The sequence below is a fragment of the Pseudomonas sp. CCNWLW23 genome (assembly GCF_037095675.1).
GTDB classification, from domain to species: domain Bacteria; phylum Pseudomonadota; class Gammaproteobacteria; order Pseudomonadales; family Pseudomonadaceae; genus Aquipseudomonas; species Aquipseudomonas atacamensis.
Genome location: NZ_JBAWKM010000018.1, coordinates 1 through 55,800 on the forward strand (window position 1 = coordinate 1; position 55,800 = coordinate 55,800).

The 55,800-nt window shown below is 60.5% G+C and carries 53 protein-coding genes, 2 tRNA genes and 2 pseudogenes (1 of these 57 only partly in view); 22 read left to right on the forward strand and 35 right to left on the reverse strand.

Annotated features, from left to right (window positions below):
• The first annotated feature begins 163 nt into the window (after positions 1–163).
• Genes V8J63_RS20665 through V8J63_RS20675 form a run of 3 tightly spaced genes read left to right on the forward strand, consistent with a single transcriptional unit; the run spans position 164 to position 3,729 of the window.
• Positions 164–823, forward strand: coding sequence for a paraquat-inducible protein A (locus V8J63_RS20665; RefSeq protein WP_056790348.1), 660 nt, complete (start codon positions 164–166; stop codon positions 821–823).
• Positions 810–1,433, forward strand: a complete 624-nt coding sequence (locus V8J63_RS20670; protein ID WP_071173597.1) for a paraquat-inducible protein A — start codon at positions 810–812, stop codon at positions 1,431–1,433. Before V8J63_RS20665 ends, V8J63_RS20670 begins: the two co-directional genes overlap by 14 nt.
• Entirely contained in the window at positions 1,426–3,729 is a 2,304-nt protein-coding gene (locus V8J63_RS20675) for a PqiB family protein (RefSeq protein ID WP_125927907.1), read from the forward strand. The genes V8J63_RS20670 and V8J63_RS20675 overlap by 8 nt, the downstream gene beginning before the upstream one ends.
• Positions 3,730–3,904: 175 nt before the next feature.
• Here the strand turns inward: V8J63_RS20675 and mksF are convergent, their stop codons facing one another.
• Genes mksF through mksB form a run of 3 tightly spaced genes read right to left on the reverse strand, consistent with a single transcriptional unit; the run spans position 3,905 to position 8,713 of the window.
• On the reverse strand, positions 3,905–6,745 hold the full coding sequence (gene mksF / locus V8J63_RS20680; RefSeq protein ID WP_041480021.1) for an Mks condensin complex protein MksF: 2,841 nt from the start codon (positions 6,743–6,745) through the stop codon (positions 3,905–3,907).
• Positions 6,742–7,443 (reverse strand): Mks condensin complex protein MksE, encoded by a 702-nt coding sequence (mksE, locus tag V8J63_RS20685; protein WP_016773189.1) that lies wholly within the window; start codon positions 7,441–7,443, stop codon positions 6,742–6,744. Before mksE ends, mksF begins: the two co-directional genes overlap by 4 nt.
• Entirely contained in the window at positions 7,433–8,713 is a 1,281-nt protein-coding gene (gene mksB, locus V8J63_RS20690) for an Mks condensin complex protein MksB (RefSeq protein WP_160768349.1), read from the reverse strand. Before mksB ends, mksE begins: the two co-directional genes overlap by 11 nt.
• 242 nt (positions 8,714–8,955) lie before the next feature.
• Here mksB and V8J63_RS20695 point away from each other — a divergent pair, with 242 nt between their 5' ends.
• The gene (locus V8J63_RS20695; protein ID WP_110602976.1) at positions 8,956–9,702 is read left to right on the forward strand and encodes an energy transducer TonB; all 747 of its coding nucleotides are present in this window, start codon (positions 8,956–8,958) and stop codon (positions 9,700–9,702) included.
• Positions 9,695–10,147 carry a ribosomal protein S18-alanine N-acetyltransferase gene (rimI, locus tag V8J63_RS20700; RefSeq protein ID WP_016773192.1) on the forward strand — a complete coding sequence of 151 codons (453 nt, stop codon included), beginning with the start codon at positions 9,695–9,697 and terminating at the stop codon, positions 10,145–10,147. The genes V8J63_RS20695 and rimI overlap by 8 nt, the downstream gene beginning before the upstream one ends.
• A 109-nt stretch (positions 10,148–10,256) precedes the next feature.
• Here the strand turns inward: rimI and V8J63_RS20705 are convergent, their stop codons facing one another.
• Positions 10,257–10,664 carry a serine kinase/phosphatase gene (locus tag V8J63_RS20705; RefSeq protein ID WP_336464567.1) on the reverse strand — a complete coding sequence of 136 codons (408 nt, stop codon included), beginning with the start codon at positions 10,662–10,664 and terminating at the stop codon, positions 10,257–10,259.
• Between the two features lie 140 nt (positions 10,665–10,804).
• Between V8J63_RS20705 and can the strand changes: the two genes are divergently transcribed.
• Entirely contained in the window at positions 10,805–11,449 is a 645-nt protein-coding gene (gene can / locus V8J63_RS20710; RefSeq protein ID WP_039761245.1) for a carbonate dehydratase, read from the forward strand.
• A 9-nt stretch (positions 11,450–11,458) separates the two neighbouring features.
• Here the strand turns inward: can and V8J63_RS20715 are convergent, their stop codons facing one another.
• The 3 genes from V8J63_RS20715 to V8J63_RS20725 all read right to left on the reverse strand — a co-directional run bounded on the left by V8J63_RS20715 (position 11,459) and on the right by V8J63_RS20725 (position 14,905).
• Positions 11,459–11,983: a lysine methyltransferase gene (locus tag V8J63_RS20715; RefSeq protein ID WP_336464568.1), complete on the reverse strand. Its 525-nt coding sequence runs from the start codon at positions 11,981–11,983 to the stop codon at positions 11,459–11,461.
• A gap of 173 nt (positions 11,984–12,156) precedes the next feature.
• Positions 12,157–13,329: a hypothetical protein gene (locus tag V8J63_RS20720; RefSeq protein WP_130888164.1), complete on the reverse strand. Its 1,173-nt coding sequence runs from the start codon at positions 13,327–13,329 to the stop codon at positions 12,157–12,159.
• Positions 13,330–13,486: 157 nt separating this feature from the next.
• Complete coding sequence (locus V8J63_RS20725) at positions 13,487–14,905, reverse strand: short-chain fatty acid transporter (protein WP_016773194.1); 1,419 nt, start codon at positions 14,903–14,905, stop codon at positions 13,487–13,489.
• 342 nt (positions 14,906–15,247) lie between these two features.
• On the opposite strand from V8J63_RS20725, the gene V8J63_RS20730 reads away from it, so the two are divergent.
• The 5 genes and pseudogenes from V8J63_RS20730 to V8J63_RS20745 all read left to right on the forward strand — a co-directional run bounded on the left by V8J63_RS20730 (position 15,248) and on the right by V8J63_RS20745 (position 19,514).
• On the forward strand, positions 15,248–16,561 hold the full coding sequence (locus V8J63_RS20730) for an MFS transporter (protein ID WP_336464569.1): 1,314 nt from the start codon (positions 15,248–15,250) through the stop codon (positions 16,559–16,561).
• A 204-nt stretch (positions 16,562–16,765) separates the two neighbouring features.
• Positions 16,766–17,452, forward strand: a pseudogene (locus tag V8J63_RS27865) (PAS domain-containing protein); the annotation flags it as partial.
• 102 nt (positions 17,453–17,554) lie between these two features.
• Positions 17,555–17,992: pseudogene (locus tag V8J63_RS27870) on the forward strand (methyl-accepting chemotaxis protein); the annotation flags it as partial.
• Positions 17,993–18,208: 216 nt separating this feature from the next.
• The gene (locus tag V8J63_RS20740) at positions 18,209–18,808 is read left to right on the forward strand and encodes a flavin reductase family protein (protein WP_130888167.1); all 600 of its coding nucleotides are present in this window, start codon (positions 18,209–18,211) and stop codon (positions 18,806–18,808) included.
• A gap of 73 nt (positions 18,809–18,881) precedes the next feature.
• Positions 18,882–19,514 carry a LysE family translocator gene (locus tag V8J63_RS20745; protein WP_130888168.1) on the forward strand — a complete coding sequence of 211 codons (633 nt, stop codon included), beginning with the start codon at positions 18,882–18,884 and terminating at the stop codon, positions 19,512–19,514.
• Between the two features lie 73 nt (positions 19,515–19,587).
• On the opposite strand, the gene ggt is transcribed toward V8J63_RS20745, so the two are convergent.
• The 4 genes from ggt to V8J63_RS20765 all read right to left on the reverse strand — a co-directional run bounded on the left by ggt (position 19,588) and on the right by V8J63_RS20765 (position 23,453).
• A complete protein-coding gene (ggt, locus tag V8J63_RS20750; RefSeq protein WP_130888169.1) occupies positions 19,588–21,420 on the reverse strand; it encodes a gamma-glutamyltransferase in 1,833 nt (610 codons plus the stop codon).
• Between the two features lie 204 nt (positions 21,421–21,624).
• Positions 21,625–21,873 (reverse strand): bacteriocin immunity protein, encoded by a 249-nt coding sequence (locus tag V8J63_RS20755; protein WP_336464570.1) that lies wholly within the window; start codon positions 21,871–21,873, stop codon positions 21,625–21,627.
• Between the two features lie 50 nt (positions 21,874–21,923).
• Positions 21,924–22,193 carry a bacteriocin immunity protein gene (locus V8J63_RS20760; protein ID WP_130888171.1) on the reverse strand — a complete coding sequence of 90 codons (270 nt, stop codon included), beginning with the start codon at positions 22,191–22,193 and terminating at the stop codon, positions 21,924–21,926.
• 9 nt (positions 22,194–22,202) lie between these two features.
• Positions 22,203–23,453 (reverse strand): S-type pyocin domain-containing protein, encoded by a 1,251-nt coding sequence (locus V8J63_RS20765; RefSeq protein ID WP_130888172.1) that lies wholly within the window; start codon positions 23,451–23,453, stop codon positions 22,203–22,205.
• Positions 23,454–23,817: 364 nt separating this feature from the next.
• Between V8J63_RS20765 and V8J63_RS20770 the strand changes: the two genes are divergently transcribed.
• Positions 23,818–24,210, forward strand: a complete 393-nt coding sequence (locus V8J63_RS20770; RefSeq protein WP_241664234.1) for a helix-turn-helix domain-containing protein — start codon at positions 23,818–23,820, stop codon at positions 24,208–24,210.
• Positions 24,211–24,291: 81 nt separating this feature from the next.
• Positions 24,292–24,516 (forward strand): SymE family type I addiction module toxin, encoded by a 225-nt coding sequence (locus V8J63_RS20775; protein WP_039761255.1) that lies wholly within the window; start codon positions 24,292–24,294, stop codon positions 24,514–24,516.
• A gap of 362 nt (positions 24,517–24,878) precedes the next feature.
• Here the strand turns inward: V8J63_RS20775 and V8J63_RS20780 are convergent.
• Both V8J63_RS20780 and V8J63_RS20785 read right to left on the reverse strand, forming a co-directional pair.
• Positions 24,879–24,955, reverse strand: a tRNA-Met gene (locus tag V8J63_RS20780).
• 115 nt (positions 24,956–25,070) lie between these two features.
• The gene (locus tag V8J63_RS20785; RefSeq protein WP_336464571.1) at positions 25,071–27,128 is read right to left on the reverse strand and encodes a methyl-accepting chemotaxis protein; all 2,058 of its coding nucleotides are present in this window, start codon (positions 27,126–27,128) and stop codon (positions 25,071–25,073) included.
• A gap of 436 nt (positions 27,129–27,564) precedes the next feature.
• On the opposite strand from V8J63_RS20785, the gene V8J63_RS20790 reads away from it, so the two are divergent.
• Positions 27,565–28,782, forward strand: a complete 1,218-nt coding sequence (locus V8J63_RS20790) for an MFS transporter (protein WP_073473520.1) — start codon at positions 27,565–27,567, stop codon at positions 28,780–28,782.
• A 182-nt stretch (positions 28,783–28,964) separates the two neighbouring features.
• Here the strand turns inward: V8J63_RS20790 and ychF are convergent, their stop codons facing one another.
• The 8 genes from ychF to V8J63_RS20830 all read right to left on the reverse strand — a co-directional run bounded on the left by ychF (position 28,965) and on the right by V8J63_RS20830 (position 35,887).
• Entirely contained in the window at positions 28,965–30,065 is a 1,101-nt protein-coding gene (gene ychF, locus V8J63_RS20795; protein WP_016773202.1) for a redox-regulated ATPase YchF, read from the reverse strand.
• A gap of 22 nt (positions 30,066–30,087) precedes the next feature.
• Positions 30,088–30,672 carry an aminoacyl-tRNA hydrolase gene (gene pth / locus V8J63_RS20800; protein ID WP_016773203.1) on the reverse strand — a complete coding sequence of 195 codons (585 nt, stop codon included), beginning with the start codon at positions 30,670–30,672 and terminating at the stop codon, positions 30,088–30,090.
• A 171-nt stretch (positions 30,673–30,843) separates the two neighbouring features.
• On the reverse strand, positions 30,844–31,446 hold the full coding sequence (locus V8J63_RS20805) for a 50S ribosomal protein L25/general stress protein Ctc (protein ID WP_024014298.1): 603 nt from the start codon (positions 31,444–31,446) through the stop codon (positions 30,844–30,846).
• Between the two features lie 141 nt (positions 31,447–31,587).
• Positions 31,588–32,529 carry a ribose-phosphate pyrophosphokinase gene (locus V8J63_RS20810; protein WP_003171603.1) on the reverse strand — a complete coding sequence of 314 codons (942 nt, stop codon included), beginning with the start codon at positions 32,527–32,529 and terminating at the stop codon, positions 31,588–31,590.
• Positions 32,530–32,574: 45 nt separating this feature from the next.
• Positions 32,575–32,649 (reverse strand) — tRNA-Gln (locus tag V8J63_RS20815).
• Between the two features lie 37 nt (positions 32,650–32,686).
• Positions 32,687–33,538 carry a 4-(cytidine 5'-diphospho)-2-C-methyl-D-erythritol kinase gene (gene ispE / locus V8J63_RS20820; protein WP_130902206.1) on the reverse strand — a complete coding sequence of 284 codons (852 nt, stop codon included), beginning with the start codon at positions 33,536–33,538 and terminating at the stop codon, positions 32,687–32,689.
• Positions 33,539–33,541: 3 nt separating this feature from the next.
• Positions 33,542–34,159, reverse strand: coding sequence for a lipoprotein insertase outer membrane protein LolB (lolB, locus tag V8J63_RS20825; protein ID WP_123444159.1), 618 nt, complete (start codon positions 34,157–34,159; stop codon positions 33,542–33,544).
• Between the two features lie 3 nt (positions 34,160–34,162).
• Positions 34,163–35,887, reverse strand: coding sequence for a tetratricopeptide repeat protein (locus tag V8J63_RS20830; RefSeq protein ID WP_041480005.1), 1,725 nt, complete (start codon positions 35,885–35,887; stop codon positions 34,163–34,165).
• 182 nt (positions 35,888–36,069) lie between these two features.
• Between V8J63_RS20830 and hemA the strand changes: the two genes are divergently transcribed.
• The 6 genes from hemA (at position 36,070) to V8J63_RS20860 (ending at position 41,429) form a co-directional block, all read left to right on the forward strand.
• Positions 36,070–37,356: a glutamyl-tRNA reductase gene (gene hemA / locus V8J63_RS20835; protein WP_336464572.1), complete on the forward strand. Its 1,287-nt coding sequence runs from the start codon at positions 36,070–36,072 to the stop codon at positions 37,354–37,356.
• The gene (prfA, locus tag V8J63_RS20840; RefSeq protein WP_129997684.1) at positions 37,353–38,435 is read left to right on the forward strand and encodes a peptide chain release factor 1; all 1,083 of its coding nucleotides are present in this window, start codon (positions 37,353–37,355) and stop codon (positions 38,433–38,435) included. Before hemA ends, prfA begins: the two co-directional genes overlap by 4 nt.
• Positions 38,436–39,266 (forward strand): peptide chain release factor N(5)-glutamine methyltransferase, encoded by an 831-nt coding sequence (gene prmC, locus V8J63_RS20845; protein ID WP_130888177.1) that lies wholly within the window; start codon positions 38,436–38,438, stop codon positions 39,264–39,266.
• Complete coding sequence (locus V8J63_RS20850; protein ID WP_130888178.1) at positions 39,260–40,015, forward strand: molybdopterin-synthase adenylyltransferase MoeB; 756 nt, start codon at positions 39,260–39,262, stop codon at positions 40,013–40,015. The genes prmC and V8J63_RS20850 overlap by 7 nt, the downstream gene beginning before the upstream one ends.
• Positions 40,008–40,799, forward strand: a complete 792-nt coding sequence (gene murI / locus V8J63_RS20855; RefSeq protein WP_336464573.1) for a glutamate racemase — start codon at positions 40,008–40,010, stop codon at positions 40,797–40,799. Before V8J63_RS20850 ends, murI begins: the two co-directional genes overlap by 8 nt.
• A 111-nt stretch (positions 40,800–40,910) precedes the next feature.
• A complete protein-coding gene (locus V8J63_RS20860; RefSeq protein ID WP_122507863.1) occupies positions 40,911–41,429 on the forward strand; it encodes an acyloxyacyl hydrolase in 519 nt (172 codons plus the stop codon).
• 135 nt (positions 41,430–41,564) lie between these two features.
• On the opposite strand, the gene V8J63_RS20865 is transcribed toward V8J63_RS20860, so the two are convergent.
• The 12 genes from V8J63_RS20865 to V8J63_RS20920 all read right to left on the reverse strand — a co-directional run bounded on the left by V8J63_RS20865 (position 41,565) and on the right by V8J63_RS20920 (position 51,686).
• Complete coding sequence (locus V8J63_RS20865; protein WP_024014290.1) at positions 41,565–41,870, reverse strand: YkgJ family cysteine cluster protein; 306 nt, start codon at positions 41,868–41,870, stop codon at positions 41,565–41,567.
• A gap of 52 nt (positions 41,871–41,922) precedes the next feature.
• Positions 41,923–42,414: a DUF2878 domain-containing protein gene (locus V8J63_RS20870; protein WP_336464574.1), complete on the reverse strand. Its 492-nt coding sequence runs from the start codon at positions 42,412–42,414 to the stop codon at positions 41,923–41,925.
• On the reverse strand, positions 42,407–43,672 hold the full coding sequence (locus tag V8J63_RS20875; protein ID WP_016773216.1) for an SAM-dependent methyltransferase: 1,266 nt from the start codon (positions 43,670–43,672) through the stop codon (positions 42,407–42,409). The genes V8J63_RS20870 and V8J63_RS20875 overlap by 8 nt, the downstream gene beginning before the upstream one ends.
• The gene (locus V8J63_RS20880) at positions 43,659–44,474 is read right to left on the reverse strand and encodes a DUF1365 domain-containing protein (RefSeq protein ID WP_016773217.1); all 816 of its coding nucleotides are present in this window, start codon (positions 44,472–44,474) and stop codon (positions 43,659–43,661) included. The genes V8J63_RS20875 and V8J63_RS20880 overlap by 14 nt, the downstream gene beginning before the upstream one ends.
• Positions 44,471–45,718 carry an NAD(P)/FAD-dependent oxidoreductase gene (locus V8J63_RS20885; protein ID WP_336464575.1) on the reverse strand — a complete coding sequence of 416 codons (1,248 nt, stop codon included), beginning with the start codon at positions 45,716–45,718 and terminating at the stop codon, positions 44,471–44,473. The genes V8J63_RS20880 and V8J63_RS20885 overlap by 4 nt, the downstream gene beginning before the upstream one ends.
• Positions 45,715–46,497: an SDR family NAD(P)-dependent oxidoreductase gene (locus tag V8J63_RS20890; protein ID WP_016773219.1), complete on the reverse strand. Its 783-nt coding sequence runs from the start codon at positions 46,495–46,497 to the stop codon at positions 45,715–45,717. The genes V8J63_RS20885 and V8J63_RS20890 overlap by 4 nt, the downstream gene beginning before the upstream one ends.
• On the reverse strand, positions 46,494–46,916 hold the full coding sequence (locus tag V8J63_RS20895; RefSeq protein WP_125925721.1) for a nuclear transport factor 2 family protein: 423 nt from the start codon (positions 46,914–46,916) through the stop codon (positions 46,494–46,496). Before V8J63_RS20895 ends, V8J63_RS20890 begins: the two co-directional genes overlap by 4 nt.
• Entirely contained in the window at positions 46,909–48,354 is a 1,446-nt protein-coding gene (gene phrB, locus V8J63_RS20900) for a deoxyribodipyrimidine photo-lyase (protein WP_122602302.1), read from the reverse strand. The genes V8J63_RS20895 and phrB overlap by 8 nt, the downstream gene beginning before the upstream one ends.
• 16 nt (positions 48,355–48,370) lie before the next feature.
• Positions 48,371–49,312 (reverse strand): MerR family transcriptional regulator, encoded by a 942-nt coding sequence (locus V8J63_RS20905; protein ID WP_016773222.1) that lies wholly within the window; start codon positions 49,310–49,312, stop codon positions 48,371–48,373.
• Entirely contained in the window at positions 49,312–50,274 is a 963-nt protein-coding gene (locus tag V8J63_RS20910; RefSeq protein WP_041479992.1) for a YbgA family protein, read from the reverse strand. Before V8J63_RS20910 ends, V8J63_RS20905 begins: the two co-directional genes overlap by 1 nt.
• Positions 50,275–50,487: 213 nt before the next feature.
• Positions 50,488–50,703 (reverse strand): TIGR02450 family Trp-rich protein, encoded by a 216-nt coding sequence (locus V8J63_RS20915; RefSeq protein ID WP_076564097.1) that lies wholly within the window; start codon positions 50,701–50,703, stop codon positions 50,488–50,490.
• Positions 50,700–51,686 carry an NAD(P)/FAD-dependent oxidoreductase gene (locus V8J63_RS20920; protein WP_024014282.1) on the reverse strand — a complete coding sequence of 329 codons (987 nt, stop codon included), beginning with the start codon at positions 51,684–51,686 and terminating at the stop codon, positions 50,700–50,702. The genes V8J63_RS20915 and V8J63_RS20920 overlap by 4 nt, the downstream gene beginning before the upstream one ends.
• A 197-nt stretch (positions 51,687–51,883) precedes the next feature.
• On the opposite strand from V8J63_RS20920, the gene V8J63_RS20925 reads away from it, so the two are divergent.
• The gene (locus V8J63_RS20925) at positions 51,884–52,786 is read left to right on the forward strand and encodes a TIGR01777 family oxidoreductase (RefSeq protein ID WP_336464576.1); all 903 of its coding nucleotides are present in this window, start codon (positions 51,884–51,886) and stop codon (positions 52,784–52,786) included.
• A 13-nt stretch (positions 52,787–52,799) separates the two neighbouring features.
• Positions 52,800–53,825 carry a ferrochelatase gene (gene hemH, locus V8J63_RS20930; protein ID WP_336464577.1) on the forward strand — a complete coding sequence of 342 codons (1,026 nt, stop codon included), beginning with the start codon at positions 52,800–52,802 and terminating at the stop codon, positions 53,823–53,825.
• 115 nt (positions 53,826–53,940) lie between these two features.
• Here hemH and V8J63_RS20935 read toward each other — a convergent pair whose 3' ends face one another.
• Both V8J63_RS20935 and upp read right to left on the reverse strand, forming a co-directional pair.
• The gene (locus V8J63_RS20935; protein WP_336464578.1) at positions 53,941–55,215 is read right to left on the reverse strand and encodes a uracil-xanthine permease family protein; all 1,275 of its coding nucleotides are present in this window, start codon (positions 55,213–55,215) and stop codon (positions 53,941–53,943) included.
• Between the two features lie 2 nt (positions 55,216–55,217).
• On the reverse strand, positions 55,218–55,800 hold the 3' portion of the coding sequence (gene upp / locus V8J63_RS20940) for a uracil phosphoribosyltransferase (RefSeq protein ID WP_336464580.1). The gene runs 56 nt beyond the window's last position; only the last 583 of its 639 coding nucleotides appear in the window; the start codon falls outside the window, past its right edge; it ends in the stop codon at positions 55,218–55,220.

Genomic DNA, 55,800 nt, shown 5'->3' on the forward strand with positions numbered 1-55,800 from the left:
TAGGTCATCGTCAAGATTAAATTCCGAAACCCCAATTGCGAAAGCAGTTGGGGTTTTGTTTTGCCTGCGAGAAAGTTTTCAGCGCTACGGCGAACAAAATTGCACAGTTATTTTCGAAACAGAACACTAGAATAGCCCCATCTTTATCGGAGCCAGAGCCTGTATGTCAGAATCGGTTGACGCCCCCGGGCTGTCAGATTTACCGCTGGAAGACTTGATAGCCTGCCACGAGTGCGACCTGCTAATGCGCAAGCCGACACTTGCCCATGGTGAGAAAGCGCTCTGCCCGCGTTGTGGTTATGAGTTGTACGCCCATCGCCATAACGTGGTGCAGCGCAGCCTCGCCCTGGTGATTGCCGCGTTATTACTTTACGTACCGGCAAACTTTTTACCCATCATGCAACTCAATATCCTCGGGCAATCTTCGCAGGATACGGTCTGGAGCGGCGTGGTCGGTCTATTCAGCACCGACATGCAAGGTGTGTCGATCGTCGTCTTCCTTTGCAGCATGGCCATACCGTTACTCAAGTTGCTGTGCCAGCTGTTTGTGTTACTGACGATTCGTTTCGATGTCGGCCGAAGCTACGGTTTGCTGCTCTATCGTATTTACCACCACCTCCGAGACTGGGGCATGCTCGAGGTCTACCTCATGGGCGTCCTCGTCGCGATCGTGAAGCTGGCGGATATGGCAGCAATTACCGTCGGCCTCGGGCTGGCATGTTTCATTGGCTTGTTGTTGGTACAAGTCTGGCTGGAGGTGGTGATGTCACCGCATCAGATCTGGCAGGCATTATCAGGAGAGGATGCCCATGCGGGCGATTGATGCGGGCATTCTGGTGTGCACCGAATGCCACGAATTGAACAAGCAGGAAGCTGACGTCGATGAGCAAAGCTGTACCCGCTGCGGCGCGCAGGTTCACGCTCGCCGCCCCAACAGCCTGACCCGCACCTGGGCGCTGTTGATCACGGCAGCCATTATCTATATTCCGGCCAACGTCTTGCCGATCATGACGGTCAGCTCCCTGGGCCAGGGTGAACCGAGCACCATCATGTCCGGCGTGATTGAACTGGTGCAGCACGGCATGATTCCAATCGCGAGCGTGGTGTTCATCGCCAGTATTCTGGTGCCCACGTTCAAACTGGTCGGCATCGCGTTGTTGCTGTTTTCAGTGCAGCGTCGGCAGCCATTGTCGGCCCGTCAGCGTATCTGGATGTACCGTTTCATCGAGTTCATTGGCCGCTGGTCGATGCTCGATATTTTCGTGATCGCCATTCTCGTGGCGGTCGTCAACTTCGGCCGGATAGCCAGTGTCGAAGCCAATCTGGGCGCCGTCGCCTTCGCCTCTGTGGTGATTCTGACGATGCTCGCAGCAGTAACTTTCGATCCCCGACTGATTTGGGATAACACGGAGTCGGACGACGACCATGACTGATTTGCCTGTAGCGAAAACCCGACCGGCTTCGAACTGGTCGGCCATTTGGGTGCTGCCTCTGATCGCTTTGATCATCGGCGGCTGGCTCGGCTGGCGTGCTTATTCCGAGACCGGTATCGAAATTCAGGTGCGCTTCGAAAGCGGCGAAGGCATCCAGGCCAACAAGACTGAAGTGGTCTACAAAGGCATGCCGGTCGGCAAGGTCAAGGCGCTCAAGCTCGACGATGAGGGCAACTCCAAAGGGGTGATCGCCACCATCGAAATGAATAAGGACGTGGAACAGTACCTGAAGACCAGCACGCGGTTCTGGCTGGTCAAACCGAGCGTGACCCTGGCCGGTATCACTGGTCTGGAAACGCTGGTCTCGGGTAACTACGTCGCCATCAGTCCCGGTGAAGGCGAGCCGGTGCGCAAGTTCAAGGCACTCGCCGAAGAACCGCCCCTGTCCGACGCCAAGCCCGGTCTGCACCTGACCATCAAGGCTGATCGCCTCGGTTCGTTGAATCGCGGCAGCCCGGTGTTCTACAAGCAAATCAAGGTCGGTCAGGTCAAAAGCTATGTGCTTTCCGAGGATCAAAGCACCGTTGAACTGAAGGTGTTCATTGAGCCGACCTACGCCAAACTGGTGCGCAAACATACTCGTTTCTGGAACGCCAGCGGCATCAGCATCGACGCTAACCTGTCCGGCGTGAAAGTGCGCAGCGAATCCCTGGCCAGCATCGTCGCCGGTGGTATCGCGTTCGCCACGCCGGAGAATCGCAAGGACAGCCCAGCGACCGATCCGAGCCTGCCATTCCGGCTATATGAAGACTTCGACGCCGCCGCTGCCGGAATTCGCGTGAAGGTCAAACTTAGTGATTTCGAGGGCCTGCAGGCGGGTCGCACACCGGTGATGTACAAAGGCATTCAGGTCGGCAACCTGAAAGCGCTAAAAGTCGATCCGGACCTGAACAGTGCAACCGCCGAGCTGACCCTTGATCCGTTGGCCGAAGACTATCTGGTTGAGGGCACGCAGTTTTGGGTGGTCAAGCCGTCGATTTCTCTGGCGGGTATTACCGGCCTGGAAGCGCTGGTGAAAGGTAACTACATCGCCGTGCGTCCGGGCGACAAAGGCGCTGCGCCGAAACGCGAGTTCGAAGCGCGACCGAAAGCTCCGCCGCTGGATCTGCGTTCGCCGGGCCTGCATCTGGTGTTGTTTACCGATTCGCTGGGTTCGATCGATGTCGGCAGTCCGATTCTGTACAAGCAGGTCAAGGTCGGTTCGGTGCAGAGCTACCAGTTCTCCCGAACCAAGAAGCAGCTGGTTATCGGCGTGCACATCGAGAAGGAATACGAAAACCTGGTCAACGCCTCGACGCGCTTCTGGAACGTCAGCGGCATCACCCTCACCGGTGGCTTGACCGGCGGCATTCAGGTCAAGAGTGAATCTTTGCAAACCCTGATGGCCGGCGGTATCGCCTTTGAAACGCCGCAAGCCAATGCGCCATTGAAGAAACGCATCCCGCGCTTCCGTCTGTTTGCCGACCACGATGAGGCAAACAAGAAAGGCGCGGTAGTGACGATCAAGGTTGATCGCGCTGACGGCTTGAGCAGCGGTACGCCGGTGCGTTTCAAGGGGCTGGATGTCGGCAAGATTGAAAGCGTCGATCTGACCGATGACATGCAGTCGGTAATCCTCACCGCACGCATCACCGAAGTACCGGAAAAGATCGCCCGGGTCGGCAGTCAGTTCTGGGTGGTCAAGCCGGAACTGGGCCTGATCAAGACGCAGAATCTGGAAACGCTGGTCACCGGTAAATACATCGAAGTCCAGCCGGCGGCAAAGAATCTCGGCCCGCAGAAGAACTTCGTTGCCTTGGCCGAGGCGCCGGAAGTCACCAAGCAAGAAGCGGGTCTGAGTCTGGTGTTGAGCGCCGCACGTCGTGGTTCGCTTAAGCCTGGCGTACCAGTGACCTACCGTGAAATCACCGTCGGAAAGGTGACCGGTTATGAATTGGGCCAGACCGCTGACCGTGTGTTGGTGCACATCCTGATCGAGCCGAAGTATGCGCCGCTGGTGCGCAGCGGCAGCCGCTTCTGGAACACCAGCGGCGTGGGCTTCGATTATGGGTTGTTCAAGGGCGTGACGGTGCGCACCGAGTCGCTGGAGACACTGATTCAGGGCGGGATTGCCTTCGCCACCCCGGATGGCGAGCGCATGGGCAATCCGGCGCGGGCCGAGCAGACGTTCCCGTTGTTCGACAAGTTCGAGGATGAATGGCTGACCTGGGCGCCGAAGATTCAGCTTGGTAAATAGTGGCGTCTGTTGAGACGTCTTCGCGAGCAGGCTCGCTCCCACAGGGGAACGCATTCCACTTGTGGGAGCGAGCCTGCTCGCGAAGGGGCCAGCCAAATCAACACAAAATCCAGACCATAAAAAAGGGCCGCGATCCCATCAGATCGCGGCCCTTTTTGCCTTCAGCTAAAGCCGATCAAACCGCATCCAGCTCCGGCTCATCCGCCTGCACATTCAGCGTGGCCTTGACCACATCATGGCGGCGAATGTACTTCCAGTCCGCTTCATCGATGTAGATGCCTGCCGGGCCGCTGCCGCCTTCCAGGTCGATTGCGACACTGGCGCAGACTTGCGGCTTCACACTCGCCAGAATCGGCACGAAGCCCAGTTGCAGACTGGTTTCCAGCAGCGCCGCCTGGTTCTTCTCGTCGATGTCCGCCGCCTCGTCGAGGTAGTACGGCAGACGCACGCGGCCGGCCAGGTCGCGATCCATCAAGTGCAGCAACAAGTACATGTTGGTCAGCGCCTTGATGGTCATGGTCGTGCCGTTGGACGCCGCGCCGTCGATGTCGGTGTGGATCACCGGTTGGCCGTTGACCTTGGTGATCTCGAAAGCCAGTTCGAACAAGTCCTTGAGGCCGAGCTGGTTGTGGTTCGCCGCCACCAGCCGCGCCAGATATTCCTTGGCCTCTTCGTTCTTGTTGTCCTGCTCGGCGCTCTGGCTGAGGTCGAACACCGACAGGGTTTCGCCTTCTTCGTACTGCCCGGCGCTGTGGATGATCTGGTCGATGTGCTTGAGGGCTTCCTTGTTCGGCGCGAGGACGATGCGGAAGCTCTGCAGGTTGGAGACCTGACGCTTGTTGATCTCGCGGTTGAACAACGCCAGTTGATGCTCGAGGCTGTCGTAGTCGCTGCGGATGTTGCGCAGGGTGCGGGCGATGTCGGTGACCGCCGCGCGCCGCGCCTTGCCCAAGGTCAGCGCTTCATCGGTGCGGTGTGCGTAAGCGTTGATCAGCAGCGACAGACGCCGCTCCATGTCGTCTTCGCTGTCGAACTTGGCCACGCCTTTCAGACGCACCTGCGCATACAGCGCCTCGATCTGCCCATCGGCACGCAGCAGACCCTGCCAGCTGTCCTGATAGTCGTTGAGCAGCGGCAGCAGGTTGTCCATCGAATCATCGACCGGATCCATGAACGGCGTTCCGAACGGCAGGTCCGCTGGCAGCAACTGACGACGGCGCAGCGCGTCGTCGAGGGTGCGCTGCTTGGCTTCCATGTCGGCGATCTGCCGGCCGACCAGTTGCAGCTTGGCCGACAGTTGCTGGACGCGCTCGGTGAAGGCATCGCTGGAGCGCTTGAGTTCGTCCTGCGCAGCTTCCATCTGCGCCAGTTGTTCGAGTTTGTCGCTTTCCTCGGCGCTCAGTGTCTGGGTGCGACGGAAATCTTCCAGCGCCTTCTGCGCGTCCAGCACCTGCTGATACAGCGCCTCGGTCTGGGTCTTGCTTGCGGCGCGGTCGGCGGCCACGGCTTGCTGGGTTTTCAGTTGCTTGAGCTCTTTTTCCAGACGCTCCTTCTGATCGCGCAACGCGGCGCGGTCGGCCAGCGCTTGCAGGGCCGGCGGCTCAATGTGCGAGATGTCGATGGACAGGCCCGGCACTTCGAAGCGCTCGCCTTTGAAGCCGTCAAGAATCAGCTCGACCGATTTGACCCACTCACCGTTCTCGTCGAGGGTGATGCCGTGCTCGCCCAGCGGCAGGCTGAACAGCGCGCTATTGAACAGACGCATCAGGCGTTCGACGTCCTGTTGCGAGAACTCTTCGCGCAGACGGGCGTAGCTGTTGTTATCAGCGTGATCGAGTTGTTGCTTCACCGACTTCAGGCGTTTTTCCAGATCGCGCAGACGCTCTTCGAGATCTTCGGCGCTGAACTGACGCGACTGCGCCAAGGCACCGGCCAGTTCGTCGTGTGCATCCTTGGCCGCGAGCAATTGTTGCTCGAGCACTTTGACGTCATCGACCAGGGCGAAGCGGTTCTTCAGCACCGACAGCTCACCGAGCCAGCGCTGAATGCCGGAAATTTCCCGCTCCAGACGCATCAGTTCCTGAGTACCACCGCGTTGATCGTTTTGCAGATCGTCCTGCTCGCGACGGTAGTGCTCAGCCTGGATGGTCAGCTCTTCCTTGCGCGCCGTGGCGTAATCCGACCAGGTGCCGAGCAAGGAATCGAGCAGCGGCGACAGGCGATGCAATTTGCCGCGCAGCACGTCGCGCTGTTTCACGCCGTTGGCCAGCGCTTCAACCAATGGACCGGCGGCGACCAGCGAGTTGTAGTCCTGCTCCATGCGCCGCACATCGCGGAAAGCTTCTTCGCACGCGGCGATGTAATCGACGCTGCCCGAACGCAAGCTGTGTTCGAAGGCATCGAGGAACAGTTGCTTGAGCTTGGCCGCGGTGATTTCGCGCATGTGCAGCAGGTTGATGAACAGCGCGCGGAAGGTCTTCAGGCTCTGCTCGCTGGTGGAGCGCAGCGGGATCAGGGTCAGGTCGAGCGGGATTGACGTATGGCCACCAACCAGCAAGCGGCGCAGTTCATCCGGCTTGAGTTCGTAGGCTTTCAGGCCTTCTTTTTCGAGATTGCTGAACAGTTCTTTCTGGCGCAGGCAAGTGTCGTTTTTCTGGTAATGGGCCAGATCGAGCTTGCCGGCGTAGGCGAAGAACTGGTGCCCGAAACCGCCGCCCGGGCCGCGACCGACCACGCCGATTACGTGGGGGCCATGGGGCAGGTTGACTTCGACGAGGATGTAACTGGTGTCGGAGGCGAAGTAGAAGCGCCGCGATTGCTCGAGGCTGTACTTGCCGAAACTCATGTCCGACATGCGCGCCAGAATCGGGAACTGCAAGGCGTTGATCGACGCCGATTTACCGAGGTTGTTCGCGCCGTAAACCGACAACGGTTCTTCCAGCGGGAACAGACCGAGGCTGTAACCGGCGGTGTTCAAAAGGGCAAAGCGGCGGATGCCGTAGCGTTCCTGGCTCATGCATCGGACTCCTGTTCTTCGGCAATGGCGCGGGCCAGTGCGTCTTCTTCGCTTTCTTCTTCAAATTCGGAAAGATCGAGCGGATCGTCGGTTTCGAGGAATTTCGCTTCGGCTTCTTCGTCGATCAACACCGGAGCGGGCAGCGGCAGAACGCTGTGTACGCTGGCTGCGAGGTCGCGGTCCTGTTGTACCGACAGGCACACGTCGAGGAAGCGATGCATCGGCGGCAGGAAGCGGTAGACACCGTTTTCTTCGCCGGCAAAACCAAGCTGGGTCATGCGGCGCATGATTTTTTCTTCGAGTTCTTCGACGGTCTGCACTTCGGCCTGGATGAACAGGTCGCGGTACTTGTCCAGCAGCGACGGCAATTCTTCGCGGCCGAGGCTGCCGCCGTCGAGCACGGCGATCGGGTCGCGGCCCTGATCGGCCAGGTGCTCGACGAGGATGAAGGTGAACAGCGCCAGACGCTGGGCGGTTTTGTTCACCGCTGCGGCGGCCATGTCTGGCACGAAATAGTAGAAACCACGGGTGTCGCAGACCAGTTCAAAGCCCAGCGCCTTGAACAGCGTGCGGTACTGGTCCTGGAAATTCGACAGTTGTGCGTACAGCTCGGGATCACGACGGCTGACGTGGTAACCCTTGAACAACTCGCGGAAGATCGGCGCCAGTTGCGACAGTTCGGAAAGATCAAGATGCATTTGGGATGCTCGCAGAATCCTCGGCGGCGGTGTCGCTGGCCGAGAGCAGGGCGAAGGAGCGCAGGCTGACCTGATGCTCGTGAGTGTGGTATTCGCGGCGTTCCAGACGCTCGCGCTTGAAGCGTTTTTCCCGCGACAGGCGCGAGAACCAGTAAAGCAATTCGTCGGTGGCGCCATCCGGTTCCTGCTCCAGCAGCCAGGTCATCAGGTCCGGCATCGGCAGGGACTCTTCGCACCGATCGACCATCTCGCGCACGGTGCGCGGTGCACGTGGCGCGTCGCCAGCCTTTTGTGTTTTGTGCGCCTTGGGGAAGCGCGCCGGTTTCGGCTCGAAACGAGCCAGCGCATAAACGTAGGCTTCGACCTGACTGGCGCTGCCCAGGAAAGTGCTCTGTGGGCGGGTGAACAGCGGCATCGCCGCTTGCGGCACGGCGTCGATGCCTTTACGCCGGATCGCCGCCAGCGCCAGTGCGGCGCCACGGGTCACGGCGTTATGCCGACGCGCTTCTTCACGCAATGGCAGCAGCAGTTCGCGGGCATGGCGCAGGGTCAGTTGCGCACTGGTCTGCATTTCGAGGATGCGCGCGTGGGTGCGCAGGAGCATGTCGTCATCGACCAGATGGCCGAGGCGCTGCTGTTCGCTGAGCATCTTCAGCAGCACGGTTTCGACCTTGCGCACGCCTTGCTCGAAGGCACCGTCGGCGTTGACCAGATCGATCATCGGCTCGACGTATTCGTCCCACGTCGCCAGGACTTCGGCGTACCGCTGACGCAGCGGAATCTGCCGGTCGCTGGTCTTCGCCCGTTCGGCGACTGCCACCAGGGCCTGTTCATCGTTGTCGAGTTTCTTCAGTACGTCGCGCACGCGCATGTCGAGCAAGCGCAGCTGGCGCGCCAGATCGTTGCCATCACGAACGTCGAAAGCGTCCTGGATATAACCGGCCAGACGCTCCAGGTGACGCAAATAGGCTTCGATTTCCAGGCACAGACCGAGGCGGTGTTCGCGGCGCAGGTAGGCGAGGAAGTCGTGGATCTGCGCGTTGAGCTCGAAACGGTTCGGGCTTTTCGCCACCGGAACCAGAATATCGAGGCGAATCCACACGTCGAGCAGGCTGGTGATGTCCTGCGGCGTGCTGTCGAGTTGTTGGGCGGCCAGTTGCGTGCGCAGTTCGTTGAGGCTCAGGGTGCCTTGGTCGAAGTGCTCGCACAGTGGCTCCAGAAGTGCCCAGTGTTCAGCGAGGGCGCGCAAGACGCGCTTGGGTTCGATCATCGGAATGGCCGGCTGGTTGGCGATTAAAAGCGGCGATTGTACTGCATCACAGGCGCGGCGATTCACTCTCGGGACGGGCTGTCGCATTCTTTGCCCAAAGGGCAGCGGCGCAGCGCAGCGCGGGGTATCGATCAACAGCGAGCGATCTTGTGCGAAGGGCGGTAGAATCAGCGCACTTTCCGTTATCCACAAGTGGCCGACCTTTGCTTATCGAGTCCCGCCGCCGCGCCTATTTGAACGCCATGCAGGTGGTCAACTGGCTGCCGCGCACCGAACTGCCTTTCGCCGCACCGTCGCGGCCCGAGCTGCTGGAGATGCCCGAGCCTGAGCTTGAGGTACCGGTTGTTCCGGCGCCTCTGGCCGAAGCACCGGCGCAGCCTGCCGCGCGTCAGGCCGAGCGACCGAAAATCGAGGTGCCGCGTCCGTCGCTGGCCAGCACTCGCAACGGCGCCAAACCGGTGGAGGAAGTCGACGACACGCCGGTGGTGGTCAAGCCTGCGCCAGTGCCGCCGCCGCGGTTCGCCCTGCAACTGCTGCGCGCCGGGCGCTGCCTGCTGCTGGTCGAGTTACCCACAGGCGAAGCGTTTCAAAGTCGCGATCCGGCCTACCTGCTGCTCAAGGACATGCTGCGCGCCGCCGGTCTGCCGGATGCGCCGCAAATCGTCGGCGAACCTGTGCGCTGGCCGTGGCTCAATCGCGGCACGCTGGATCAAGGCCCGGAAGCGGCGCGCGACTTCGTGCAGGGTTTCCTCTCGGTGCAGATGGAAGCGGCGCCCTGCGCCTGTCTGTGGCTGATCGGCCTGCCGGCGGTGAAATTTGCCGGGGAAGCGGACGCCGAAGCGTTCAATAGTGAATTGCAGATCGAAGGTCTGGGCCTGGCCTGGGCGATTCCCGGTCTGGAACTGTTAATGGAAGAGCCACAGCGCAAGGCCGCTGTGTGGCAAGCCATGCGTCGGCTGATGGCGCGCTGGAAACAATCCGATGAGTGAGGCTGTAACCTTTCGCCCGATGACCGAGGCGGACCTGGACGCTGTGTTGAAGATCGAATACGCCGCGTACAGCCATCCGTGGACCCGGGGGATTTTTCTCGATGGCCTGGGCAAATACCAGATCTGGCTGATGTTCGAAGGGCAGCAGCAGGTGGGCCACGGTGTGGTGCAGATCATTCTTGATGAGGCGCACCTGCTCAATATCACCGTCAAGCCGGAAAATCAGGGGCGCGGGTTGGGGCTGACATTGCTTGAGCATCTGATGTCGCGAGCGTATGCGGCCGAGGCTCGGGAGTGTTTTCTTGAAGTGCGCGACAGCAACACGGCTGCGTTCAAGTTGTATGAGCGGTATGGCTTCAACGAGATCGGCCGGCGTCGCGATTATTATCCGGCGGTGGGTGGGCGTGAAGATGCGGTGGTGATGGTCTGTACCCTGGTTGACTGATCGACCTTGAAAGCTTCGCGAGCAGGCTCGCTCCCACATTGGATTTTGTAACCATCCCTGAACCCTGTGGGAGCGAGCCTGCTCGCGAACGCGTCAGATCAGGCGCCTCTTATCTCCGCTTGCCATCCAGCGGATCCAGATCCGCCAGTTCCGCCTCATCCAGCCCGTCGCCGCCGCCGATGTCATTTTTATCGACCACGCTCAAATCCCAATCCGTCTGATCGCCGTCGCCGATTTCCTCGGCATCTCTCGCACCATCCTCGCGAATCAACGTCTCAGGGCTCAGGTCATCGTCAGTCGGCTGATGATCGTCCACCGAGGCCCCGGTCATGCCCGCCTCACGCACTCGCTCAGCCGGCATCAATTGTTCACGTTCACGCTCGGGCAGCTCATCGCCGATCTTCGCGCTGGGCTCTTCATCGTCGAAATCCAGCTCGTGCACCGAGCCCATGCGGTCTTCGTTATCATCGATGGGTTCCGGTTGCACCGCATCATAAGGGCGTCGTGAATCAGTCATGGCAATTCCTCATAGTGTGGGCCTTACTGAGTGGACTCACCGGGCGCGCGAGAATTCCAACGAAAACACTTTGCGCTGGCGGCGTGACTTCGACGGGTGGTCGTCTATCAAACCTGCGCATCTTTCTTGAGGCCTTATCCATGCACGATCTACAAGACCTGATTGATAACAACGAGCGTTGGGCTGACGCGATCACCAAGGAAGACCCGGATTTCTTCGCCAAACTGGCGCGCCAACAAACTCCGGAATATCTATGGATCGGCTGCTCCGACGCACGCGTACCGGCCAATGAAATCGTCGGCATGCTGCCGGGCGATCTGTTCGTGCACCGCAACGTCGCCAACGTCGTGCTGCACACCGACCTCAACTGCCTGTCCGTGATCCAGTACGCGGTGGATGTGCTCAAGGTCAAACACATCCTCGTCACCGGCCACTACGGCTGCGGCGGTGTGCGTGCGTCGATGCAGGATCGCCAGTTCGGCCTGATCGACGGCTGGCTCCGCTCGATCCGCGATCTGTACTACGAAAAGCGCGAAGAACTGGCCAAGCTGGCGACCGAAGAAGAGCAGGTCGATCGCATGTGCGAACTCAACGTGATCCAGCAAGTGGCCAACGTCGCGCACACCAGCATCATCCAGAACGCATGGCATCGCGGGCAGCCGCTGTCGATCCACGGCTGCATCTACGGGATCAAGGATGGCCGCTGGAAAAGTCTCAATACCACCATCAGTGGTTTCGAACAGTTGCCGCCGCAATATCGCTTGCGTCCGGTCGGCGCGCCGTAACCGAGGCGTTCAGTTACGGCCTGGATGCCGCCAGCGCTGTAAAAAGCGCTGGCCTTCAGGCGTAGGTGGTTCGTCGTAACCGGTGATCCACCCACGGCAGCGCGACGAGCCGCAATCGCAGGCGAACTGGCGTAGCAGTTTGTCTTCGGTCGATGCGTAATCGATGCTCAGATGTTCGCCGCTGTGGATATCTTTCAACGCCCACAGCCACAATTCGCTCATGTCGAGAAATACATTCGGGTCGCAGGCGTGTTCCAACACCCCGCAAAAGCGCGGATCGTAAACGTGGATGCCGGTTTGCAGCTGACGGGTCTGTCGACAGCGATAGGGCAGCAATTGCCCGGAAACCCGGCACATTCGGCTGATGCGCAGAAACTCACGGCGCGCGACCACTGCCGTGGCGACGCCTCGTTCGTTGTGGATGATCTGGAAGTCGTCGCAGGATGGAAAACCCAGCCGCACCGGAAGTCCGGCGAACGGATAGATGCCTCCTGTGTCGCGCGGCAGGTGCCGGCCCACGGCTTGATTGTTCATAACGATCCTTGTTGTTGAGTGTTGCCTCCGGGTTGTGCCCATGCCTCGCCAGGCGAAGCATGATTGGATCCAAGCGTCGCGCAATTGAAGGTACCGGTCTACTGTCAAACCTGACAGGCGCGATCACCGTTGGCCCGCGTCAGCATTGGCTGACACGGGGGCTCCGGCAGCGACTACAGAGCGGGTGCGGGCACGGCGGCCGCAGGCAGTGGCGCTTTCAGCTGCTGCAGTTGTGTCTTGACCGGTCGCGTGGCGCACTTGGCAGCCGCTTGTTCAGCGCTGAGGTTGCGGATCGAGGTGTAGAACAACTCGCAGGTTTTGACCTTTTGCGTCACTTGCCATGTTTGCGTGCAACTGTTCAGCGTGGCCTGCGCATCGCTGCCCGGTTTGCTGCCCATCCCGGCCTGCCAGCAAGCCGCGCTCAAATCCTGGCCCATGACTTTCAGGCCCGCCGCGTCAGCCTTGGCCTGGGCATCGTCGCCGGTATAGCTCTTCGGATCGGCGGCGTACCAGATATAGCTCGGATGGTTGGAACCGAGCACTGGCACATTCACCCCTTCGGCCGGACTGATGCTTGCCAGCCCCAATACGCCCACCGTCGGCCCATATTGTTCCTTGATCCAGTTGCGCACCGGCGCCCCGAACGCAACCATCGGCAACGTCGTGCCGCTGGCGGTCTTACTGAACTGCTTGACCAGCGTGGTCTGGTAATCCTTGAAGTAGTCGTAGACGTCCTCCAGATCCCCGCCGGCATTGGACGGCGCGGCAATCGGCGCGATGTCGATGATGGTCTGATAGGCCGGCGTCTGCCCGGCAGGGATGCCGTTATCGGTCAGCAACGTCGCCCAGCGATCGGTGGTGTTCGAGCGCAGGTAGTCCTGCGCCTGGGTCAGCGAGTAGTCAGGCGGGAAGTGCAGCAACTCGACGCTCTTGCGATTCTCCAGGGCCATGCCCAACGGCAGGAACAGATACCAGCTATAGGCCCATTTGCCATCGGCATTGAGCTTGCTGGCGCCGGCATAAGCCAGATCGCCGGCGTCGAGCAACGCTGACAGCGGCTTGTCATAGCCGTCCGGCACACCGGTGATCTCGGCGTAGAGCTGATCGTTGTCGGTCTTCACCAGCACCTTGGCATCGGCGTAACCGTCGCGCTGGACGCTCTGACTCAGATAGTGAGCAACGGTCTGCTCCAGCGTCCAGTTGCGAAAGCAGATCACGCTGCAATTGTTGGGGTAGGCGAAGAGCCGGGTGACGCGCTCGGTGCTGCCCAGTTTCACGTCGACATCGGCGTGAGCGGCGGCGCTTAGCGTCAGTGCAACGAGGGTAAGTCCTGCGAGTTTGAACATGCTCAGATCCTTTTCAGCGTGGGTTCCCCTCGATTTGGGGGCGCTTCATAGTGGATCAGCGGTGTTTGACAGAAAAGCGGTTGAGTGTGGATTTCATGATTTCCACGCCAGACCTGTGCAAGCGAGCGCTCGCTCCCACAGGCCTGGCTCGTTTTTGCTACGGCATCACCGGCGGCGTATACGCCAATGTCGTCCCCAGCGCCCACAACAACAGCAGCACCAGTGGCGTGTGCACCAGCAGTTGCACGAACGAGAAGCCGATCAGATCCCGCGCCTTCAACCCGAGCACGCCCAGCAGCGGCAGCATATAGAACGGGTTGATCAGGTTCGGCAAGGCTTCGGCGGCGTTGTAGATCTGCACTGCCCAGCCGAGGTGGTATTGCAGGTCATTGGCGACTTGCATCACGTAGGGCGCTTCGATGATCCATTTGCCGCCGCCGGACGGGATGAAGAAACCGAGAATCGCCGAATAGACGCCCATCAGCAGCGCATAGGTGTCGTGGGAGGCGATGCTGACGAAGAAGGTCGAGATGTGATGCGCGAGGGTTTGCGCGTCGGCGCCTTTGACGGTGGTCATCAGCGCGGCGATCGAGCCGTACAACGGAAACTGGATCAACACGCCAGTGGTGGTCGGCACCGCACGGGCCACCGCATCGAGGAAGCTGCGCGGGCGCCAGTGCAACAGCGCGCCGAGCATGATGAACAGGAAGTTGTAGGTGTTCAGGCCGGAAATCGCAGTGATCGCCGGTTTGGTCGAGAACTCGTGGAACAGCCAGCCCGCCGCCAGCAGCACCAGCACAATGATCAGCAACGGGCTGTGTTCCAGCCATTCACCGGGGCGAGTGCGCGGTTGCAGCGGCGGCAGGTTGAACGCCGGGTCGATGCCGCAGGCCTTGGCGTCGCGTGCCGAATTCGGCCCGGGCGCGGTGGCGTAGGCGATGATGATCGAGATCACGATCAGCGCAAGCAGCATGACCCCGGACTGCCAGAGGAAAATGGTTTCGGTGAACGGGATCACGCCAGTGATCGACAGGATCGACGGCGGCAGGCTGCCCGGGTTGGCCTGCAACTGTGCGGCCGACGATGACAAGCCCAGCGCCCACACCGCGCCAAGTCCCAGGTATGCCGCAGCACCGGCGGCGCGGTAATCCATTTTCAGATCGGTGCGGCGGGCGAGGGCGCGTACCAGCAGCCCGCCAAATACCAGCGACAGACCCCAATTGAGCAGCGATGCGACCATCGAAATCAACGCTACCCAGGCCACGGCGGAGCGGCCGTTTTTCGGGATGCGTGCCAGTTTGTCGATCAGCTTGACTGCGGGCGGAGAGCTAGCGACGACGTAGCCGCCGATCACCACGAAGGCCATCTGCATGGTGAACGGGATCAGGCTCCAGAAACCGTCGCCGAAGGCCATCGCTGCAGCGGTGGGTTTGGCGCCCATGGCCAGAGTGGCCAGCGCAACGATGATCACGGCCAACGCGGCGAACACCCAGGAGTCGGGAAACCAGCGTTCGGCAAAACTGGAACAGCGCAGAGCAAAGCGCGCGGAGCGGCTATCTTCGATATCAACGGCCACGGGAAGTACCTCGGATTTTTTATGGTTATTTTGATCCGCGGGAGCAGTCGCCCGGCTCGACAGCCACAGAGATCCCCTGTGGGAGCGAGCCTGCTCGCGAAGACGTCGGCACATTCAGCATCAGATTGTCTGAACTGACGTTTCGCGAGCAGGCTCGCTCCCAAATGGGCGGCTGGTCGGTGTTGGCGTGGTCCCTTGGACAGGCGCTAACAGTAAATCAAGCGCCGCCCTTTTGTTGAGCAGGTTTTCGCAAACCGAGACTATGGTCTGACGGGTTGTCGATCCGCGCTTTTGCGTAGACCATGAGCGCCTTGGTTTTTGCCGATGCCTGAGTTCTTTGTCATGACTGCCAATTCTCCAGCCCGACCGGCGCCGTTCAGCCGCTCCGACTACAAGACCCTCGGCCTTGCCGCGCTCGGCGGGGCGCTGGAAATCTACGATTTCATCATCTTCGTATTCTTCGCACTGACCCTGAGTCAGCTGTTCTTCCCCCCGGAAATGCCCGAGTGGCTGCGTTTGCTGCAAAGCTTCGGCATCTTCGTCACCGGTTATCTTGCGCGGCCGCTGGGCGGGATTCTGATGGCGCATTTCGCCGATCGTCTGGGCCGCAAAAAGGTGTTCAGCCTGAGCATCCTGATGATGGCGCTGCCGTGCCTGCTGATCGGGATCATGCCGACCTACGCGCAGATCGGCTATTTCGCGCCCTTGCTGTTGCTGGCGCTGCGCATCCTGCAAGGCGCTGCGGTGGGCGGCGAAGTGCCAAGTGCCTGGGTGTTCGTCGCCGAGCATGCCCCGACCGGCCATCGCGGTTACGCCCTCGGTTTCCTGCAAGCCGGCCTGACCTTCGGTTACTTGATCGGCGCACTCACCGCGACCTTCCTGGCGCAGGTTTTCACGCCTGCCGAAATTCTCGATTACGCCTGGCGCTATCCATTTCTGCTCGGCGGCGTGTTCGGCGTGGTGGGCGTTTACCTGCGCCGCTGGCTCAGCGAAACCCCGGTGTTCATGGCCATGGAAGCGCAGCGCGAGGCGCGGGTCGAGCTGCCGCTGCGCACGGTGCTGCGTGAGCATCGTCTGGCCATGCTGCCGGCCATGTTGCTCACCTGTGTGCTGACCTCGGCGGTGGTGGTGTTCGTGGTCATCACCCCGACCATGATGCAGAAAACCTTCGGCATGACCGCCAGCCACACCTTCGGCCTCAGTGCCTTGGGCATCGTCTTTCTCAACATTGGCTGCGTGATCGCGGGGCTGCTGGTCGATCGCATCGGTGCCTGGCGCACGGTCATGCTCTACAGCCTGTCGCTGCCATTGGGCATTGGCGTGCTGTATGGCTGTCTGATCATGGGCGGGCATTGGATCGGCATGGCCTATGCGGTCGCCGGCCTCGCTTGTGGGGTAGTGGGTGCGGTGCCTTCGGTGATGGTCGGGTTGTTCCCGGCGCGAATTCGCGTGTCGGGCATTTCCTTCACCTACAACATTGCGTACGCGGCGTGGGCAAGTATCACGCCGCTGTTGCTGATTGGTCTGATGCCGTGGAGCCCATGGATCTGCGTGTTCTTCTGTGCAGTGATGGGCGCGGTGGGGATTGTGACGGCGGCGTATTTCGGTGCGCGCATGCCACGTACCGGACCGTGTCAGGCTGCCGGCGCTGCCTGAACCGCAAGCGCCGGATTATTTTCGACTGACGGGTCTGGCGCTGGCTTCAGAAAAGCTGCGCAAGGCCGATGGCTAGGTTGTATCCGCTAACTACCCTGCCATCGGTGCTTTCCCATGTTCAATAAACGCTTGAAGCAAGAGCTGGCCGCTCTGCGCGAAGAACTCTCCAGCCTTGTACAAGTGAAGGAAAGCCTGGAAAGCGAAATGCTCGCGCTGACCCTTGAGCCCGACGGGCGGATTCGTTCGGTCAACCAGAATTTTCTCGATGAAATGTTCTACAAGAGCCAGGACTTGGTCGGCCGGGCAATCGAAGACATCGTCCCGGCCCACGTCAAATCCGACGAATTCCATCAGCGCTTCAAGAACTCGATGAGCCGTGGCGAGCATTTTGCCGGCGCCGTGCGCCTGTTGCGCGGCAATGGCGACGAGGCGTGGCTGCGTTCCATCGTGCAACCGGTGCGCTCGTCCGATGGCCGGATCAGACACATTTCCTTCTACGCCAGCGACCTGACCCGCACCATCGAAGCCTCCCGCGAGCATGAGAACCTGATCGGCGCGCTGGTGCGCTCCACCGCCGTGATCGAGTTCGACCTCAACGGCAATGTGCTCAGCGCCAATGATCGCTTCCTCAACGGCATGGGTTACAGCCTGGCGCAGATCAAAGGCAAACATCACCGCACGTTCTGCGCCCCGGATGAGTACAACAGCGCCGAGTACCAGAACTTCTGGCGGCGCTTGAACAGCGGTGAGTTTGTCGCTGGCCGCTTCAAGCGTATCGACAGCCATGGTCGTACGGTGTGGCTGGAAGCGTCCTACAACCCGGTGGTTGATGCCAACGACAAACTGTACAAAGTGGTGAAATTCGCCACGGTGATCACCGATCAGGTCAACCGCGAGCAGGCGGTTGCCGACGCGGCCAGCATCGCTTACAGCACCTCGCAACAAACCGACAGCACCGCACAACGGGGCACCACGGTCGTCACCGAAGCGGTGAACGTGATGCGTGATTTGTCGCGGCACATGCAAGCCGCCGGCGAAGGTATCGAGGCGCTGAACGAGCAGTCGCTGGTGATCGGCACGATCGTCAAAACCATCAGCGGCATTGCCGAACAGACTAACCTGCTGGCGCTCAACGCTGCCATCGAAGCCGCCCGGGCCGGCGAGCAGGGCCGTGGTTTCGCCGTGGTCGCGGACGAGGTTCGGCAACTGGCCTCGCGCACCAGCCAAGCGACGGACGAAATCGTCGGCGTGGTACGGCAGAACCAGGAAATGGCGCGCAATGCCGTGGCACTGATGACCGACGGCAAGCTTCAGGCTGAACAGGGCCTGGCGCTGGCGGCGGAGGCGGGCACGGTGATTGTCGAGATTCAGGACGGTGCGCAGAAAGTGGTGGATGCGGTCGGCCAGTTTGCCAATCAGCTCTCTCACTGACACCGCACTGATCGTTCCCACGCTCTGCGTGGGAATGCCGCCCGGGACGCTCCGCGTTCCTTCGCTGGCGTGACGCAGAGCGTCACAGGATGCATTCCCGCGCAGAGCGTGGGAACGATCACCGAGGGGCAGCGCCGCATCTGCTCACTCCCACAGGTTCTGCGATTCTCCAGTGACAGCGCTACAATCGGCTCCTTTTCCTCCGGAGCAAATCCCATGAGCGTCTCCCACCGCCGTCCGGTGCCCCTGAACAAAGCCTACCGCCTGCTCAACCACGGGCCGACCGTGCTGGTCAGCGCCGCTCACGACGGCCAGCGCAACATCATGGCCGCCGCCTGGGCCATGCCACTGGATTTCGAACCACCGAAAGTCGCCGTCGTCCTCGACAAATCCACCTGGACTCGCCAGTTGCTCGAAGCCTCCGGCACTTTTGTGCTGAATGTGCCTTGCGTCAATCAGGCCGATATCGTGCAAACCGTCGGCAACACCTCCGGCCTGGAAATCACCCGCAACCAAGGTCAGGACAAGTTTCAGGCGTACGGCCTACACACCTTCGCTGGCGAACAGATTGAAGCGCCGCTGCTTGAGGGCTGTGTCGCCTGGCTCGAATGCCGCCTGCTGCCGGAGCCGCGCAATCACGAGCAATACGACCTGTTCCTTGCCGAAGTCATTGCTGCCCAGGCCGATGAGCGTGTGTTCAGCGACGGGCGCTGGCATTTCGAGGGGCAGGATAGATTGCGTACCTTGCACCACGTGGCGGGCGGGCATTTCCTGAAGATTGGGGATGGGGTGGATGGCAAGACGTTGGCGGTTTAAATGACGTTGATGGAAAACCGTCAGCGGATGTAGCAAGGTAGAGGCTTGATTCCACTGCTCAGGCGCAACGCTCATGGACGTTTCTGTTGCCGGTTATCTTGCCCCGTTGCTGTCGCTGGCGCTGTTGTGGACAGTGGCGGTGGTCACGCCCGGGCCAAATTTCTTCAACATCGCGCAACTCGCGGCCAGTCACTCGCGCCGACATGGCGTGGTGGCTGCGCTGGGCGTGGCCACCGGCACGGTGCTGTGGGGCCTTGCTGGCGGCTTGGGAATCAAGACGCTGTTCAACGCCGCGCCGACCCTCTATCTGGGCTTCAAGATTGCCGGCGGTTGCTATCTGATTTATCTGGGGCTGAAGCAATTCAAGCGCAAGGCTGCGATTGCCCCCGGTGCATCGGCTGCGCCCCGGCAGACTTATTTCGGCGTCTACGCTCGCGGTTTCCTGGGCAACATGACTAATCCGAAATCGGCACTCTTTGTCGCCACCATCTTCGCCACCGCCATGCCGCCCCACGTGCCGCCGCTACTGCTGGCGCTGGCCGTGCTGACCATGGCCACGCTGTCGTTCAGCTGGTATTGCAGCGTCGCTCTGTTCTTCGCCAGCCGCCGGGTTGCCGGTGTCTACGAGCGGTCACGCCAGTGGCTGGATCGGTTGGCAGGTGGGTGCTATTTGTTGTTTGGGGTGCATTTGGTGGCGAATCGCTGATCAATGAGAGCAATCGCTGTGCGCAAAAAAAGGCCTACCTCCCGGTAAGCCTTTTCTGCCCACTTCGTAATACTCAATCCCCCAACGCCTCTCCCTCACGCCGAGGATCGGCACCCCCCGTCAATGTCGCTTTGCCCTGCGCATCCTTCACCCGCACGATCGCTTGGGTGCCGCTGGTCATGTCGATTTCGCTGAGCGTGTGGCCCTTGTCCTTGAGTGCCTGAATCAGCGCTGGGCTGAACTGTCCCTGTTCCAGTTCGGTGGGGCCATTGCGGCTGCCGAAGTTGGGCAGGTTGATCGCACTTTGTGCATCGAGGTTCCAGTCGAGCAGGCCTATGGTGGTTTTCGCCACGTATTCGATGATCTGCGAGCCGCCGGGTGAGCCGACCGTGGCGACAAATTCACCAGTGTTGCGATCAAAGATCAGCGTCGGCGCCATCGACGAGCGTGGGCGTTTGCCCGGTTCGACGCGGTTCGCGACTTTCTGCCCGTTCTCTTCGGGGATGAAAGAGAAGTCGGTCATCTGGTTGTTCAGCAGAAAACCCTGAACCATCAGGTGCGAGCCGAACGCGGCTTCGATGGTGGTGGTCATCGACACGGCGCCGCCGAGATCATCAACCGCGACCACTTGCGAAGTCGAGATGCGCAACGGCGAGCGGTCCGGTGCGTAGGCCACCTGTACGCCCGGCGGTGTGCCCGGTTTGGCGCTGCCCATGCTGCGCTCGCCGATCAGGCTGGCGCGGCTGGCCAGGTAGGCAGGATCGAGCAGACCTTTGACCGGCACCGGGACGAAGTCGGTGTCGGCCACGTATTGCGCACGGTCGGCATAGGCCAGACGTTCAGCCTCGGCGATCAGATGCACCGCTTGCGGCGCCGGTTCGATGCCGGCCGGCCTATTGCTGTTCACTGGTTTAAGCGGGGTCAGCGACAGGCGTGGATCGCGAGTCTCCAGCGCCTGCAACGTGCCGAGAATCTGCGCCACGGCGATCCCGCCCGACGACGGTGGCGGCATGCCGCAGACCTGCCAACGCTTGTAGTCGGTACACAGCGGCGCGCGTTCCTTGGCCTGATAGCGCTGCAAATCGTTCAGCGACAGGCTGCCGGGGTTGGCGTGCTGTTGAACCTTGGCGACGATCTCTTCGGCGATCGGACCTTTGTACAGCGCATCGGCACCTTTGCTGGCGATACGTTTGAACACGGCCGCCAACTTCGGGTTCTGCAGGCGCGTGCCGACAGCTTTGACGCTGCCATCCTCATTCAGGAAGTACGCAGCCATGTCTGGCGACTGGCGTATCAGTGGATCGGCAGTCAGCAGCGAATGTAGACGCGGGGGAATCGCAAAGCCTTGCTCGGCCAGTTTGATCGCTGGCTCAAACAGCTTCGCCCATGGCAAGCGACCGTGCTGCCGATGCGCCAGCTCCAGCGCGCGCAATACCCCGGGCGTACCGACCGAGCGCCCGCCGATCTGCGCTTGCGTAAAGGCCATCGGTTTACCGTCAGCCTTCAGGAACAGCTTCTCGGTGGCCCCGGCCGGCGCCGTTTCGCGGCCGTCATAGGTGCGCACCTGCTTGCCATCCCACAACACAATCATCGCCCCGCCACCGATCCCGGAAGACTGCGGCTCAACCAGCGTCAACACCGCCTGCATCGCAATCGCCGCATCAATCGCCGAACCACCCTGACGCAACATCTCCCGCCCGGCTTCGGCCGCGAGCGGATTGGCAGCGGCAGCCATGTGTTTATTGGCGTGCCGGGTTTGCAGATCAGTGCGGTAACCGGATGCAGCTTCCGGTGCCAGCGGCAATGAAGAAGAGGGCGGGGCGTTGCATGCGGTGAGGGTCAGAGCGCTGACAAGCAGTGTCAGGGCTGGCAGGCGAAAGCGCTTCAAAGGCTGGGCTGGAAACACGCGGGATCTCCGTCCGTGGGGTAGAAGTCTTGGGGGACTTTATCGAGCGGGCCGGCGGGGTGCAAACTGCGTGAGGATTACAGCACTCCCGCTCAGCGGCCGCGCCAATCGATTGGCCGAAAACGATGCCCTTGTGGGAGCGAGCCTGCTCGCGAAAGCGGTAGCTAGGGTGGTGCGATCTTCTTGAGAGTATTGCAGGGTAATTTATTGCTTGAAGCCGGACAGACCACGGGTAGAACGCCAGTCTTTCACAATTTTGGTAATGCCCTCGGCTGTTTGTTGTTTCATATCCTCGGACCAATAGATGAGGTCAGTGCCCGCTGGGTGCTCACACAGACGTACAAATTCAAATAACAGCGGATCGAGAATCTCGTCTGGGCTTGTGTTGGCTGCAAGAACAGATTGCACAAATTTCAAGAATTCTGCTTCGGTGTAGTCGGATATGTTAGTCATAACGTTCTCAAGTTGAAGTTCCACAGCTCAAATGAAACGGGCGGCAGGATTCATGTCTTGAACCCGGGTAGTCGATTCGCTTCGCGCCATGCCATGACTGTACGAGCTATTCCGGCAGATGTTGTATCTGCTCCGGGCTCGGGGTAGTAGATCAGATCCATCCCGCTCGGATGTCCTACTATCTTGTTGAAGTGCAGAATCAATGCATCTGCACGGAGATCTGTCGGCGCTATATCTTCCTTTCTTATTTCATCTATGAGATCAATGAAATCCTGCTCGGTATAGTCGGAAAAGCTGCTTTTGATGAATGGGTCGCTCATGCTATGCCCTTATTTACGGTGTACGTCGACATGGTTTTTGGGTGTGTAGACCCTTAGGTTATCTACGTTGTAGATATCACCACCTTCGGATATCGGTTCCACATGATGAATCTCATGAGAGATCCTTTTCCCTGCTGCATCACCTAAGCGGGCGCGGGGCGCATTTCCGTTGCGCATACGTCGTAGATTATCTTCGCTGACCTGTTGTGCCACTGCGCTGTCTATTGAGGCAACGGCCCAAAAAGCCCGCCTAAACGAATCAAAACTAGAATATTCGCTCCCTCTGAGTTTATCCGCGATGCTGGTCGGAATAGGGGCGCCACCCTGAGCTTGAGCATGGTCAAGCCAAATACCGCCCACATCCTCCCCCACCCCCGTAACGATCCCCGGCGTCTGCCTCGCCGGCCTCGAATAAACCACATATAACGACTTCAGCCCGGTGTCCGCCGGGAACACCAGAATACAATCCTCGGCCGTTACATCCTCGCCCGGCAGACCCTCAATCTGGCTATCGGTGTTGTCCGGGATCGGGTGGACGAGGATCGGGTCGAGTGCCTCACCGTGGTCGGGATAAACCAGCGGAGGCATCGACCCCAGCGGCCCGCGTTGCGGCGTCCAGAGAATGGTGATGCCGTTGAGCTTGGCCTCCATGGCTGTCTTGTCGGCGTTCCACTTGACGTTCACCGTGCGTACGGCGTCGTCGCCAGAGGCGCCGGAATGGATGCCGTAAACCCGCAGAACACCTTCGGCATCACGACGAAACTGGAAGCGCACGCGCGTGGTGGCGCGGCTCATGCGGCGTAGTTCTTCGTCGGTGTGAAGCGTGCCGTCGGCCATTTTGCTCGGCAGCATTCCCAGCACAAACACGCTGGCCGGCCCGCCGGCGCCACGGATGGCCCAGTTCAGGCGCTGTTGCAAAATCCCGCCGCCGGCCAGACGCCCCAAAGCCAGGTCAGCACCTATCGCCGTCGCGACCGCGGTACTGGCGGAGGGCATGAGCATGGCGCCGGCGACCATGATCTTGCCGAAGTTGCTGGCTGGCTCCTTGGCAGTGCCAGCGTCCGTGCGACACCAGTTGTCCGGCGTGCAGGACTTGGCAAAGACCCTGTCTTCGCGTGGCCTGGGCGCAGGCCACTCGTCCTTCTCGATGTACACCGACTCCTCCGGCGCTCGAGGTGGCAACCACCCGCCCCATGACGCACCGCCGTAATCGCGTGCCCAAGCCCAGTCTTCGTCGAAAAGAGATTTGAATCGAGCCATGACAACTCCCTGTATGGCTTTGAATCGAGCCGGGGAAGCTTGTCGGTCCAGGGGGAGTTCGGGGAGAGAGGGGCGGGTACTTGAAATGACGAAAAATCTAGTTCTTACGTGAGCAGAGCCTGCTTCCTACAGGGCTATCTCAGTGCGTCGGTTTTGCGCCTGATTCAGGCGAAATTATCGTCGGTCGCGCCTGTAGTCTTTTCGTATGAATGGCGGATTACGCCGGATTTCTCTTACAGATTATTCAGGTCGACAACCTACGCGCCGCTGCCTGAGGATGGTTTCTGTAGTTTTTCCAGGATGGATATCAGATGAAGAGGATGAGTCCGTTGCCTTTCGATTTTATTTTCAGTCGGCCGCTGTCATGAGCATTTCCAATGAGGATCGTGATTTTCTGGTGGCGTTGGGCAGTCGCATTGCACATTTACGCACGGTGCACGAGATAACACAGACGCGGTTTGCAAGGGCTTTAGGTCTTTCCCGGCAGACCTTTCAGGGTTACGAGGAGGGCACGCGCAGCATGCCGGTCACGACACTGGTGAAGATGGCATTTGCGCTTCGCGTTCCCGTTGAAGACCTGCTCGGGGTTCCCTCGTACACGGAGACGCCCAGACGCAGCTTGACCTCGACGTGGTATCGACGGCTGCAGTCCATCAATGAGCTTTCGAAGGTCCAACAAAAGGTAATTGCGCAGATGCTCGACGCCCTGATCGCACAGGCAGGGACCAAAACGAGCAACGAAGAAACAGAAGTTTGAAGTAACCCAAAGAACGCGGAACCAAGGTGCGCGAACACCCTGGCCCCGCTAACCACAAAGCAGCTTAGAAGGAGCTGAACCATGGCTAAAACCAATCATACGACATCAACCCCCATCACTGAACGCCGGTTGAAAATCGCCGCAGATTTTTACCCGGTCCACACCAAGGAAAAAACCTACAGCCCCGCCAAACCCGTACCCTGGATCAGACTGCGCGGCCTGTGGTTACGGCAGGCAGGATTCGAGGTGAACGAGAACGTCAAAGTGCGTGTGATGAAAGGGTGTCTGGTGATTACAGCGGAATAAATGAATCGTCCAAGTACAGCCGCAACGCCAGTTGCGTAGGAAAAACGCCGCTAACCCTCAAGGGATAGCGGCGTTTTTTCTGAAATAGCGCTTTTGATTATTTAGAATTTTATGGCGGGTGGGGCCTGTAATACCTGGCTAAGAGCCTGGTTGTGAGGAAGGCATTATTTTGAATTTGATATTTGGCTTATGTGAAAAAAGGCGAATTGCAAACTGTAAGAAAGTCTGACGGATGAGCGGCTGCGAGCCCACTGATCAATCGAAAGGGCTGAAGATAGACCTTCTGTTGGTGGGGAACCGGAGGGGAGATTATTGCAGGCATAAAAAAACGGCCTACCTTTCGGTAAGCCGTTTTTAGTACTTGGTGGCTACACAGGGACTTGAACCCCGGACCCCAGCATTATGAATGCTATGCTCTAACCAACTGAGCTATGTAGCCAAGTGGCGCGCATTATTCCCCTGAAATGGCAAAGCGTCAAGCGTAAATCGAAAATATTTCTTCCTGTTTTCAACCGCTTATCCTCCAGCCCCGAAAATCGGGGCCGGGGAGGGCGTCAGCGCAGTTGGAATCTGGCGGTATTGGCGCTCAGGGCTTCGCTGCCCTGGCTCAAGGTGTCCGCCGCGAGGTTTACGGCCCGTGCACCTTCAAGCAAACGCACGGCGGCCTGATCGACCTGTTGGATATTGCCGCTGACTTCATCGGCGGTGCTCGCCTGCTCTTCAACCGCCGTGGCGATCTGCGCGAGGGTGTCGGTGACGCTCTGCACGGCGCTGGCGATTTCACCCAGACGTTCCCCGAGGCCGGTGACCGCTTCGGCATCCGACTGCGCCTGCCCGCACGCGGCTTCCATCAGGCTCACCGCTTCGTTGACCGTGGCACGCAGGCTGTCGACAGTGCCGGCGATCTGCGCGGTGGACGATTGCGTGCGTTGCGAGAGGCTGCGCACCTCGTCGGCGACCACGGCAAAGCCGCGACCCTGTTCGCCGGCGCGGGCGGCTTCGATGGCGGCGTTGAGTGCGAGCAGGTTGGTCTGCTCGGCGACGCCGCGAATGGTGTCCACGACCAGTTGAATCTGCTGGCCTTGCTCGCTGACCCGGCCCAGCGCCGCGGCGGTGTCGTTCAGGCGCTGATTGAGCTGCTGAATGCTGGCCGTGGTGCGCTGGCTGTCGCGGCTGCTGTCGGCGGCGATGCGCCGGGTCTGCTGGGCGCTGCCGGAGGCCTGTTCGCAACTCTGCGCGACGCCTTGCGAGGTGGCGGCCAATTGCGTGGCGGCAGCGGCAATCTGGCTGATCTGCAACTGCTGCGCCTCGACTTCGCTAAGGGCGCCGCTGGAGTGTTGGTTGAGGCTGCGTACCGCGTTGCTCAACTGCGAGGTTTCGTGGTCGACGCCGAGCATGCTGCTGCGCAGTTGCACCACGGCGACGTTGAGCGCGGTGCTGATCGCTGCCAGCTCATCGCGCCCCACCACCGGCACTTGCAGGCTCAGGTTGCCGTCGCGCAAGGCCTCAGCGAGCAAGGTGATGCCGCTGGCACTGCGGCGGATCGAGGCTTGCAGGCAGACGAACAGGTACAACGCGGCCAGCAGCAGGCAACCGAAGATTGCGGCGACAAGAATGAACTGGCGGATCGCCGAGCTGTAATAAGCATCGAGCCGCTGATCCAGCGCGACCAGGGATTGCTGGCGCAGGGAAGCGAGGTCGGTGAGCAGCGCGTCGAGGCTGCGTTCGAAGTCCTCTGGCTTGAGGTTGATGCTGCCGCCAAACACACCGTCGTCGAGAACTTTCAGGCCGCTGTCGAGGTGTTTCAGGCTGTCGTGATACTGGCCAGCCCAGGCTTGCAGCTCGGCTGGCAGATGCGCCTCCAGCAGGCCGGCGGTTTTCACCAGTTGCTCGCGGGCGTCCCCGATGCGACTGCGCAGGTCGCGCAACTGCAGGCGGCTCTGCAGGGTGAACTGCCCGGAGACGACCGAAGCCTGGCCGACCGCGGCGAGACGGCCGACCCGCTCGATCAGGTCCGGCGCGTGTTGCGTGGAAATCTGCGTCAGCAGGTAGGTTTCCAGCCACGGCGCGAGGGTCAGGCGATTGTCCATGACGATCTGCTCGCGTAAGGCTTGCAGCGCGCCCAGGGCATTGGTGAAGCGGTCATAACCGTCCGGCCACCAGCCGACACTGCTGAGGCTTTTCGAATCAAGGCCATTGAGTGCGGTTTGCAGCGCCTGAAAGCGTTCGAGGATTGCGCCGTCGGCGCCTTGCTGGTTCAGAGCATTGCCCAGCTCGGTGGTGGCTTGCAGCACCGCCGGTTGCACGCCGTCGAAGGCAGCCATGGCGGCGAGGGTGGCCGGTGTCGGCTGACGATTGGTCTCGGTGGCGCGCCAGCGGGCGGCGCGGTCGCGTTGAGCGGCGAGCAGGTTGTCCAGCGCATCCAGCGCGAGCAGCTGACGCACGCCGGCACGTTCGCCGGCGATCAGATTGAGCTTCTCGCGATAGTCATGGCCGATCATCAACAGGCTGCCGGCCAGCGGCAGAATGAACAGCAGAAACAACAATTGGAATTTACCTGCGAAGCCAAACCGCCCCAGCAATTTGATCCCCGGTGAAAGGAAAGCCTGCATGCCTCATGACTCCTCTGGACACCACGCACCATTGGCGTGCATCGCGAACCTTTCGGCTGCGACCTGTGCCCTCTAAAAGGCCTCGAAAGTTCACCCATGCCAGCTCTGTAGGCCGGCTCTGTAGCGAAACTTCCCATTGTCGAGCGCCTTTGTAAGGCGATCGTGTTCAAGGGCAGAAGCAAGGCAAGATTCAGACCATGGCGTTGCGCTATCACCTTCGCCACCAGCGATCCCCTGTAGGAGCTGCCGAAGGCTGCGATCTTTTGACTTTGATGCTTAGAAGCAAGATCAAAAGATCGCAGCCTTCGGCAGCTCCTACACGGTGGTGTGTCATCAATAACTTAGTTAGCTGGCTAAGGGGATAGCGCTGGCGCACCGAAAAATGGCACATTGACGCACCTGCCTGCGGGCACCCATCTGCTGTCCGGAATTTTCCATGGCTATCAGCAACGTTCAGACCGCCGCTGCCTCGGCGACCGCTGCTCCGCAAAGCAGCCCCTTGGTGATGCGCATCATCGGCGCGGTGGCGCTGGCGCATCTGATCAATGACCTGATCCAGTCGGTTCTGCCGTCGATCTACCCAATGCTCAAAGCCAACTATGGCCTGACCTTCACCCAGGTCGGCCTGATCACCTTGACCTTCCAGTTGACCGCGTCGCTGTTGCAGCCGTGGGTCGGTTACCACACTGATCGCCACCCCAAACCGTGGCTGTTGCCGGCGGGCACGGTGTGTACGTTGATCGGCATTCTGATGATGTCGGTGGTCGGCAGCTTCCCATTGATTCTGCTGGCGGCGGCGCTGATCGGCATTGGCTCGTCAACCTTTCACCCGGAAGCCTCGCGTGTTGCGCGACTGGCCTCGGGCGGCCGGTTTGGTCTGGCGCAATCGACCTTTCAGGTCGGCGGCAATGCCGGCTCCGCGTTCGGCCCGTTGCTGGCGGCAGCGATCATCATTCCCTTCGGCCAGGGCAATGTGGCGTGGTTCGGTCTGTTCGCGGTGTTTGCGCTGTTCGTGCTTTACCGCATCAGCCGCTGGTACGCCAATCACCTGAACCTGTTCAAGCTCAAGGCCGGCCAGGCGGCGACGCACGGCTTGTCGAAGGGCAGGGTGACCAGTGCCTTGGTGGTCCTGGGGCTGCTGGTGTTCTCCAAGTATTTCTACATGGCCAGTTTCACCAGCTACTTCACTTTCTACCTGATCGAGAAGTTCGACCTGTCGGTGGCCAGCTCGCAGCTGCACTTGTTTCTTTTCCTGGGCGCAGTGGCGGCGGGGACGTTCTTCGGCGGGCCGATCGGGGACAAGATCGGGCGCAAGGCAGTGATCTGGTTTTCCATCCTCGGCGTCGCGCCGTTCACCTTGATCCTGCCGCATGTCGATCTGTTCTGGACCAGCATTCTCAGCGTGGTGATCGGCTTCATTCTGGCGTCGGCTTTCTCGGCGATCGTTGTGTACGCGCAGGAACTGGTGCCGGGTAATGTCGGGATGATTGCCGGGATCTTCTTCGGCCTGATGTTCGGTTTCGGCGGGATTGGTGCCGCGCTGCTCGGGCATCTGGCGGATGTGCACGGGATTGAGTATGTGTACTTCCTGTGCTCGTTCTTGCCGTTGTTTGGTGTGTTGGCGATCTTTTTACCGCGTACCAGAAAGGCCTGAACAGACGAATCGAACTGTGGGAGCGAGCCTGCTCGCGAATGGGTGGGTCAGTTGACGAATGCTTAGCTTACACGCCACATTCGCGAGCAGGCTCGCTCCCACAGGGAAATGTACTCAGTCACTGAATTTCAGGCACAAAAAAGCCGCGTATGAAACGCGGCTTTTTCTTGCCCGGCTGTTGCTTAGACGTTGAAGCGGAAGTGCATCACGTCGCCGTCCTTGACGATGTAATCCTTGCCTTCCAGACGCCATTTGCCGGCTTCTTTGGCGCCAGCTTCGCCTTTGTACTGGATGAAGTCGTTGTAGGCGATGACTTCGGCACGGATGAAGCCTTTTTCGAAGTCGGTGTGGATCACGCCAGCGGCCTGTGGGGCGGTGGCACCGACCTTGACGGTCCAGGCGCGGACTTCTTCGACACCGGCGGTGAAGTAGGTCTGCAGGTGGAGCATTTCGTAGCCGGCGCGGATCACGCGGTTCAGGCCAGGCTCTTCCAGGCCCAAGGCCTCGAGGAACATGTCCTTCTCTTCGCCGTCGTCGAGCTCGGCGATTTCCGCTTCGATCTTGTTGCACACCGGAACGACCATGGCGCCTTCTTCTTCGGCGATGGCCTTGACCACGTCCAAGTGCGGGTTGTTCTCGAAGCCGTCTTCAGCCACGTTGGCGATGTACATGACCGGCTTGGTGGTCAGCAGGTGGAAGCCCTTGATCACTGCCTTTTCGTCAGCGCTCATGTTCTTCATCAGGCTGCGTGCCGGCTTGGCTTCGGTGAAGTGCGCGATCAGTTGCTCGAGCAGAGCCTTCTGAACCACGGCGTCCTTGTCACCGCCCTTGGCGTTGCGCGCGACTTTCTGCAGTTGCTTCTCGCAGCTGTCGAGGTCGGCGAAGATCAGTTCCAGGTCGATGATTTCGATGTCGCGTTTCGGGTCGACGCTGTTGGACACGTGGATCACGTTGTCGTCTTCGAAGCAGCGCACCACGTGAGCGATAGCGTCGGTTTCGCGGATGTTGGCCAGGAACTTGTTGCCCAGGCCTTCACCTTTCGAGGCGCCGGCGACGAGGCCGGCGATGTCGACGAATTCCATTGTGGTCGGCAGGATGCGCTTGGGATTGACGATGGCCGCCAGCGCTTCCAGACGCGGATCCGGCATCGGCACGATGCCGCTGTTCGGCTCGATGGTGCAGAAGGGGAAGTTCTCGGCCGCGATACCGGATTTGGTCAGGGCGTTGAACAGGGTGGACTTGCCGACGTTAGGCAGGCCGACGATGCCGCAATTGAATCCCATGGTGTTTCCCCTCGGGTAAAAGTCAGGCCTTCTGGCTGTGCAGGTTTTTCATCGCGCGGTTCCATTCCCCGGCGAGGATATCCGGCAGCACGCCGAGGGCAAAGTCGATGCTGGCATCGAGTTTTTCCTGTTCGGCGCGTGGCGCACGACCCAGGACGAAATTTGAAACCATACTGGCAACGCCCGGGTGGCCGATGCCAAGCCGCAGGCGGTAGAACGTATTCTGATTGCCCAGTTGCGCAATGATGTCGCGCAACCCGTTGTGACCGCCATGGCCGCCGCCCTGCTTGAGCTTGGCAACGCCCGGAGGCAAGTCGAGTTCGTCATGCGCCACGAGGATTTCTTCAGGCTTGATGCGGAAGAAACCGGCGAGTGCCGCCACGGCCTGGCCGCTGCGGTTCATGTAGGTGGTGGGAATCAGCAGACGAACATCCTGACCTTGATGCGAGTAGCGCCCGGTCAGGCCGAAATATTTGCGATCGGCCACAAGATTCACATTCTGTGCATGGGCGATGCGCTCAACAAAAAGGGCCCCTGCGTTATGCCGGGTCTGTTCGTATTCAGCGCCTGGATTTCCTAGGCCAACGATCAGTTTGATGGCAGTCACGATAGGGGCCCTTCCTTGGAGTGGTGGATAACATCGCCGCGATCGGGGAAAGCGGCGAAAGTGGACGAAAAATGCTCATTTACCATGGATGTAAACTCCGCGTTCTCGCCCGCTTTCTCGCTACGTTCCAGTCCGCGATGTTACTTGCTCACTCCGGCATGACAGAGTGAATTACTCTGCTTCGCCTTCTTCGGTAGGTTCTGCAGCAACACGTGGAGCGTGGACGTTGGCAACAGCCTTGTCATCGCCGTGTGCCAGAGCAACGAACTCAACACCTTTAGGAGCTTTGAGGTCCGACAGGTGAATGATGGTGCCGATTTCTGCTTTCGACAGGTCGACTTCGATGAACTCAGGCAGATCTTTTGGCAGGCAGGTCACTTCGATTTCAGCAACAACGTGCGAAACTTCGCCGCCTTTCTTCACTGGAGCTTCTTCGCCAACAAAGTGTACAGGCACGATGGCGGTCAGTTTCTGGCCGGCAACAACGCGTACGAAGTCAGCGTGCATCACGTGGCCTTTGGCCGGGTGACGCTGCAGAGCCTTGATGATGACGTTCTGCTTGGTGCCACCAACGTTCAGCTCGATGATGTGGCTGTAAGCCGCTTCGTTTTCGAGCAGTTTGGCAACTTCTTTGGCCAGCATGCTGATGGATTCAGGGGCTTTGTCGCCACCGTAAACAACAGCTGGAACCAGAGCGGCGAGACGACGCAGGCGGCGGCTCGCACCTTTCCCCAGGTCGGAACGCACTTCAGCATTCAGAGTAAAATCGTTCATTTTGTATCTCCAAAATAGCCATGACCGAGTGGCGTTTGCGACCAGCGCCGAACACGGTATGGGCAAAAAAGCCCCGCCCCGACAGGAATGCCGGGGCGGGGCGCTTTTCGTCAACGAGACATTTCGCGAAGGGCAGGGCCCTTAACGGAACATCGCGCTGATCGATTCTTCATTGCTGATGCGGCGAACCGCTTCGGCAACAACCGGTGCGATATCCAGTTGACGGATACGTGCACAGGCTTGTGCTGCAGCGGACAGCGGGATGGTGTTGGTCACCACCAGCTCGTCCAGCACGGAATTTTCGATATTCTCGATGGCCCGGCCCGACAGCACAGGGTGTGTGCAGTAGGCAAAGACCTTGGCTGCGCCATGCTCTTTCAGGGCCTTGGCCGCGTGGCACAGGGTGCCGGCGGTATCGACCATGTCATCGACGAGAATACAGGTACGCCCTTCGACATCACCGATGATATGCATCACTTCAGAGTGATTGGCTTTCTCACGGCGTTTGTCGATGATCCCGAGATCGACGCCCAGCGACTTGGCAACAGCCCGTGCACGCACGACGCCACCAATGTCCGGGGACACGATCATCAGGTTTTCGAAGCGCTGATCTTCGATGTCATCCACCAGAACCGGGGAGCCGTAGATGTTATCTACCGGAATATCGAAGAAGCCCTGAATCTGGTCAGCATGCAGATCAACCGTGAGAACACGGTCGATGCCGACTACGGTAAGCATGTCAGCAACGACTTTCGCGCTTATAGCCACACGTGCGGAACGCGGACGGCGATCCTGACGGGCATAACCAAAATAAGGAATAACAGCAGTGATACGAGTAGCCGAGGAGCGGCGGAAGGCGTCAGCCATCACTACCAGTTCCATCAGGTTATCGTTGGTCGGAGCGCAGGTCGGCTGAATAATGAAGACGTCTTTACCGCGAACGTTTTCATTGATCTCGGCTGTGATTTCGCCGTCGGAAAATTTGCCGACAGAGATGTCACCGAGAGGGATATGCAGCTGACGTACGACACGCCGAGCCAGATCGGGGTTGGCATTCCCCGTAAAGACCATCATCTTGGACACGCGCAGTACCTAGAGGCTGAGGGTAACCTGGATGAGTAGAGAAAATGGCAGGGGCGGCTGGATTCGAACCAACGCATGGCAGGATCAAAACCTGCTGCCTTACCGCTTGGCGACGCCCCTGTATCTGTTGCTTTCAAGTGCCGGGCACTTGATTCCTTTAGAGCAGACTTTGCAGCTTGCGATGCAACATCGAAACGTTGCTTCCTTTCGCTACAAACCCTGTAAGGGTCTCTGTCAGAAGGGCCGAGACTTTATCAGCTTCAGCTTTGCTTGGGAAGCCCCCAAACACACAACTTCCAGTTCCGGTGAGCTTTGCTTCGGTAAATTTACCTAACAAATCCAATGCGTTACGTACCTCTGGATAACGCCTTGCTACCACCGGCAAGCAGTCATTTCGACTGTTTCCCTCGGGAACGGGGCGCACTTTAATGGGCGGTGTGTTACGTGTCAACAAAGGATCGGAAAAAATTTCTGCCGTACTAACAGCGACTTGCGGCACGAGCACCAGATACCACGGTTCTTCGGGTTCGACCGGGGTCAGTTTCTCGCCGACGCCCTCGGCAAATGCCGCATGGCCACGGACGAACACCGGTACGTCGGCGCCCAGTGACAGGCCCAGTTCCGCCAGGCGATCTTCATCCCAGCCCAGTTGCCACAAATGGTTTAGCCCGAGCAGGGTCGTCGCCGCATTCGAACTGCCGCCACCGATGCCGCCGCCCATGGGCAGGACTTTGTCGATCCAGATGTCGATGCCGAGCGCGCAGCCGGACTGTTGCTGCAACATCTTCGCCGCGCGCACGATCAGGTTGCTGTCGTGGGGCACGCCGGCGAACTCGGTGTGCAGTTGAATCGCGCCGTCATCGCGCACGGCGAAAGTGAGTTCATCGCCGTAATCGAGGAATTGAAACAGCGTCTGCAATTCGTGATAACCGTCTTCACGGCGACCGAGAATGTGCAGCATCAAGTTGAGTTTGGCCGGTGAGGGCAGGGTCAGGCGTGCAGCGGTCATGCTTTATTGCCCCAACTTGCGGGGTTGCCAGGTCTTGATCACCAGCGTTACGTCAAGGTCGGTGCCGTGCAGCTTGATGCGCTCGGGGAGCCAGTAACCATTCTGTTCGGTGTAGGCGGTGTATTCGACTTTCCAGCCGTCCTGCTCAAGGCTGGCCAGACGACTGTTGGCGTCCAGGTTCAAGCGACTTTTGCTTTCCGGAGCGGGCAGGCCACGAACCCACCAGGCCAGATTGGATACCGGCAATTTCCAGCCCAGCTGTTCTTCGAGCAGGGCTTCAGGAGATTGCGATTCGTAGCGGCCCTGGTTAGCGACTTCCAGTGATACTTTGCCCGGACGCCCCGTCAGCCGTGCCGCACCACGACCCAGCGGGCCGGACAGGCGAATGTCGTAGTAATCCTGACGTTGCAGCCAGAACAGCGTGCCGCTGCCGGAATCCTTCGGCGCGCGGATGCCGATCTTGCCGTCGATCTGCCAGCCGTCGAGGCCGGTCAGTTGCTGTTTGTTTGCCGCCCACTGGGCCGGGCTGCCGTGGCCCTCGACCGATTCGCGAGTGCCGAACCCCGAGCAGCCGGCGAGCAGGGCGATGAAGCTGAAAACAATAACGTGGCGCAAAAGCATGGTTTAAAGATTCTCGGATCCGGTCAGGCGCTTGATGGTGCTGCGCAGAATGGTGCTGTCGGGCTGATCCTTGAGGAACTTGCCCCACACTTGTTTGGCTTCGCGTTGATTGCCCTTGGCCCAGAGGACTTCGCCAAGGTGCGCGGCGACTTCGTGGTCGGGGAAACGCTCGAGCGCCTGGCGCAGGTATTTCTCCGCATCGTCCAGATTGCCCAGGCGATAGTTCACCCAGCCGAGGCTGTCGAGTACCGCCGGGTCTTCCGGATTGATCTGGTGCGCCTGCTCGATCAGCGTTTTCGCTTCAGCGTAGCGGGTGGTGCGATCGGACAAGGTGTAGCCCAGCGCATTGAGCGCCATGGCGTTGTCCGGGTCGCGCTTGATGATCAGGCGCAGGTCTTTCTCCATTTGCGCCAGATCATTGCGTTTCTCCGCGAGCATGGCGCGGGTGTAAAGCAGATTGAGATCGTCCGGGTATTTCTGCAGCGCTTGTTGCAGAACCTTCCAGGCCTTGTCGTCCTGTTTGTTGGCCGACAGGCTTTCCGATTCGATCAGATACAGCTGGATCGCGTAATCCGGTTGCTCGTCACGCTCGGCCGCCAGCTTGCTCTGCGCTTCAGCGGTCTTGCCGTTGCTCATCAGGATATCGGCCTGACGCAGCTGTGCCGGCAGATAGTCATTGCCCGGGCCGACCTGTGCGTATTCGATGAGCGCGCCTTGTGGGTCATTGCGCTCTTCGGCAATTCGGCCGAGGTTCAGGTGCGCCGAATCGACATGGCTTTCGCGAGCGATCAGGTCTTCCAGATAACCCTTGGCCTCATCCCACGCCTTGGCTTCCAGGCACACCAGCGCCAGCGAATAACGCAGTTCATCGTCTTCCGGGTATTGCTGAACGAGGGTGGAGAATTCGGCCTTGGCGTCGTCCATGCGGTCCTGTTCGACGAGCATGCGCGCGTAAGTCAGGCGCAGGCGCTTGTCTTCCGGGTATTTCCTGATGCTTTTCTGCAACAGCGGCAGCGCTTCGTCGCCACGGTTGAGCAATTGAAGCAGGCGCGCACGCAGCAGGATCGGTGCGATCTCGCCATCTTCCGGCGGGTTGTCTTCGAGTAGAGTCAGCGCACCTTGATTGTCGCCGTCCTGCTGCAACAGCAGAGCCTTGCCGAAAATCAGCTGATTGTTGTTCGGGTGGCGCTCAAGCAAACGGTCGAAGCTTTTCATCAGGCCGTTGCGGGTTTCCTGATCGGTGTCGGCGGCCGACAACGCAAGGAAATCGAAATGGGTGTCGCCCTTGCCCTGCAGGACTTTCTCCATGTAGACCATGGAGTCGTCGTAGCGCCCGGCGCGGGCCAGTTGCACGGCGGCGGCGCGTTGCGCTTCGAGATCATCCGGCGCGTTGCGCGCCCAGATCAGCGCGGTGTCGAGGGCCGGTTGATCGGCGCCCAGATATTCGGCGATGCGGAAAGCCCGCTCGGAGACGCCCGGATCCTGGGTGTTGATGGCCTGGGTCACGTAATTGTCCAGGGCAATGTCGAAACGATTGCGCTGGCCAGCGAGTTCGGCGCTCAGCAGACTGAACACGGTTTCCTCGCTGAATGAGCCGTAAACCTTGGGCTTTTCAGGTGCGGGCGTGGTGTCTTCGACCGGCGGGGTGCCGTCCGGCGCAACGGGCGCCATGGCCTGGCAGCCGCTGAGGAAGACAAAAGCGAGGAGCAACGCGGAAGATCTATTCATATAGGAAGAGGACGACTAACCTGCGGTCGGATCATCATGACACAAGCCTTCGGCCAAACATAACCGAGACTCAATTGTGGCCATTATAGGGGCTGACGATTGGGACAATAGTCAGCGGTAGTTGTTCTGAATCTTTCGAAGTAGGACAATTGCCGGCTTCACGTCACCACCAGCGACCTTGAATGGCCTTCCTTGCACTCGGTATTAACCACAAGACTGCTTCAGTAGACGTCCGCGAGCGCGTGGCCTTTACCCCTGAGCAGCTGGTGGAGGCCTTGCAGCAGCTCTGCCGACTGACCGACAGCCGCGAAGCCGCGATCCTCTCCACCTGCAATCGCAGTGAGCTTTATATAGAACAGGATCAGCTGTCGGCCGAAGTCGTGCTGCGCTGGCTGGCCGATTATCACCATCTGAGCCTGGACGAGCTGCGCGCCAGTGCCTATGTGCATGAAGACGATGCGGCTGTTCGTCACATGATGCGCGTCGCCTCCGGGCTCGATTCGCTGGTGTTGGGCGAACCGCAGATTCTCGGCCAGATGAAGTCGGCCTACGCCGTGGCCCGCGAGGCCGGCACCATCGGCCCGCTGCTGGGGCGGCTGTTTCAGGCAACGTTCAATGCCGCCAAACAGGTGCGTACCGATACTGCAATTGGCGAGAACCCGGTGTCGGTGGCGTTTGCCGCAGTGAGCCTGGCGAAACAGATTTTCAGCGATCTGCAACGCAGCCAGGCGCTGCTGATCGGTGCCGGCGAGACGATTACGCTGGTCGCGCGCCATTTGCATGAGCTGGGGGTCAAGCGCATCGTCGTTGCCAACCGCACGCTGGAGCGCGCCAGTCAGTTGGCCGAGCAGTTCGGCGCTCACGCGGTGCTGCTCTCGGACATTCCGGCGGAGCTGGTGCGCAGCGATATCGTCATCAGTTCGACCGCCAGCCAGTTGCCAATCCTCGGCAAGGGTGCAGTGGAAAGTGCGCTGAAGCTGCGCAAGCACAAGCCGATCTTCATGGTCGACATTGCCGTACCGCGCGATATCGAGCCGGAAGTCGGCGAACTCGACGACGTTTACCTGTACAGCGTCGACGATCTCCACGAAGTGGTCGCCGAGAACCTCAAGAGCCGTCAGGGCGCTGCGCAAGCGGCGGAGGAAATGGTCTCGGTCGGCGCTGACGATTTCATGGTGCGCCTGCGCGAACTGGCGGCGGTCGATGTGCTCAAGGCCTATCGTCAACAGAGCGAACGCCTGCGAGACGAGGAATTGCAGAAGGCCCTGCGTCTGCTGGCCAACGGCGGCAACGCCGAAGACGTGCTCGGGCAACTGGCCCGTGGCCTGACCAACAAACTCTTGCATGCGCCCAGCGTGCAGTTGAAAAAGCTGTCTGCCGAAGGCCGCCTCGATGCGCTGGCCATGGCCCAGGAACTCTTTGCCCTTGAGGGCTCACCGGATAGTTTTTCGGATAAAAAACCGCAATGAAAGCGTCACTGCTCAACAAGCTGGACATTCTCCAGGACCGTTTCGAGGAACTGACCGCGCTGCTCGGCGACGGTGAAGTCATTGCCGATCAGGCCAAATTCCGCGCCTATTCCAAGGAGTACGCCGAACTCGAGCCGGTAGTGGCCGCCTATAAAAAGCTGCTCGGCGTACAAAGCGATCTTGAAGGCGCGCAGGCGCTGCTCAAGGACAACGACCCGGACATGCGCGAAATGGCCGTGGAAGAAGTTCGCGAAGCCAAGGAGTTGCTGGTCACGCTGGAATCCGATCTGCAGCGCATGCTGCTGCCTAAAGATCCGAATGACGGGCGCAACGTGTTCCTCGAAATTCGCGCCGGCACCGGTGGCGACGAGGCGGCGATCTTCTCCGGCGACCTGTTCCGCATGTACTCGCGTTATGCCGAGCGGCGTGGCTGGCGCGTCGAGATCCTCTCGGAAAACGAAGGTGAACACGGCGGCTATAAAGAAGTCATCGCGCGCATTGAAGGCGACAACGTTTACGGCAAGTTGAAATTCGAATCCGGCGCACACCGCGTCCAGCGCGTACCGGCCACCGAATCCCAGGGCCGGATCCACACGTCGGCCTGCACCGTGGCGGTATTGCCCGAGCCGGACGAGCGCGAAGCCATCGAGATCAACCCGGCGGATCTGCGTGTCGACACTTTCCGTTCCTCCGGCGCTGGTGGTCAGCACGTCAACACCACCGATTCGGCGATCCGCATTACCCACATCCCGACCGGCACCGTCGTCGAGTGTCAGGAAGAACGCTCCCAGCACAAGAACCGTGCCCGGGCGATGGCGTGGCTGTCGGCCAAGCTCAACGATCAGCAGAACGCAGCGGCAGCCAACGCGATTGCCAGTGAGCGCAAGTTGCTGGTCGGTTCCGGCGATCGATCCGAGCGCATCCGCACCTACAACTATGCTCAGGGTCGGGTCACCGACCATCGCGTCAACCTGACCCTGTATTCGCTGGATGAAATTCTCGCCGGTGGCGTCGAAGCCGTGATCGAGCCGTTGCTGGCCGAATATCAGGCTGACCAACTCGCAGCGATAGGTGAATAAATGACCATCATCGCCAGCCTGTTGCGCGCTGCCGAGTTGCCGGACTCGCCGACTGCGCGTCTGGACGCTGAATTGCTCCTGGCCGCCGCACTGGGCAAGTCGCGCAGCTTTCTGCACACCTGGCCCGAGCGCATCGTGCCAAGCGAGGCTGCGCTGACCTTCGCCGAATATCTGCAACGGCGGCGTAGCGGTGAACCGGTGGCCTACATTCTCGGCCAGCAGGGCTTCTGGAAGCTCGATCTGGAAGTCGCGCCGCACACGCTGATTCCGCGCCCGGACACCGAACTGCTGGTGGAGGCAGCCCTTGAGCTGCTGCCGGCAACCCCGGCCAAGGTTCTTGATCTGGGCACCGGCAGTGGCGCGATTGCTTTGGCTTTGGCCAGCGAACGCCCGGCGTGGAAGGTCACCGCTGTGGATCGCGTGCTCGAAGCCGTGGCCCTGGCCGAACGCAACCGCCAGCGTCTGCACCTGAACAACGCTACGGTGCTGAGCAGCCATTGGTTCAGCGCCCTTGAAGGCCAGCGTTTCCAATTGATCATCAGCAACCCGCCGTACATTGCCGCCGCCGATCCGCATCTGGTCGAGGGCGATGTACGCTTCGAACCGGCCAGTGCGCTGATCGCCGGTGAAGATGGCCTCGACGATCTGCGCCTGATTGTTGCGCAGGCGCCGGATCATCTTGAAACCGGCGGCTGGCTGATGCTCGAACACGGCTATGATCAGGCCGAAGCCGTGCGTGACCTACTGCTCACTCGTGGCTTTGAAGAAGTCCACAGCCGCACCGATCTGGGCGGCCATCAACGCATCAGTCTGGGGCGCCTGCCGTGCTGAATGATCAGGAATTGCTGCGCTACAGCCGGCAGATTCTGCTGCAACACATCGACATCGACGGGCAGCTGAAGCTCAAGGCCAGCCGCGTGCTGATCGTCGGCCTTGGCGGTCTCGGCGCGCCGGTGGCGTTGTATCTGGCGGCAGCAGGCGTCGGCGAGTTGCATCTGGCGGATTTCGACACGGTCGATCTGACCAATCTGCAACGGCAGATCATTCACGACACCGACAGTGTCGGCATGTCCAAGGTCGACTCGGCGCTCAAGCGCCTGGGCGCGATCAATCCCGAAATTCAACTGGTCGCTCATCGTCAGGCGCTGGACGCCGATTCCCTCGCCGCAGCGGTGGCGGCGGTGGATCTGGCGCTCGATTGTTCGGACAACTTTTCCACGCGCGAGGCGGTTAACGCCGCTTGTGTTGCCGCGTGCAAGCCACTGGTCAGTGGCGCGGCGATTCGTCTGGAAGGGCAGTTGTCGGTGTTCGATCCACGGCGTGGCGAGAGCCCTTGCTACCACTGCCTGTACGGACACGGCAGCGAAGCCGAACTGACCTGCAGCGAGGCCGGCGTGGTCGGGCCATTGGTCGGTCTGGTCGGCAGCTTGCAGGCGCTGGAAGCGTTGAAGGTGCTGGTCGGTTTTGGTGAACCATTGGTGGGGCGACTGTTGTTGATCGACGCCTTGGGCTCGCGATTCCGTGAGCTTCGCGTCAAGCGCGATCCGGGCTGCAGCGTCTGTGGCGCCCGCCATGCGTGAAGCGCCGATCGGCGTGTTCGATTCCGGGGTCGGCGGCTTGTCGGTCCTCGGCGAAATTCAGCGCTTGCTGCCTAACGAGTCGCTGCTTTATGTCGCCGATTGCGGGCACATTCCTTACGGCGAGAAAACCCCGGAATTCATCCGCCAGCGTTGCAGTGCGATGGCAGGATTTTTTCACCAGCAGGGTGCCAAGGCTTTGGTACTGGCATGCAATACCGCGACCGTGGCCGGTGTTGCCGACCTGCGTCGTGATTTCCCGGACTGGCCGATTGTCGGCATGGAACCGGCGGTCAAACCGGCCGCAGCGGCCACGCGAAGCGGCGTGGTTGGCGTCCTGGCCACGACCGGCACATTGCAGAGCGCAAAGTTTGCCGCGTTGCTCGATCGTTTCGCGGCTGACATAAAAGTCATCACCCAGCCCTGTCCGGGACTGGTCGAACTGATCGAAACGGGTGATCTGCACAGCGCCGAATTACGCACTTTATTGCAAGGTTACGTCGCTCCATTGCTGGCGCAAAACTGCGACACAATCATTCTTGGCTGCACCCACTATCCCTTCCTCAAGCCGTTACTCAGGTCGATGATCGCCGACGATGTCAGCCTGATCGATACCGGAGCTGCCGTGGCCCGGCAGTTGCAGCGCTTGCTCGCCGAGCGTGATCTGCTGGCGCAACGTCCGAGCCAGCCTGTGAAGTTCTGGACCAGCGGCGATCCGCAATCCCTCAGAAAAATCCTACCGTTGCTGGGCCAAACTGCGTCGAATGTGCAAAACTTCGACTTGTAAAAAAAATGTGAAATAACTAAAAAAACGCTGAACTTCTGACCAAGCGCGGATTTCTATAGCGACAGCAGCAACTAAAAACCAAACGATCGTTCCGGAAAAGGAAGTTTCAAAGTGAAGCGACTATTCTGCTTGGCCGCGATTGCGGCCGCACTGATGGGGCAAAGCATTTCTGCACAAGCCGCTGGCGTTGAATTCGCCGTCGGCGGTACCAGCGATTCGACAATGACGTATCGCTTAGGCATGAATTTCGACTGGGACAAGAGCTGGCTGCAGAGCGACGTGGGTCGCCTGACTGGCTACTGGAGCGGTGCCTACACGTACTGGGAAGGTGACAAGACTTCCAGCAACAACAGCCTGTCGTTCTCGCCTGTATTCGTTTACGAGTTTGCCGGTCAGTCGGTCAAACCGTACGTGGAAGCGGGTATCGGCGCGGCGTTCTTCTCCAACACCGAATACGAAAGCAACAAACTGGGCGGCTCCTTCCAGTTCGAAGACCGCATCGGTGTCGGCCTGCGCTTCAACGGCGGCCACGAAGTCGGCATCCGCGCCACGCACTACTCCAACGCCGGCCTGTCCAGCGACAACGATGGTGTAGAAAGCTACGCGCTGCATTACACAATGCCGCTGTAACACGCCGCTACGCGGAACCAACGTGGGAGCGAGCCTGCTCGCGAAAGCCGAGTGTCAGTCAATTCAAATGGTGGCTGACACACCGCCTTCGCGAGCAGGCTCGCTCCCACAGTTGTTTCTGCGTTGTCAAAGAAATCAGCGGTAGGCTGTCGCAATACCCCGGCGCTCTTCGATGCACTCCGGCGCGCCCATTTCAAACTCGCGGCAAATCAGCGGGCGTCGTTCATAGATCGTGCACATCATGCTGTCGCGATCCAGCGCCGCGCACCAGCCGTCGTCCAGACGCAGCATCACTTCGCCGCCCCATTCATCGGTATCGATAAAGCGATCAGGTACGCCGGTGTCGGTGATCAGCATCACTTCGAGCTGGCAGCAGCACGCCGCACAGGTCGAGCAGGTGACCGCCGGTTCGGCGATTTGTGTGTGGGGGATGGTTTTCATCGTGGCAGTGTAAGGCAGTGATCGCCGTGGGTGTGAAAGCGCTGACGGACGCTCACGGCGCCAGACGCCGCGCCATCAAATGCAACAGTGGGAACAAGCCTGCCCAGAGCAGGCCAATGACGATCAGCGTCGCCGCCTCGCCGTAGGGAAATTGCACGCCGGCCAGGCGTCCGCCGCCGTAGTACGACAATGCGCCGCCCAACGCGCCAAGTGCGCTGGCCAGCCACCATGGCCGCGCGCTCCAGGCCAGGCAGTGGCGCAACGTGGTGGCGAGCAGCGCCCAGAGCAGCATCAGCCACAGCGGAATCAGCGGTGAGGCGTCTGCAAAGCGGAACACGTCGAGGTAACGCAAGACGCTGTCCACCGCCGTGCCGACAATCACCACGCACAGAATCAAACGACCTTCTGCCGCCCAACTGCTGATCCAGCGCAGATGAATCACCAGAGCCGCCACCGCCAGCAGCAGCCACAAACTGTTGCCGCCGAGCACGCAGGCCAGCCAGCCGAGCTGAAACAGCACGGCATTGGCGATTCGCTCACGCATCGAAGCGCCCGAGCAGGGGAGCGGTCATCGCCGCCGGTTTGGCCAGCAGCAATTGCGCGGTGCCGATGGTGCGTTCGAGGAATCCGCCCTCGCAATAGCACAGGTAAAACTCCCACAAACGCAGGAAATAATCGTCGTAGCCCAGTTCGCTCAGGCGACCATGGGCGAGGCGAAAGTTCTCGTGCCACAGGCGCAGGGTCTTGGCGTAATGCAGGCCGAAATCTTCCATGTGCAGCAGGTTCATGTCGGTTTCGCGGCTGACCACATCGAGCATCTTGTGCACCGAGGGCAGGGCGCCGCCGGGGAAGATGTAGCGCTGGATAAAGTCGACGCTGCGCTTGGCCTGTTCGTAGCGTTGCTCGCGAATGGTGATCGCCTGGAGCAGCATCAGGCCGTTGCTCTTGAGCAACTGCGCGCATTGCTTGAAGTAGGTGGGCAGGAACCGATGGCCGACCGCTTCGATCATCTCGATCGACACCAGTTTGTCGTACTCGCCGCTCAGGTCGCGGTAATCCTTGAGCAGCAAGGTGACGCGGTCCTGCAAGCCCAATTGTTCGATGCGTTTGGCAGTGAACGCGAACTGCTCTTTCGACAGCGTCGTGGTGGTCACGCGGCAACCGTAATGCTGCGCCGCGTACAACGCCATGCTGCCCCAACCGGTGCCGATTTCCAGCAGGTGGTCGCTGGGTTTGAGCGCGAGTTTCTGGCAGATGCGCTCGAGTTTGTTCAGTTGCGCCTGTTCCAGGGTGTCGCTCGGCGAAAGGAACTGGGCGGCGGAATACATCATGGTCGGGTCGAGAAACTGTTCGAACAGTTCATTGCCGAGGTCGTAGTGCGCGGCGATGTTTTTCTGCGAACCCTTGCGCGTGTTGCGATTGAGCCAGTGCAGCCCTTGTACGAAGGGCCGGCCCAGACGCGCCAGGCCACCTTCCATGGCATCGAGTACATCGAGATTGCTGACGAACACGCGCACCACAGCAGTCAGGTCTGGCGAACTCCAATAGCCGTGGATGAATGCTTCGCCGGCGCCGATCGAGCCGCTGCTGGCGACCATGCCCCACAGGGCCGGGTCGAGTACATGGACTTCGCCGAGCAGAGCACTGCCCGGGGTGCCGAAAAGCATTTGTTCGCCATCCTCGACGACCATCAATTGTCCGTGTTTGAGCTGGGCCAATTGGCGCAACACGCCACGGCGCAGCAGCGAGCCGGTCAAACCGTTGGTGCTGAAGCGACCGAGCGGCAGGCTAGAGGATTTCATGGTGCGGCTCCTTCGGAGGCACAGTGGCGGTTTTAAAGCTGCCGTCGGCAGCCTGGTGAGGGAAGATCGGCGCGCGCTTGAGCAGCAGTCGCAGTGCTTGCCAATAAATCGCCAGAGCGGTTTTTGCGGTCATCCACGGAAAGCGCCGCAGGTAGCGATGCAGGCTGCGACGATCGAGCGGTTCACGGCGCAGATTGAGCGTGGCGTCGAACAGTTTCTCGTTGCCCTGCCAATCGGCCATGTGCACGCCAAGGCTTTGCGCAGCGGGGCTGAAGCTCATGCGGTATTCGAGGTCGCGGGGCAGAAACGGCGAGACGTGAAACGCCTTGGCCACAGCGAAATGCTGATGGAAATCCACTAGGCTGGTCGGCGTCTGCGCCGGCAGCACATAGTGATAACGCTCGCGCCACGGCGTGTTGGTCACTTCACAAACGATCGCCGCCAGTTGCCCGTCGGCTTCATGGCAGTAGAAGAAACTCACCGGATTGAACGACAGCCCCCAGCTGCGCGGCTGGGTCAGCAGGCATACCGCGCCTTGTGGCTCATGACCGATGGCTGCGCCGACCTGCTGACGCACGGCGTCGATCAGGCGCATGCCCTTGCCGGTGAAGGCTTTCAGGTAATCGGTTTCGCGAAACGAGAACGGCGCAAAGCGGCTGCGCCCGGCCAGTGGCGACAGGGCCAGCACAGCGTCCTGCTCGCTCAGATCGAGATAGAGCAGGCCGATGCGGTAGCGGAATTCGTGGCGGCGCGGCGAAAAACGTCGGTGGCCGATGACGCCGTTGTACAGAGCGCTGTTCACAGTGTTTCACCGAACGCGGCGGCTACGCGCAGCCCGCTGACCACGCCATCTTCATGAAAGCCGTTGGCCCAGTAGGCGCCGCAATAATGCGTGTGCTGCTCGCCGTCGAGTTCGCCCCAACGGTTTTGCGCGGCCGCTGCGGCGAGGGTGTATTGCGGGTGGGCGTAGGTATAGCGGGCCAGCACTTTATCCGGGCTGATGCCGGCAGTCTGGTTGAGGCTGACGCAGAACGTGGTGTCGCTCTCGATGCCCTGCAGAATGTTCATGTTGTACGTGACCGCCGCGCGCGTATGGCCGGCGCCGCCGAGGCGATAGTTCCAGCTGGCCCAGGCCAGTTTGCGCGTTGGCAGCAGGCGCGTGTCGGTGTGCAGCACGACGTCGTTGTCGGCGTAGAGCAGGGCACCGAGAATCGAACGCTCGGCGTCGCTCGGGTTGGCCAGCAGGTTCAGCGCCTGATCGCTGTGACAGGCGAACACCACTTTGTCGAAATGTTCGAGGCCGGCCGGGCTGTGGATAACTACGCCGTGCTGGTTGCGCTCGACGCGCTTGACCGGGCAGTTCAGGCGGATCCTGTCGCTGAATGGAGCAGTCAGCGGCGCCACATAGGCACTGGAACCGCCTTCAATGACCTGCCACTGCGGACGATCGCTGACTGAGAGCAGGCCATGATTCTTGAAGAAACGCAGGAAGAATTGCAGCGGGAAATTGAGCATTTCCGCCATCGGCATCGACCAGATCGCCGCGCCCATCGGCACGATGTAATGCAGGATGAAACGCTCGCCGTAGCCGCCAGCCTTGAGGTAATCATCGAGGGTGGTGTCGGCGGCGATGCGCAGTTCGATCAGGTCGCGCTGGGCTTCTTTGTTGAAGCGCAGAATGTCGCGCAGCATGCCCCAGAACCCCGGCGACAACAGATTGCTGCGCTGGGCGAACAGGCTGTTGAGGTTGTTGCCGTTGTATTCCACGCCGGTGTCCGGGTCGGTTACCGAAAAGCTCATTTCGGTCGGCTTGAACGCCACGCCAAGCTGGTTGAGCAAGCGAATGAAATTCGGATAGGTCCAGTCGTTGAACACGATGAAACCGGTATCGATGGCGAACGATTGCCCGGCCACGCTGACCGGTACGGTGTGGGTATGGCCGCCGACCCAGTCACTCGCTTCGAACACGGTGATGTCGTGGCGGCGGTTCAGCAGGTAGGCGCAGGTGAGCCCGGCGATACCGCTGCCAATTACGGCGATTTTCATATCGGGTCCCGCTGCGGTGGGTTCTTGCGCACCATGCGTTTGCCGATCGCCAATTGCGCGCGGGCGGGCAGTTTCGACAGCGGCCACAGCGCGGCCATGAACAGTCCGGGGAAGGCAATTTCCAGCGGACGGTCCTTGAGTTTGGCGAAGATGTGCCGCGCCGCTTTATCCGCAGGCCAGCTCAGCGGCATCGGGAAATCGTTCCTCTCGGTCAGCGGCGTTTCGACAAAACCCGGGCTGATGATGGTGACTTCAATGCCTTCATCCGCCAGATCGATGCGCAGCGATTCGAATAGGTAACGCAGCCCGGCCTTCGATGCGCCGTAGGCTTCGGCCCGTGGCAGCGGCAGGTAAGTCACCGAGCTGGCCATGCCGACCAGATGCGGCGCGGTGCCTTTGCGCAACAGCGGCAGGGCGGCTTCGATGCAATAGCTGCTGGCGAGCAGATTGGTGCGTACCACGTGCTCGATGATCGAGGAATCGAACTGGCGCGCGTCGACATATTCACAGGTGCCGGCGTTGAGAATCACGCTGTCCAGCGAACCCCAGGCCTCGGCGATCTGCTCACCGATTTCACGCACGGTCTGACTGTTGGTCAGATCGCCGGGCACCACCAGCACCTGGCCCGGGTAACGCTGGGACAAAACTTTGAGCGGCGCGGCCGAGCGCGAGCTGACCGCCAGGTGTGCGCCGCTTTTCAGAATGTCCTCACACAAGGCTGCACCGATGCCACTGCTGGCGCCGGTCAACCAATACCGCCGTGGAGGTGTACGACTCATCCCATTCTCCTTTTCAGCCAGGCAATCGCCCGGCCCAATATTGGCAAGTGTTCATACAGCAGCGCCCCGGCATCGAAATAATCCCGATGGCGATAAACCTTGTCGCGCCAGAGCAGGTGCGAGCAGCCACCGACCCTGATTTCCCGACCGTTGGCCAGGCGCGGATGGCGATAACTCATGACCCAGCGCAGGTAACCCTCACCTTCGCGGATCTGGTCAAAGCCGTGAAAATCGAAACGCAGATCGCTGACGTTGGCGTACAGCTCACTGAAGTAATCCCGCAGTTGTGGCAGGCCCTGAACTTCGTGCAGCGGATCGGTGAAATGAATGTCGTCGCTGTACAGCTCTCCGAGGCGATGCAGGTTGTCTTTGTTCAACCCGCAAAACTCGCGGGCGAAGCTGCGCAGGAATTCACTCATCGCTGCCGCCCACAGGCTGGCGCGACGGCAGGTTCTTGAACGCCGTCAGCGCACGCTCGCGTGAGGCGCTGAGGTTGACGATCGGGGCCGGATAATCGGCCACGCCGAACAGTCCTCCGGCTGCCGCCGGATTGTGCACTTCCTTCTTGTTGAGCCCGGCCAGTTCCGGCAACCAGTGCTTGATGAACACGCCTTCGGCATCAAATTTTTCCGACTGGCTCAACGGGTTGAAGATACGGAAGTACGGCGCCGAGTCGGTGCCGGTCGATGAGCTCCACTGCCAGCCACCGTTGTTGGCCGCCAGGTCGCCGTCGATCAGGTGGCGCATGAAAAAGCGTTCGCCCTCGCGCCAGTCGATCAACAGATTTTTGGTCAGGAACATCGCCACGACCATGCGCAGGCGATTGTGCATCCAGCCGGTTTCGAGCAATTGGCGCATCGCCGCGTCGATGATCGGCAGTCCGGTGCGTGCCTCCTGCCAGGCCTTGAGTTCTTCCGGCGCATCGCGCCAGGCCAGCGCTTCGGTTTCCGGGCGGAAGGCGCGATGCCGGGAGACGCGTGGGTAGCCGACCAGAATGTGTTTATAGAACTCGCGCCACAGCAGCTCGTTGATCCAGGTCACTGCGCCGACTTTGCCGCTTTCGAACTCGCCCTGATTGCTTTGCAGTGCAGCGTGCAAGCACTGGCGTGGCGAGATCACCCCGGCGGCGAGGTACGCCGACAATTGGCTGGTGCCGGGTTTGGCCGGGAAATCGCGTTCGCTGCGGTAGTAGTCGATCTGCGCGTCGGTGAAGGTGTCGAGGCGGCGCCGCGCCTCTTGCTCGCCGGCCGGCCACAAGGCGCGCAGGGATTCGCTCGGCGTGGCGAAGCCTTTGACCGCCTCCGGAATTGCGTCACTTTCGATACCCAGCGCGGCCTGTTTGCCCGGTGCCTTTACAAGTGCAGGCATCGAGCGATGCAGGCGCTCGTAGCAGACCTTGCGAAACTGACTGAACACCTGGAAGTAGGTGCCGGTCTTGGTCAGGATCGTGCCGGGTTTGAACAGCAACTGATCCAGATAGCTGTGGAACTCGATGCCCTCGGCCCGCATCGTTTCGGCCACGGCTTCATCGCGGCGGCTTTCGTGGACGCCGTATTCCTCGTTGACGTGCACCGCCTCGATCTTCAATTGCCGGCACAGCTTGAGCAGTTCTGCTGGCGCCTGATCCCAGTGCGGCGCGCTGCGAATCAACAGCGGAATGTTCAGCGCGCCGAGGCTCTGGCTCAGTTCGCGCAAATTGCGTAGCCAGAAATCCACTTTGCACGGCGCATCGTCGTGCTCCAGCCATTGCTGCGGACTCAACAGATACACTGCCACAGTCGGGCCGCGCGCTGCGGCGGCCGCGAGGGCGGTGTTGTCATGTTGGCGCAGGTCGCTGCGCAGCCAGATCAGTTGCATGTGATTAAACCCATCATCAAATCAATCCGCGCTCGAGCAGCGCCTGGTGTGCGGCAAGCGGATCTTCAGCCAGGAACAGATCGGCAGTCTGGGCGGTGCGTGCGGACAACTCGGTGTGGTGAATGTGCACCGTGGGGCCAGCAATCAAGGTCGGGCAGTTGACGTTCGCCAACAGCTTGGGCAGCTGCGCCAGTTGCATGGCTTTGCTCGAATACAGCAGCACGCCACGGGCTTGCAGATGCTCGACGGTCAGCGCCAGTTCACCGGCCGGCAGTGGCCAGTCGAACACTTGCACCGGGCAATCGGCACTGCTGATCAGCCATGCGCACAGCCACAGATGTGGCTCCAGCGGCAGGTCGGAATGATTGATCAACAGCAGCGGCGCCGAATGCAGCTGGCGGTTGTTATGGTAAATGCGTGCGCCGAATTTGCTGCGCAACCAGGAAAAGAAAAACGTCCGTTCCATCTGTGCGCCGAACTGGCCCTGCCAGCGCTGTTCGAGCTCGGCCAGCAACGGCATCAGCAATTGCTCGCACAGCGTCCGTGGCGGATACAAGGCAATGGCCTGATTGACGCTGTCATCCAGCGCGCGCTCATTGAGCGAGGTGACCGCCGACAGCAACGTCTGATGCAGACGCTGCCAATCGTTTTCCACGGTTTCCGTGAAGGCCTGCGGCGCATCGAGCAGTGGCTTGACCTGGCTGACCGCAACGCCACGGTTGAGCCAGGTAAGGATGGCCATGATCCGCTGCACATGTTCAGCGCTATACAGTCGATGGCCCTTGGGCGTGCGCTGGGGCACCACCAACCCATAGCGACGTTCCCACGCGCGCAGGGTGATGGCGTTGACGCCGGTCTGCCGCGCGACTTCGCGAATCGGCAACCAGCCCTCGTCGAGGGCTTTCTTGAAGTCGGCGCCGAGGTCTTCCCGGGCGCTGCTGTCGGTTTTATCGTTCATTAGATCGCGTTTCGCAGACTGAGGTTTTCCGGGTGCGGCTGCAGGTAAACCTGCTGCGCGATGTACGGGTCCGGATGGAGTCGAAAGTGGTGTTTGAGCAGCGTCAACGGCACCACCAGCGGCACGATGCCCTGGCGATACTGGCCGATGATCTGCTGCATTTCCTGTTTGTCTTCGGCGCTCAGCGATTGTTTCAAATAACCGCTGAGGTGCAGCAGCACGTTGCAATGGGTGCCGCGCGTGGCGCATTTCTTCAGCGCGGCCATCAGCTCGCTGAAGTAGCGCGGGCCGAGCTCGGCGGGATCGCTGTCAGCCATATTGCCGAGCATCTTGCCGAGGTTTTTGTATTGCAGCGGGTTGTGCGCCATCAGCAGGTACTTGTAGCGCGAATGGAACTCGGTAAGGGCGCGGCGGCTCAGGCCCTCGGCGAGCACTTGCTGCCAGGCGCTGTAGGCCAGGACGCGGGTGATGAAGTTTTCCCGCAGCACCGGATCGTTGAGGCGCCCGGCTTCTTCCACCGGCAGATCCGGATGTTGGGCACAGAATGCCTGCGCATAGATGCCGCGTCCGCCACCGTTCACTGGCGCGCCGTTGTCGTGATAGACCTTGACCCGTTCCAGCCCGCAGGAGGGCGACTGCTGCATGAAGATGTAGCCGGACAGGTCCTGCAACTCGGCGGCCATTTTCTCGCCGTACTCGGCCAGTGGCCTGGTGACGTTGATGGTCCGGTCGACGGTGCCGACGGCCTCGGGTTGTTCAGGGTCGCCGACCAGCCGGATCGGCTCACGGGGAATGCCCATGCCGATGGCGACTTCCGGGCACAGCGGGACGAAATCGAAATATTCGGTGAGGGTACGGCTGCATAGCCGCGATTCCTTGTGCCCACCGTTGTAGCGCACTTCTTCGCCCAACAGGCAGGCGCTGATGGCGATCTTCGGCTTGGACAGGGAAGCAGTAGACATGAGCACCTCGAATCTATACCTGTACAGAGAGTTATCGCTGTACAACTTTTCCTCAGCATAGATCGATGGATGTACAAGTCAAATGATTTGTATAAGATTTTTGTGCGGCGTTGATCTGTGGGAGCGAGCCTGCTCGCGAAAGCAGTGGGGCAGTCGACGAATTCGAATCTGATACAGCGCTTTCGCGAGCAGGCTCGCCACCGCAAGGGAAATCTATTTCCAGCCGAGTAACCAGTGCTCGCTGTCTTTCAGCACCTGCCAATCGAGTCGCTCGCTACGCTGGGTCAGCACCGCCTGCAATTCAACTTCCAGCACCGTACCTTCCTCGTCGCGGATCAGTTCGGTGACCAGAAAATGTTTTTCGCGATTTTGCGGATGGGCTGCTGTCCACTTCGACAGCAGCAATTTGCGCGGATTGATACGATTCATTGCAGGTGTTCGTGCAAGCGACGTGCAGCCTCCTGACCACTGAGCCAGGCGCCTTCAACGCGGCCCGACAGGCACCAGTCGCCACAGGCGTACAGGCCCAGATCGACATCAGCCAGTGTGGTCCATTCATGGCCGGTGGCGGGGCGGGCGTAGAGCCAGCGGTGGGCGAGGCTGAAGGTCGGCGCAGGCATGGCGCTGTGCAGCAGTTCGGCGAAAGCACCGTGCAGATGCTCGATCACCGCCTCCTTGGAGAGGTCGATGTGTTGCCGGCTCCAGGCGCTGGTTGCATGCAGCACCCACGTGTCGAGAGTGCTGTCGCGCCCGGGTTTGCTGCGGTTGCGCGCCAGCCAGTCGAGCGGGCTGTCCTGTACGAAGCAGCCTTCGATTGGCGTATCCAGCGGGGTTTCGAAGGCGAGAGCGACGGCCCAGGTCGGCTCCATTTTCACCCCGGCCGCGACGCCGGCAAGTTTCGGTGCGGCGGCCAGCAACGCGGTGGCTTGCGGTGCCGGTGTGGCGATCACCACATGGCTGAAGGGGCCGTGGGTGCAGCCATCGGCGTCCTGCAGATGCCAGTGCTCTTCACCGCGATAGACCTCGGTGATGCGGCAGGCAAACTGCACGTCCAGGCCATCGAGCAGGCCACGGGTGATGGCGCTCATGCGCGGCGTGCCGACCCAGCGGGTCTGCTCGTCCGGCGACATGTTCAGTTGGCCGCCCTGGAAGGTGTACAGCTGCGGCGCCCACTCGGCGGCCCAGCCCTGGCTCTGCCAGCGCTGCACTTCGGTGACGAAGCGCCGGTCACGCGCGGTGAAGTATTGAGCGCCCAAGTCCAGCGAGCCGGCGTCGCTGCGCTTGCTCGACATGCGCCCGCCGCTGCCGCGGCTTTTATCGAACAGTTGAACGGTATGCCCGGTCTCTGTCAGAGCCTGAGCGGCGGAGAGCCCGGCGATGCCGGTGCCGATGATTGCGATAGGTACAGTCATAGGGGCCTCGTTTACCTTTCTGTACAGACTACGCCGTCGATCAAACCTGTACAATTCTGTTTTTTGGTATAACTTCTAGCGTTCTCGTTCTGACAGCTTGGCCTATTGTTAAACCATAGAGCCTGCCCGATCGAAAAGATCCCTGCCTATAAAAATAGACTAGTGATCCGGGTTAAACGCCACGCGAGGAAGATGTCATGCACATATTGCTGACCGGCGGTACTGGTTTGATCGGACGTCAGCTCTGCCGGCATTGGCTGGAGCAGGGCCATCGGCTGACGGTGTGGAGTCGCCGCGCGGAAAAAGTCGCGCAGATCTGCGGCGCGCAAGTGCGCGGAATTTCGCGTCTGGAGGACCTCGGCGAAGAGCCGCTGGATGTGATCGTCAATCTCGCCGGTGCGCCGATTGCCGACCGCCCCTGGACTCATCGCCGTAAGGCGTTGCTGTGGAGCAGCCGCATCACCCTGACGGAAACGCTGCTGGCGTGGCTGGAAACTCGCGCGCAGAAACCGGCGCTGCTGATTTCCGGCTCGGCGATCGGCTGGTACGGCGACGCTGGCGAACGCGAGTTGACTGAAGAATCACCGCCCGGCATCGACGACTTCGCCAGTCAGTTGTGTATCGCTTGGGAAGAGACCGCGCTGCGTGCCGAGAACCTCGGCATCCGCGTGGTGCTGGTGCGAACCGGTCTGGTGCTGTCGGCCGAGGGCGGCTTTTTGTCGCGGCTGTTGCTGCCGTTCAAGCTCGGGCTCGGCGGGCCTTTGGGCAATGGTCGGCAGTGGATGCCATGGATCCATATCGACGATCAAATCGCCTTGATTGATTTTCTTCTGCACCGGAATCAGGCCAGCGGTCCTTATAATGCCTGCGCGCCGAAACCTGTGCGCAACCGCGAATTTGCCAAGACCCTGGGCAGTGTGTTGCACCGCCCGGCGTTCATGCCGATGCCGACCCTGGCGCTGAAAGTCATGCTCGGCGAGCTGTCACTGTTATTGCTTGGCGGCCAGCGCGCGACGCCGGCACGCCTGGTGGAAGCGGGGTTCAGCTTCCGCTTTACGGATTTACGCGCGGCTCTGGATGATCTCTCCAGCCGCCTCTGAAATAGGACGTTGCATGACCGATCACGCTTTGCTTCTGGTCAACCTGGGCTCTCCGGCCTCCACCTCGGTGGCCGATGTGCGCAGCTACCTCAATCAATTTCTGATGGACCCCTACGTGATCGACCTGCCATGGCCGCTGCGGCGGTTGCTGGTGTCGCTGATCCTGATCAAGCGCCCCGAGCAATCGGCCCATGCCTACGCCTCGATCTGGTGGGAGGAGGGCTCGCCGCTGGTGGTGCTCAGCCGCCGCTTGCAGGAGCAGATGACCCGGACGTGGAAACACGGCCCGGTGGATCTGGCGATGCGTTATGGCGAGCCGTCGATCGAAACCTGTCTGCTGCGTCTGGTCAAAGCGGGACATAAGAAGATCACGCTGGCGCCGTTGTACCCACAGTTCGCCGACAGCACCACGACCACCGTGATCGAAGAAGCCCGACGCGTGCTACGCGAGAAGAAACTCGACGTGCAGTTGTCGATCCTGCAACCGTTCTACGATCAGCCGGAATACATCGAAGCACTGGCCGCCAGCGCGCGTCCGCATCTGCAGCAGGATTACGATCATCTGCTGCTGAGCTTTCACGGTTTGCCTGAGCGCCATCTGAGCAAACTCGATCCCACGGGCAATCACTGTCTCAAAGGCGCCGATTGCTGCCAGACCGCCTCGCCGGCGGTATTGGCAACCTGTTATCGCGCGCAGTGTTTCCGTACCGCCGCCGCCTTCGCCAAAAGCATGGGGCTGGCGGACGGTAAATGGTCGGTGTCGTTTCAGTCACGCCTGGGCCGGGCGAAATGGATCGAGCCGTACACCGAAGCGCGGCTGGATGAACTGGCCAAAAGCGGGGCGAAAAAGATTCTGGTGATGTGCCCGGCGTTCGTTGCCGATTGCATCGAGACGCTGGAAGAGATTGGCGATCGCGGTAGGGAACAGTTCCGCGAAGCGGGGGGCGAAGAGTTGGTGCTGGTGCCGTGCCTGAACGACGACCCGCAATGGGCCAAGGCGTTGGCGACCCTCTGCGAAAGAGCGCCGCTGGCCCTCTGAGCAAGCCCGCTCACACAGTGATCGTTCCCACGCTCTGCGTGGGAATGCAGCCCGTGACGCTCCGCGTCACTTGAGGCATCCCCACGCGGAGCGTGGGAACGATCATTGCGGGGGGTTAAATCAGTGGCTCATCCGCCTTCTTCTGCTTCCAGCCGTCATTGCCCGGCAGGATCAGGTTCAGCGCAATCGCCACCACCGCGCACAGCGCGATGCCTTTGAGGCCGAAGTCATCAGGACCGGTGCCGGTGCCGACCAGCACGCCGCCGATACCGAACACCAGCGTCACCGAAACAATCACCAGGTTGCGCGCTTCGCCCAGGTCGATCTTGTGGCGGATCAGGGTGTTCATGCCCACTGCCGCGATCGAACCGAACAGCAAGCACAGAATCCCGCCCATTACCGGCACCGGAATGCTTTGCAGCAGCGCGCCGAACTTGCCGATGAACGCCAGGGTGATGGCGAAGATCGCCGCCCAGGTCATGATTTTCGGGTTGTAGTTCTTGGTCAGCATCACCGCGCCGGTCACTTCGGCGTACGTGGTGTTGGGCGGGCCTCCGAACAGGCCGGCGGCCGTGGTGGCGATGCCGTCACCGAGCAGGGTGCGATGCAGGCCCGGCTTCTTCAGATAGTCACGACCGGTCACGCTACCCACGGCAATCACGCCGCCGATGTGTTCGATCGCCGGGGCCAGCGCCACCGGAACGATGAACAGAATCGCCTGCCAGTTGAACTCCGGCGCGGTGAAATGCGGCAGGGCGAACCAAGGCGCTGCGGCAATCTTCGCCGTGTCGACCACGCCGAAATAGAACGATATGGCAAAACCCACCAGCACGCCGGAAATGATCGGCACCAGACGGAAGATGCCCTTGCCGAACACCGCCACGATCAACGTGGTCAGCAGCGCCGGCATGGAAATCATCATCGCCGTCTGATAGTGGATCAGCTCGGTGCCGTCGCCGGCCTTGCCCATCGCCATGTTCGCGGCAATCGGCGCCATGGCCAGGCCGATGGAAATGATTACCGGACCAATCACCACCGGTGGCAGCAGACGGTCAATGAAACCGGTGCCTTTGATCTTTACGGCGAGGCCGAGGAAGGTGTAGACGAAACCGGCCGCCATCACCCCGCCCATGGTCGCGGCGAGGCCGAACTGGCCCTTGGCGAGAATGATCGGCGTGATGAAGGCGAAGCTCGACGCGAGGAACACCGGCACCTGTCGCCCGGTGACGATCTGGAACAGGATCGTCCCCAGACCCGCGGTGAACAGTGCCACGTTCGGGTCCAGGCCGGTGATCAGCGGCATCAGCACCAGGGCACCGAAGGCCACGAACAGCATCTGCGCACCGGACAGCACCGTGCGCCAGAGCGGATCGTTGAACTCTTGCTGCATGGTTACGCGTCCTTCTGCTTGGTGCCGAAGATCTTGTCACCGGCGTCGCCAAGCCCAGGAATGATGTAGCCGTGCTCGTTCAAACGTTCATCGATGGACGCGGTGTAGATGGTCACGTCCGGGTGCGCCTGTTCGACGACAGCAATGCCTTCCGGCGCGGCCACCAGGACCATGGCACGGATGTCGCGGCAACCGGCCTTTTTCAGCAGGTCGATGGTGGCAACCATGGAGCTGCCGGTGGCGAGCATCGGGTCGATGATCATCGCCAGACGCTCATCGATTTCCGGTACCAGTTTTTCCAGATAGGTGTGCGCTTGCAGGGTTTCTTCGTTGCGGGCAACGCCCACAGCGGAGACCTTGGCGCCCGGAATCAGGCTGAGCACGCCTTCGAGCATGCCGATACCGGCACGCAGGATCGGCACGACGGTGATCTTCTTGCCGGCGATCTTCTCCACCGACACGGTGCCGCACCAACCGGCAATGTCGTAGGATTCGAGCGGCAGATCTTTTGTAGCTTCATAGGTCAACAGGGCGCCGACTTCCTGAGCGAGCTCGCGGAAATTCTTGGTGCTGATGTCAGCGCGG

Bases quoted from the DNA above. Each gene is read 5' to 3' on its own strand.
- hemH (WP_336464577.1), top strand. From the start codon at position 52,800: ATGACCGATCACGCTTTGCTTCTGGTCAACCTGGGCTCTCCGGCCTCC.
- V8J63_RS20885 (WP_336464575.1), bottom strand. From the start codon at position 45,718: ATGAAAATCGCCGTAATTGGCAGCGGTATCGCCGGGCTCACCTGCGCC.
- murI (WP_336464573.1), top strand. From the start codon at position 40,008: ATGCGTGAAGCGCCGATCGGCGTGTTCGATTCCGGGGTCGGCGGCTTG.
- mksF (WP_041480021.1), bottom strand. From the start codon at position 6,745: ATGAGCCAGGAACGCTACGGCATCCGCCGCTTTGCCCTTTTGAACACC.
- prmC (WP_130888177.1), top strand. From the start codon at position 38,436: ATGACCATCATCGCCAGCCTGTTGCGCGCTGCCGAGTTGCCGGACTCG.
- mksE (WP_016773189.1), bottom strand. From the start codon at position 7,443: ATGCATCTTGATCTTTCCGAACTGTCGCAACTGGCGCCGATCTTCCGC.
- can (WP_039761245.1), top strand. From the start codon at position 10,805: ATGCACGATCTACAAGACCTGATTGATAACAACGAGCGTTGGGCTGAC.
- V8J63_RS20765 (WP_130888172.1), bottom strand. From the start codon at position 23,453: ATGGCTCGATTCAAATCTCTTTTCGACGAAGACTGGGCTTGGGCACGC.
- prfA (WP_129997684.1), top strand. From the start codon at position 37,353: ATGAAAGCGTCACTGCTCAACAAGCTGGACATTCTCCAGGACCGTTTC.
- V8J63_RS20670 (WP_071173597.1), top strand. From the start codon at position 810: ATGCGGGCGATTGATGCGGGCATTCTGGTGTGCACCGAATGCCACGAA.
- rimI (WP_016773192.1), top strand. From the start codon at position 9,695: ATGAGTGAGGCTGTAACCTTTCGCCCGATGACCGAGGCGGACCTGGAC.
- phrB (WP_122602302.1), bottom strand. From the start codon at position 48,354: ATGCAACTGATCTGGCTGCGCAGCGACCTGCGCCAACATGACAACACC.
- V8J63_RS20805 (WP_024014298.1), bottom strand. From the start codon at position 31,446: ATGAACGATTTTACTCTGAATGCTGAAGTGCGTTCCGACCTGGGGAAA.
- lolB (WP_123444159.1), bottom strand. From the start codon at position 34,159: ATGCTTTTGCGCCACGTTATTGTTTTCAGCTTCATCGCCCTGCTCGCC.
- V8J63_RS20790 (WP_073473520.1), top strand. From the start codon at position 27,565: ATGGCTATCAGCAACGTTCAGACCGCCGCTGCCTCGGCGACCGCTGCT.
- V8J63_RS20720 (WP_130888164.1), bottom strand. From the start codon at position 13,329: ATGTTCAAACTCGCAGGACTTACCCTCGTTGCACTGACGCTAAGCGCC.
- V8J63_RS20785 (WP_336464571.1), bottom strand. From the start codon at position 27,128: ATGCAGGCTTTCCTTTCACCGGGGATCAAATTGCTGGGGCGGTTTGGC.
- mksB (WP_160768349.1), bottom strand. From the start codon at position 8,713: ATGATCGAACCCAAGCGCGTCTTGCGCGCCCTCGCTGAACACTGGGCA.
- V8J63_RS20760 (WP_130888171.1), bottom strand. From the start codon at position 22,193: ATGAGCGACCCATTCATCAAAAGCAGCTTTTCCGACTATACCGAGCAG.
- V8J63_RS20870 (WP_336464574.1), bottom strand. From the start codon at position 42,414: ATGCGTGAGCGAATCGCCAATGCCGTGCTGTTTCAGCTCGGCTGGCTG.
- V8J63_RS20910 (WP_041479992.1), bottom strand. From the start codon at position 50,274: ATGTCTACTGCTTCCCTGTCCAAGCCGAAGATCGCCATCAGCGCCTGC.
- V8J63_RS20830 (WP_041480005.1), bottom strand. From the start codon at position 35,887: ATGAATAGATCTTCCGCGTTGCTCCTCGCTTTTGTCTTCCTCAGCGGC.
- V8J63_RS20730 (WP_336464569.1), top strand. From the start codon at position 15,248: ATGACTGCCAATTCTCCAGCCCGACCGGCGCCGTTCAGCCGCTCCGAC.
- V8J63_RS20865 (WP_024014290.1), bottom strand. From the start codon at position 41,870: ATGAAAACCATCCCCCACACACAAATCGCCGAACCGGCGGTCACCTGC.
- V8J63_RS20745 (WP_130888168.1), top strand. From the start codon at position 18,882: ATGGACGTTTCTGTTGCCGGTTATCTTGCCCCGTTGCTGTCGCTGGCG.
- V8J63_RS20925 (WP_336464576.1), top strand. From the start codon at position 51,884: ATGCACATATTGCTGACCGGCGGTACTGGTTTGATCGGACGTCAGCTC.
- V8J63_RS20675 (WP_125927907.1), top strand. From the start codon at position 1,426: ATGACTGATTTGCCTGTAGCGAAAACCCGACCGGCTTCGAACTGGTCG.
- V8J63_RS20695 (WP_110602976.1), top strand. From the start codon at position 8,956: ATGCAGGTGGTCAACTGGCTGCCGCGCACCGAACTGCCTTTCGCCGCA.
- V8J63_RS20920 (WP_024014282.1), bottom strand. From the start codon at position 51,686: ATGACTGTACCTATCGCAATCATCGGCACCGGCATCGCCGGGCTCTCC.
- V8J63_RS20915 (WP_076564097.1), bottom strand. From the start codon at position 50,703: ATGAATCGTATCAATCCGCGCAAATTGCTGCTGTCGAAGTGGACAGCA.
- ispE (WP_130902206.1), bottom strand. From the start codon at position 33,538: ATGACCGCTGCACGCCTGACCCTGCCCTCACCGGCCAAACTCAACTTG.
- V8J63_RS20875 (WP_016773216.1), bottom strand. From the start codon at position 43,672: ATGAAATCCTCTAGCCTGCCGCTCGGTCGCTTCAGCACCAACGGTTTG.
- V8J63_RS20740 (WP_130888167.1), top strand. From the start codon at position 18,209: ATGAGCGTCTCCCACCGCCGTCCGGTGCCCCTGAACAAAGCCTACCGC.
- V8J63_RS20770 (WP_241664234.1), top strand. From the start codon at position 23,818: ATGAGCATTTCCAATGAGGATCGTGATTTTCTGGTGGCGTTGGGCAGT.
- V8J63_RS20755 (WP_336464570.1), bottom strand. From the start codon at position 21,873: ATGACTAACATATCCGACTACACCGAAGCAGAATTCTTGAAATTTGTG.
- V8J63_RS20905 (WP_016773222.1), bottom strand. From the start codon at position 49,312: ATGAACGATAAAACCGACAGCAGCGCCCGGGAAGACCTCGGCGCCGAC.
- V8J63_RS20935 (WP_336464578.1), bottom strand. From the start codon at position 55,215: ATGCAGCAAGAGTTCAACGATCCGCTCTGGCGCACGGTGCTGTCCGGT.
- ychF (WP_016773202.1), bottom strand. From the start codon at position 30,065: ATGGGATTCAATTGCGGCATCGTCGGCCTGCCTAACGTCGGCAAGTCC.
- hemA (WP_336464572.1), top strand. From the start codon at position 36,070: ATGGCCTTCCTTGCACTCGGTATTAACCACAAGACTGCTTCAGTAGAC.
- V8J63_RS20775 (WP_039761255.1), top strand. From the start codon at position 24,292: ATGGCTAAAACCAATCATACGACATCAACCCCCATCACTGAACGCCGG.
- V8J63_RS20895 (WP_125925721.1), bottom strand. From the start codon at position 46,916: ATGAGTGAATTCCTGCGCAGCTTCGCCCGCGAGTTTTGCGGGTTGAAC.
- V8J63_RS20705 (WP_336464567.1), bottom strand. From the start codon at position 10,664: ATGACTGATTCACGACGCCCTTATGATGCGGTGCAACCGGAACCCATC.
- V8J63_RS20665 (WP_056790348.1), top strand. From the start codon at position 164: ATGTCAGAATCGGTTGACGCCCCCGGGCTGTCAGATTTACCGCTGGAA.
- V8J63_RS20715 (WP_336464568.1), bottom strand. From the start codon at position 11,983: ATGAACAATCAAGCCGTGGGCCGGCACCTGCCGCGCGACACAGGAGGC.
- V8J63_RS20890 (WP_016773219.1), bottom strand. From the start codon at position 46,497: ATGAGTCGTACACCTCCACGGCGGTATTGGTTGACCGGCGCCAGCAGT.